This is a genomic window from Thauera sp. 28, assembly GCF_000310145.2.
Lineage (GTDB): Bacteria > Pseudomonadota > Gammaproteobacteria > Burkholderiales > Rhodocyclaceae > Thauera > Thauera mechernichensis.
Window position 1 is genome coordinate 1 of record NZ_AMXA01000029.1, and the last position, 47,370, is coordinate 47,370.

Genomic DNA, 47,370 nt, shown 5'->3' on the forward strand with positions numbered 1-47,370 from the left:
GGCTCGGCTTGGCGATCGTAGCTGCGATCGCGCGAATGCATGGCGGCGCCACCTTTGTGCGGTCAGCTGCCGGAACGACGAGCGTTGGTCTTAACATGACCGTTATGGATAGCTGTTCATAACGGCCACGACCGGCCTGTCACCGCCGCCAGCGCTTGGGCACTCGAGAGACAGTTTCAGCTACTTCGAGGTCATCGACGCCGAGCGTCAGATCTTCGGCAGCGAACTCGGCCTCAGTCAGACGACGCGTGCGAAGCATCAGGCGATAGTGAACTGTATCGCGCACTTGGGGGCGGTTGAGCGTCCTCAGCGGTGCGCAGTTCGGAGGGCGTAATTCGCGCCCTCCGAGGAATTTCCCTTCATCCGACGCTGGTAAGAATCGACTCGGGTAGGGGGCAGGATCTCGCCATTGCGCCATCTGCGCGTATGTGCGCCTGGAGGTGCTAGACAAGGCTGCAGAACGTGGCTGATAGCTCGCGATTCATCTCGTCGGCCCGAACGACCACTCCCGCCAAGGCGCTATCGTTGGGTGCTTAGGGGACGGCTGCTCAGTCCCGTTACCCGCCGACCGAAACCCGGAGAAGTCAACGGCAGGTGTGGGTCGAAACGACTCACCAGCCAGTGGCAGCTTTCGGGAAGCGAACCTTCAACGTCGGCTTTCCGGCGGTGAGTTCGAAGAGTTGTCGGTCGCCACCCGACCCACACCAGCCGTTGGGCGCTTCGTGGTTCGAATGGCAAGTAACCGAGTGAAGCCGCCGCCTCGCATGAGGTATTCGGGAGGCGAAGTTGGTGCTTCGTTCAATCAATGTAAATGCCGGTGGTGGATGTCCGGAAAGTGCGGGTGCCTGTAGGCCAGTGCCTCGTGGCGGTGCCGATGTTCATGTGGCTCTTTACTGTTCCAGGCGAAGTCGAGTTCGTGCTGGTGGTGTTCGTCATGGGTAGGCATTGACGTTCAACCCGGCGCAGACGCTATAAACCATGGTGACCGAGTGCCCGACCGCGAACAGGCTGACGTAGAGCGCGATGCCCTTGAGCTGGTAGAGAATGAAGATCACACCTGCCAGGAACAGCAGATGGTCGTAGCCGGTGACCATGTGCTTGGCGCCAAGGTCGGTGAAGGGCTGCAGGTGAGTGCACGAGATCTCCTGGATGTAGTCCTTGTCGCCCTCGGCCACGCCATGGGCGTGCGCGCGCGGTAGGGAACATGTAGAGCAGCGCGCCAGTGAAAGCGTGCAGCAGCGGGTGAGCGCAACCCCGTTCGGACGCCGGGGATGGATCGCACACAGCGCTTTGTAGTAGTTCAAACGTCAGGTTACAGTTCAGACGCTACGGCATCCCCGCTCAGCCCAGGAAGTCTGCCTTTGAGCTATCTCGCCCTTTTCGTCAGCCTGCCCACCAAGGCCGCGACCGACCGTATGCGGGTCTGGCGTTCGGTCAAGGCCTTGGGCTGCGCGACGCTGCGCGACGGGGTGTATCTGCTACCGGACTCGGCCGACAGCGCTGCGGTGCTGGACGAGGTGGCCGGGCAAGCGGTGGCGGCCGGGGGGAGCGGCGAGATTTACCGTCTGTCGGGGTGCGACGAGGCACGAGAAGACGCGCTGCGCGCCCTCTTCGACCGGGGCGAGGAGTACGCCAACATCGCCGGGGATATCAAGGACCTCGGGCGGATCCAGGCATCGCTCGACGGCGCCGTCGCCGCGCGCAAGCTCCAAGCGCTCGTGCGCCGCTTCGAGCAGGTGATACGCATCGACTTCTTCCCCGGTGAGGCGCAGCGACAGACCCTGAGCCTGCTCGACGATCTGCGCGATGCGCTCATCCGCCGCATGGCTCCCGACGAACCGACTGCCCGCCAGGCCGACATTCCAAGACGCGCACGCGCCGACTATCAGGGCCGCATCTGGGCCACGCGCGCACGTCCGTGGGTGGACCGGCTGGCCACGGCCTGGCTCATCCGCCGCTTCATCGACCCGAAGGCCCGCATCGTCTGGCTGGCGAGTCCCCGCGACTGCCAGGCCGACTGGCTCGGCTTCGATTTCGACGGCGCGACGTTCAGCCACGTGGGCGCCCGGGTCACATTCGAGACCTTGCTGGCCAGCTTCGGGCTGGAGGCGGAGCCCGCGCTGCTGCGGCTGGGCGAGCTGGTGCATTGCCTGGACGCCGGTGGGCTGCCGGTGCCGGAGGCGCCAGGCATCGAAGCGCTGCTCGCCGGCTTGCGGGCATCCGAGCCCGACGACGACGTGCTGCTCGGCCGTGCGTGCGAGATCTTCGACTGGCTGCTGCAGAACTACAAGGACAAGACCACGTGAACACCTCGCCCCCAACCCAGGCGCGACCTGCCCACCCCTCTTTCCGCGAGGCCTTCCTCTACTGGCTCACGCTCGGCTTCATCAGCTTCGGCGGCCCCGCCGGGCAGATCGCGATCATGCACCAGGAGCTGGTGGAAAAACGGCGCTGGATTTCCGAGCACCGTTTCCTGCATGCGCTCAATTACTGCATGCTGCTGCCCGGTCCCGAGGCGCAGCAGCTCGCCATCTACATCGGCTGGCTGCTGCATCGCACCTGGGGCGGCATCGTCGCCGGCGTCCTGTTCGTGCTGCCCTCGCTCTTCATCCTCGCGGCGCTCACCTACGTCTATCTGGCCTTCGGCAACCTGACCTTCGTGCAGGGGGTGTTCAACGGCATCAAGCCGGCGGTGGTGGCCATCGTCGTCTTCGCCGCCTGGCGCATCGGCTCGCGGGCATTGAAGAACAATGTGCTTTGGGCGCTGGCGGCAGCGTCCTTCGTCGCCATCTTTGTCTTCGGCGTCCCCTTCCCCTACATCGTGCTCGTGGCCGGCATCCTGGGCTACATCGGCGGCCGGGTGATGCCGGACAAGTTCCGGGTGGGCGGCGGGCACGGGGCCAGCGACAAGGACTACGGCCCGGCGCTCATCGACGACGACACCCCGCCGATGGCCCACACCCGGTTCCGCTGGTCCTACCTCGTCACGCTGCTGATCGCGGCCCTGGCACTCTGGGTCGGGGCCATGGCGATGCTGGAGGATCCCGTACTGCGCGACATGGGCGAGTTCTTCACCAAGGCGGCGCTGCTGACCTTCGGCGGCGCCTATGCCGTGCTGCCCTACGTCTATCAGGGCGGCGTGGAGACCTACGGCTGGCTGACCGGCACGCAGATGATCGACGGCCTGGCGCTCGGCGAGACCACGCCGGGACCGCTGATCATGGTGGTGTCCTTCGTCGGCTTCGTCGGCGCCTGGACCAAGGAAATCTTCGGGCCGGATGCGCTGGCGCTCGCCGGCATGGCGGGCGCCACGGTCGCCACCTTCTTCACCTTCCTGCCCAGTTTCGTGTTCATCCTGGCCGGGGCGCCGCTGGTGGAATCCACCCACGGCGACCTGAAGTTCACTGCGCCGCTCACCGGCATCACCGCCGCCGTGGTGGGCGTGGTGCTCAACCTGGCCCTGTTCTTCGGCTGGCACGTCATCTTGCCGAGGGCGACCGAAGCCGCGCCGTTCGCCGGTGGCTTCGAGTGGTTCTACGCGCTGATCTCCTTGGCGGCCTTCATCGCGCTGTGGAAGTACAAGCAGGACATCATGAAGGTGATTGCCGTCTGCGCCGCCATCGGCCTTGTCTTCACCTATCTGCGCTGACGGCTTCAGCGACTTCCCAAGGCTGGAGGACGGACAGTGATGCTGCTCCCCGCCAGCGCCGCGCCCGAGGCGCGCCTGTTACTGCTGGGGCGGGGGCTGCGGGCGTTCACCGACGGCTTCGTCGCCATCCTGCTGCCGGTCTATCTGCTCGCGCTCGGGCTCGGCAAGTGGGAAGTCGGGCTGATCAGTTCGGCCACCTTGCTCGGATCCGCGCTCGCGACCCTGGCGGTCGGGCACTGGGGCCATCGCTTCACCCAGCGCCGCTTGTTGCTGGCTGCTGCCGGACTGATGACGGCGACCGGTCTCCTTCTGGCCGGCCTCGGTGGCATGGATGGCATTGGTGCATTCTGGCCGCTGCTGATCGTTGCCTTCGTCGGCACGATGAACCCCAGCTCCGGCGACGTCAGCGTGTTCCTGCCGCTGGAGCACGCCCGGCTGGCGGCGTCGGCGCAGGGCGAGGCGCGCACCTTCCTCTTCGCACGCTACACCTTCGTTGGCGCATGCTGTGCGGCGCTGGGGTCGCTGGCGACGGCTTTCCCCGAGGTCCTGACGACGGCCGGCGTATCCCAGCTCGACGCGCTGCGCCTCATGTTCGTCGCCTACGGGCTCGCCGGCGTGGCGATCTTCTTCCTGTATCGCGCATTGCCGGATTCATCCGGACAAGACCAGGCTGGACCGCCCGCAGCCCTGGGGCCGTCGCGCGGCGTCGTGATTAAGCTGGCGGCACTGTTCTCGGTTGACGCCTTCGCCGGCGGCTTGATCGTCAATACCTTGCTCGCGCTCTGGCTGTTCGAGCGCTTCGAGCTTTCGCTCGCCGCCGCTGGCCAGTTCTTCTTCTGGGCGGGGCTGCTTTCGGCGGCCTCGCAACTGGCCGCGCCCTGGGTGGCACGCCACATCGGCCTGATCAACACGATGGTCTTCACCCACATCCCGTCGAGCGTCTGCCTGATTCTGGCGGCCTTCGCCGAGAGCCTGCCGACGGCGCTCGCGCTGCTGTTCGTGCGCAGCGCCCTGTCGCAGATGGACGTGCCGACGCGCTCGGCCTTCGTCATGGCTGTCGTCACACCGCAGGAGCGCGCTGCGGCCGCAAGCTTCACTGCCGTGCCCAGGAGTCTCGCGGCTGCGGCGAGCCCGGCGATCGGTGGCGCGCTTTTCGACGCCGGATGGCTTGCGACACCGCTGGTGGCCTGCGGGCTGCTCAAGATCGCCTATGACCTGATGCTGTGGCGTACGTTTCGGCGATCCGAGGCAGCGTCCCGCGAGGGCAAACACGACCAAGGAGCTCTCTAGCCTGTCGCAGCACGGACCGAACGACGGGCGTCGAGCTCAGTCATGCCCCAGACGGGTTGCGTCTCTTTCATCTGCGATATTCCCTACCCCCCTATTGTATTTAGCGAAAAGCCATGAGCCATACCGTTCGTGACAAATCGAAGCTGCTCGCGCGGGTCCGCCGCATGAGCGGGCAGATGGAGGCGCTCGAGCGCGCGCTCCAGGCCGAGAAGGGGTGCGCCGAGATCCTGCACCAGATTGCTGCGGTACGCGGCGCCATCAACGGACTGATGGCGGAAGTCCTCGAGGAGCACGTCCGCACTCACGTCGCCGACCCCGCGATCACCAGCGACGCAGCGCGGATGCTGGGGGCCGAGGAACTGATCGCCGTGCTGCGCACCTACATCAAATGAGAACCGCCATGCATCTGGAGAACCTGTCCAACTGGACTCATGAGTACGTCTTCGATAACGGCAACGCTGCTGCCGAACGCAGTACGTGGCTCGTGATGTGGATCACTGCGGTGACGATGGTGATCGAGATCGGTGCGGGCTGGTGGTTCAACTCCATGGCCTTGCTGGCCGATGGTTGGCACATGAGTTCGCACGCCTTCGCGATCGGCGCCTCCGCGCTGGCCTACGCTGCCGCCCGGCGTTACGCGACCGATCCACGCTTCGCGTTCGGCACCTGGAAGATCGAGATCCTGGGCGGCTTCGCAAGCGCCATCTTCCTGCTCGGCGTCGCGGTGATGATGGTGGTCGGGTCGGTAGAGCGCATCTTCTCGCCGCAACCCATCCAGTACCGCGAGGCGATCCTGGTCGCCATCCTCGGGCTGGCGGTGAATGTGGTGTGCGCACTGATTCTCGGCAAGGCGCACCATCACGATCACGGTCATTCGCACGACCAGGGTCAGGACCACGCACATGATCACGACGATCATCACGATCTCAACCTGAAATCCGCCTATCTTCATGTCATCGCCGATGCGGCGACTTCGATACTGGCCATCGTCGCCCTGCTCGGCGGCTGGATGTACGGCTGGGGATGGCTGGATCCGGCCATGGGGATCGTCGGTGCGGTGCTGGTCGCCATCTGGGCCAAAGGCCTGATCATCGCCACCAGCAAGGTGCTGCTCGACCGCGAGATGGATCACCCGGTGGTCGACGAGATCCGTGACGTCGTCGAGGGCGCGAGCGCTTCAGGCGATACCCGGCTCGTCGACCTGCACGTCTGGCGGGTCGGCAAGCAGTCGTATTCGTGTGCGCTGTCGGTGGTGACTCGCGACCCGACGCTCACGCCAGAGCGCGTGCGGCGCCGTTTGTCGGTGCACGAGGAAATCGCCCATTCGACGATCGAGATCCATCTCTATCCCGACGAACCCGTTCCCTCGCGAGCGGACCCGCTATCTGGCTGACCCCGCGCTGTTGCCCGTTGGCTGCCGCAGGAGAATTTTCGCGACGGTAAGCGCGATAACCCGCAGATGGTCATTGGCCTATCGTGTGCGAGTGACGGGGCCCGATCGCAGTCGAGGTCCTTCCGAGCCACACGGCCGATCCAGCAGCGCCGTCGTCATCCTGGCGTCGCCCAATGCACTGCACCATTCCGAGCTTCGGGCTGCGCGAAAAATGCCTTCACGAATCCGAGCGGCTTGGGGACGAAGGCACGACCCCTGGCCAAAGTGGATCATCGGGCGGCCGGGGGGAACACCGAGCGCGCGTATTCGCTTACCGCCCGCGCCGCGGGATGCGACAGGCGCCGTTCGGCGGAGATCAGAAAGAAGCGCTCGCGAATCTCGGCCGTCTCGCCGACGTAATCAAGGCCATAGTGCTCAATCACATCGGCGACGCCGGAAGCAGGCACAGGGAAAACCCCTGCACCAGCCTCTCCAAAGGCCTTCATCAAGGCGCTGTCAGCGAACTCGCCGACGACATGAACGCGAAGCCCTTGCCGCTCGAGCCAGCGTGGCAAGGCCACGTGAAGCGCGCTGTCCCGCCCCGGAAGCAACAGAGGCGCGCCATCGAGGCTTTTCGGAAAGCCTGGGGCAAGTTCCGCCGCAAGGGCGGGTGCGGCGAGGAAGGCGACCCCCGACTCACCGAGCGGGTGACTGAAGCCCCGAATCTCCGTTCCCGGAGGCATCGGACGGTCGGCCAGCACGATATCGAGACGATGAATCGCCAACTCGGCCAGCAAGCGATCGAGCCGATCCTCCTCGCACACGAGTCGGACTGGCTCCGGCAGCGACAACACCGGAGACAGGAAGCGGTAAGCCGCGAACTTCGGCACCACATCAGAAATACCCACCCGAAAGGTGATGAAACGCTCCTCCGCACCACCCTTGAGCAAATCTTCGAGTTCACTGCCAGCCTGAAAAATCTCCTCCGCATAAGACAGGGCGAGACGCCCCGTCTTCGTCAGTTCTAAGCGGCGCCCAACCCGATTAAACAGGGTAATCCCGAGACGCGCCTCGAACTGCGAAAGCTGCCCGGAAAGTGTCTGCGGAGTCAAATGTAAGCGCTCGGCGGCACGAACGACACTTCCAGCGCGCGCAACGCACTGAAAATAATGAAGATGTTTGTAGTTAAGCACTCTTATGCCATATTCTAGATCGTAGATTTTTTCGATGATAAGCCAGATCTTTATCTGCTTGTCGCGATTATTTGCAGGCCTCACACTTGCTCTGACAATTTACCTGACGGAGGCTTCATGAACATTCAGATCCATGCCAAAGACTTCTCCCTGACCGAAGCGCTGCGCGCGCATGTGACTCGGCGTCTGGCGTACGCGTTGAATCACGGCCAAGATGTTGTATCGCGCACATCGGTACGCCTCACAGATGTGAATGGTTTGCGTGGAGGCGTAGACAAGAGTTGCGCGATTGAAGTACGAATGAAAGGTGCAGCAGACCTGATCGTCGAGGACGTGCAGGATGACATCTACGTCGCCATTGACCGCGCATCAGAGCGCATTGGCCGACTGTTGGACCGCAGGCTCGCCCAGCTACGTGAGCACGCGGGCGTGGCACGCCGCGACCGCGAGTCGCTCGTGGTTGGGGATTCTGACTGACGATTGGGGATCGATAATGCAAAAGATGCTCTGGCTTGAACTGCTTCAAAGCGGTGCATCCGGCTTGCTCCGAAGGCGACGCGGGTTGTTCATGGGCTTCGCCGGCGGGGGATTGATCGTCTTCGCCATCCTGATCTGGGCGGGAATCGCGCTCTTGGGCTGGATGTGGGGAACGGTACAGCCACTGATAGGGTCCGCCCCGGAGCTTGCGCGGTCGGTCACGGCTCAGGTCGAGCAGGTGTCACCGCGGATCGGCGAGACCCTGCGTGAGGTGATCCCCGGCGCCACCGTTACACCAGCGCTTGACGTGTCGGGGAGCGATATCGGCCCGGTGATCCGCTTTCCCGGTCTCGTCCGCACAGAGTGGCAACGCGAAGGTGCGCGCATTACAGTGCGCTACGAAGGCCGTGCAGTCCATGCGTCCGTACTTGATCATTACCGCACCGGCTTTGTCGGGCAAGGTTTCACTCAAGAGGTGCTCTCGGCGTCAATGGAAGCGGAAAGGCATGTATTCACGAAGGATGACGAGAAAATTGAGTTCGCGATAGAGCGCCTCGAAGACGGAAGGATTGGAGTAACACTGACCACCGCAGACCTCTCACGTCCTGGTGCGCAGCGAAACACCCGGATGAGTTGAAGCTTGTGCCACCACATATTGCGACCGGCCGCTCCCCCTGTGATCGGCAGGCCGCGCAACCAGATGGAGCTAACCTGTGATTCTGGCAACCGAAAAACGCGTTCTGTTTACCGTGATCACCGAAGCGACGCTTGAACAGCCCTTGCTGCGCGAGCTAGATCGCTTGGGCGTTCGTGGCTACACCATTTCTGACGCCCGCGGCAAAGGCAACCGCGGCGTGCGTGATGCTGCTTGGGGGGAGACCGCGAACATCCGAATCGAAGTCATTTGCACTCGCGAACTTGCCGAACGCGTGCTCGAGTTCCTGCACAAACACTATTATGCCAACTACGCGATGGTCGCATTCGTGCAGGACGTAGAGGTCATTCGCCTCGACAAGTTCTGACCATGCCCCATCGGCACCGAATGTTCGGAGACGGGGTTGTCCAGACAACAGCATTCATGGGGGGGGGATCATGATGAGTGCGATAAAACGGATCCACGCAGCAACCGATTTTTCTGAGCTGGGTAACGAAGCAGTGCGTCGAGCAGCGATCATCGCAGCACGCGAGGATGCGGAATTGCTGGTGACCCACGCGTTCCCCCGGCAGAGTGCGTTTGACGCCGTCTTTGCCGGCGAACACGACCTTCAGGATCGGATGCGTGCCCTAGCCGAGGAAAATCTCGCTGCGCAGATCAAAGCGGCGCAAAGTTGCGGTGCGACTCGTGCTCGCGGTGAGATCTTGACCGGCTCCGCGCGTCGTGTGCTGGCGGAGACTTCTGACATCTTTCGCCCAGACCTTTGGGTGATCGGAGCGCACGGCAGCGGTCTGTTACAACAGTTCCTGCTCGGCGGTACAGCAGCGCACATTCTGAACAAGGCCTCGTGTCCGGTACTGGTCACGCGCAGGGCGGTCGAAGGAGACTATCGTCGTGCATTGGCTGCGGTGGACCTGGGCCCACGCTCAGAGGCGGTGTTGCGCGCGGCCTTGATCGTGGCGAAGCACGCCGGGGTCAAGTTGCTTCATGCCTACGCTGCGCCATTCGAGGCCAAGTTGCGGAACAAGCGCTTCCCAGAAACCGAAATCAAGCGTCTGGCGGAAAGGGAGTTCCTTGTTGCCCAGCGCAACCTCGATGCCCTCCTTGCTGACCCGGAGCTGGTCGGGATCGACATTGAGAGCGAACTCTCACACGGAAAACCCAATACGGTCGTGCCAGATGCGGCTCGCGCACTCGGCGCGGACGTGATCGTTGTTGGCAGACACGGGGGAGGCCGTATTCGCGAGTCCTTGATCGGGAGCGTTCCGCGCTTTCTTGCCTATTACGCCCCCTGCGACGTGCTGGTGGTCTAGTTATCAGTCATCAAGCTCGGCGCAGCCCATCCAGTTGCCCCTAAATCAGAACGTTGCCGACTGACTTCGAGCCAGATCGCTCTGAACACCGACTGTTCGACCTTCAGTCGCATTGCGACCGGGCAGGTTATACGGATGATGAGCATGAGATGCTCAGGATCAACAAAATCCCAGAGCACCTTGATCCGGCCTGACGAGTAGGAGATGAAGTCCTCGTTCGCGAGTTTACGGAAGTGCGCTTCAGCCTGCTCCTGCCATTCACGGGTCGCAAGTTCTGCAGCCGTTCTAGCGGTGTCTTCGATGCTGACAAGGTCGCACACCATCGCAGCCGGAACGGGAACCCTCATCAGGTGCAGCACGTATTCGCCGGTGGGCGATACATTCTTGACCGGTGTGGTCAGCAGCAGGCCGTTGGGAAACTCGACAACCTTCCCCGTGACTTGCCCTGCATGGCCATACTCGGCCAAGGTGGTCGCGAACATGTCGATATCGACGACTCGGCCGCTGAACAGGCTGGATTCAATAAGGTCTCCTACCTTGAAAGGCCGGACCAGTGTCAGATAGAGGTAGCCGAGCACACACATCAGCAGTTCCTTGCTGACGATCAGCATAGCACCCGCGACCGCAGCGAGTGACAAGGCAAAGCCCGCGATCGTTGACGCCCAGACCGAAATGATCACGAACAATACGACAAACCAGATGGTGTTGCGGACCCACACCAGGTGAACCCGACGCTTCTCGTTGGAGATGACCTCTCCGCGCGCCAGGTAGCGAGCCCAAAGATGTGTCAGCGTGGCGCCCACCAAAACCATAAGGACGGTTGCGATCACCCTCTCCCATTGACCAGGAATGGCAATGAAGAGGCGCTCGAGGCTATCGATTGGCATGCGTCACCCTTCTCCGCAGACTACTTTGTGCTTTCTCGGTCTGATCACGATCAGGTAGTAGCCAACTGCGAGGGCGAATGTGATCGCCGCGGTACCGTAGAGATAGCTGGGTTCGACGTCGTTGAAGTCGAGAATGATCACCTTGCGTGAGATCGCCATCAGCGCAGTTCCAAGCACGATCTCCACCGCAAGGTGGTGGCTTTTGTCACTCTCGGCGTAAAGGATGATGTTGTGATAGATCTCTATCGCTATCAGAACCGCCATGAAGGCCCCGAAGGTCGCCAGTATGTCCTTGATCTCGAGCAGCATGAATGGCGGCGACATCAACCTCTGATACAAGACATAAAGAACGTCGGCGACTCCCCAGATGATCACCAGAACCATGATTACCGCCAGCACGCGGGCAACCCGCCCGATGATCCAGTTCAGTAAAGGGATCGTGCCCCCCATGGTCTCTTGCTTAACGCCCTTCTCGTTGCTTGTATTCATCTACGCCTGCGTGAAATAACTTGATTCCAAGGGGGTGCGCACCGTTACTCGGCCGGCCCGCGCGAGCCGCCGGTTTCAGTGCGTTACCGTGCTGCTTGCGCCACGTCTTCTCCAAGCCTTCTCGCCTTCGATCACCAGATAAATGGCGAGGCCGACGGCAACGATCAGCCCCCAGTCGATCCAGCCGATCGGCGCCGTGTGGAAAAGCTTGTTCATCAGCGGAGTATAGGTGAACAGCAACTGCACAGCCATCATCGCCCCGATGCCTGCCCAGATCCAAGGATTACTGAACAGCCCGAGACGGAACATGGAGTACCGCAGCGAACGGCAGTTGAGCAGATAGAATGATTGCCCGACCGCGAAGACGTTCACTGCGATCGTCCTCGCCTCCTGCTCGCTGCGCCCGCTATACAACGCCCATTCGAACAGGCCGAAGCTACCCACGAGAAGCAGCAGGCCGACCAGCAGGATGCGTTTGATCAATTCGCCGTTGAGGATCGGTGCCGCGGACAACCTTGGCGGGCGACTCATTATGTCCCGCTCCCGTGGCTCGAAAGCCAGGGTGAGGCCAAGTAGCACGGCCGTGGTCATGTTGATCCACAGCGCCTGAACCGGCAGCACCGGCAGCGGCTGCGCCGCCATCACCGCAGCGATGATCACCAGTCCCTGACCGGCGTTGGTCGGCAAGATCCAGGTGATGAACTTGATCAGGTTGTCGAATACGCCGCGGCCCTCTTCTACAGCAGCTTCGATGGTGGCGAAATTGTCATCGGTGAGCACCATGGGGTCGTCTCAGAAAACGGAAAATAAAGCACGTTAAGCTGGTTGCAGCGGCCGTAGCGGCCTGAACTTGCCCGCGCCGATCTTGGCGTTGCTGCGCCAGAGGTAATCGCCAGTCAGGTTGATGTGCTCCCAACCCAGCGGCGACAGATACTGCAATAGAGAGTCATCAACGGACTTGCCGTGGCCACGCAGGGCATTCGCGGCCCGTTCCAGATAAACCGTGTTCCACAGCACGATGGCTGCCGTCACCAGGTTGAGGCCGCTGGCCCGGTAGCGCTGCTGCTCGAAGCTGCGGTCACGGATTTCGCCCAGGCGGTTGAAGAACACGGCGCGAGCCAGCGCGTTGCGCGCCTCGCCTTTGTTCAGCCCGGCATGCACGCGGCGACGCAGCTCGACGCTTTGCAGCCAGTCCAGGATGAACAGCGTGCGCTCGATGCGGCCCAGCTCACGCAGAGCCACGGCCAGGCCGTTCTGGCGCGGGTAGCTGCCGAGTTTCCGCAGCATCAATGAGGCGGTCACCGTGCCCTGCTTGATCGAGGTGGCCAGCCGCAAAATTTCGTCCCAATGGGCGCGGACGTGCTTGATGTTGAGCGGGCCGCCGATCATGGGCTTCAGCGCGTCATAGGCGGCATCGCCCTTCGGGATGTAGAGCTTGGTGTCGCCCAGGTCGCGGATGCGCGGGGCGAAGCGGAAGCCCAAAAGGTGCATCAGGGCGAAGACGTGATCGGTGAAGCCCGCTGTGTCGGTGTAGTGCTCCTCGATGCGCAGGTCGGATTCGTGGTACAGCAGCCCGTCGAGCACGTAGGTTGAATCGCGCACGCCGACGTTCACGACCTTGGTGTGGAATGGCGCGTACTGGTCAGAAATGTGGGTGTAGAACGTCCGCCCTGGGCTGCTGCCGTATTTCGGGTTGATGTGGCCGGTGCTTTCGGCCTTGCTGCCGGTGCGGAAGTTCTGGCCGTCCGAGGATGATGTGGTGCCGTCGCCCCAGTGCTCGGCGAAGGGATGCCGGAACTGCGCGTTGACCAGCTCGGCCAGCGCCGCCCCGTAGGTTTGGTCGCGGATGTGCCAGGCTTGCAGCCAGGCCAGCTTGGCGTAGGTTGTGCCGGGGCAGGACTCTGCCATCTTGGTCAGGCCCAGGTTGATCGCGTCGGCGAGGATCGTGGTCAGCAGCAGGTTCTTGTCCTTGGCCAGGTCGCCCGATTTCAGGTGCGCGAAGTGCCGGGTGAAGCCCGTCCATTCGTCCACCTCCAGCAGCAATTCGGTGATCTTGACGTGCGGCAGGACCATTGCGGTCTGGTCGATCAGGGCCTGCGCGGTATCGGGCACTGCCGCGTCGAGCGGCGTGATCTTCAGGCCCGACTCCGTGATGATGGCGTCCGGCAGCTCGTTGGCCAGCGCCATGCGGTTGACGGTGGCAAGCTGTGTTTCCAGCAGCGTCAGCCGGTCGTTCAGGTACTGGTCGCAGTCGGTGGTCACGGCCAGCGGCAATTCGCTGGCCTGCTTGAGGCTGGCGAATTTCGCGGGCGGCACCAGGTAGTCCTCGAAGTCCTTGAACTGGCGGGAGCCTTGCACCCAGATGTCGCCTGAGCGCAGCGCGTTCTTCATCTCCGACAACGCGCACAACTCGTAGTAACGCCGGTCGATGCCGGCGTCGGTCATCACCAGCTTCTGCCAGCGCGGCTTGATGAAGTCGGTCGGCGCGTCGGCAGGCACCTTGCGGGCGTTGTCGCTGTTCATGCCGCGCAGCACCTCGATGGCGTCGAGTACGTCCTTGGCGGCAGGCGCGGCCCGCAGCTTGAGCACGCCGAGAAATTCCGGCGCGTAGCGGCGCAGCGTGGCGTAGCTCTCGCCGATGCGGTGCAAGAAATCGAAGTCCTCGGGCTGCGCGAGCTTCTGCGCTTCGGTGACGCTCTCGGCGAAGGCATCCCAGGACATGACGGCCTCGATGGCGGCGAACGGATCGCGGCCTGCTTGCTTGGCCTCGATCAGCGCCTGACCGATGCGCCCGAACAGCCGCACCTTGGCGTTGATCGCCTTGCCGGACGCCTGGAACTGCTGCTGATGCTTGTTCTTGGCGGCGTTGAACAGCTTGCCCAGGATGCGGTCATGCAGGTCGATGATTTCGTCGGTGACGGTGGCCATGCCCTCGATGGCGAGCGCCACCAGGGTCGCGTAGCGGCGCTGCGCCTCGAACTTGGCCAGGTCCGCGGGCGTCATCTGACCGCCCTCGCGGGCGATCTTGAGCAGGCGGTTCTGGTGTACCGACCGCTCGATGCCGGAAGGCAGGTCGAGCGCCTGCCATGCCTTGAGGCGTTCGATGTGTTCCAGCATGTGCCGCGAGTTCGGCTTGACGGGCGACTGACGCAGCCAGGCCAGCCAGGTCGTTTTGCCGTTGTCGCGACGCTTGAGCAAATCGTCGAGGCGGCGGCGATGCGCGTCCGACAGTGGTTCGGCCAAGGCCTCGTAGATGCGCCGGTTGGCGCGGGTGATCGCTTCGGCGCTCGCCCGCTCAACGGCGTTGAGGGAGGGCAGAATGACCGACTGCCGCCGCAGGTGCTCGATCAAGGCGCTGGCCAGCACGACGCCCTTGTCGGTCTGCATGGCCAGCTCGGTCAGCAACTGAACGGCCTGCCGATAGTGGCTCATGGTGAAGGGCTGGAAGCCGAACACTGTTTGAAGCTCCACCAGGTGCTCGCGCCGTGTCTGTTCCCGCTGGCCGTACTCGTCCCAGCTTTCGATGCTGACCTTGAGCTGGTCGGCGACCAGCTTCAACAAGGGCGAAAACGGTGGCTCATCGACGCCAAGGATGACACCAGGAAAGCGCAGGTAGCAGAGCTGCACGGCGAAGCCCAGCCGGTTGGCCGGACCGCGCCTCTGCCGGATGATGGACAGGTCGGTGTCGCTGAACGTGTAGTGACGGATCAGTTCTTCCTTGGCGTCCGGCAATGCCAGCAGGTTGTCACGCTCGGCGGCGGACAGGATCGAACGGCGTGGCATGGATGCTCTTTTTCTTTCTATGGCCGAGTAAATCCAGTTCCGCTAAAAAAGGCGATATAGAGCGGTATCCCGATGACCGCACTCAAGAGAATAGCCATACGCCAAGCCGCTCACCCTTCTTCACTCCAATACTGTATGTCTGCAAACAGCGCTCCGCGCGCATCAAGTGAGACTCAGGCGCAGTGCCAGCGCTGCCAGGGTCGCCGCGAGTACGGGGACGGTTAGCACAATGCCCACCTTGAAGTAATACCCCCATGTGATTGTCATTCCCTTGCGCGCCAGCACATGCAGCCAAAGCAACGTCGCCAGCGAGCCGATCGGGGTGACCTTTGGCCCCAGTGTTGACGCGCACTGAAAACTACCCAGATTTCGCGGGGTCTGCGCGCTGAAAAGTACCCAGGTGATTAACCTCCGCCGCTTCCGTCGAGGAGCGGGGAACAGAGGAGATGATCACCATGAATCTGCTGGGGAAAGTCAGACGGTTGTACTACCGTGAAGGGCTCGCGCTTTCGGAGATCGAGCGTCGCACGGGGCTGACGCGCAAGACGATCCGCAAGTGGTTGAAGGCGCCCGAGGGTGTTGAGCCGAAGTACCGACGCAAGGTCGGCGACACCAAGATCGCGCCGTACGCGGGGCAGCTGGTCAAGATGTTGGAGACCGATGCGCGGCGACCGCAACGGGACCGGCGCACGGCGCTGAAGCTGTTTGCGCAGTTGCAGACGCAGGGGTTCGACGGCGATTACAGCCGCGTCACCGAGTTCATTCGGCGCTGGAAGGCCGAAGGCGGTGCATCGGTCGCGAAGGCCTTTGTTCCGCTGCAGTTCGAGCCGGGAGAGGCGCACCAGTTCGACTGGAGCGAGGAGCATCTGGTCATCGGTGGGGTGTGGCGCAAGGTGCTCGTGGCGCACCTGAAGCTGTGCTATAGCCGTGCCTTTGTCGTGCAGGCGTATCCGACGCAGAGCCACGAGATGCTGTTCGATGCGCACGCGCGGGCGTTTGCCGCGCTCGGTGGCGTGGCCCGGCGCGGGATCTACGACAACATGAAGACCGCCGTCGACCGGGTGAAGAAAGGCAAGGCGCGGGTGGTCAATACACGCTTTGCGGCGATGGCCTCGCACTACCTGTTCGAACCGGACTTCTGCAATGTCGCCAGCGGTTGGGAGAAAGGCGTCGTCGAGAAGAACGTGCAGGATAGCCGGCGGCGGATCTGGCAGGAGGCGGCCGAGACGCGCTTTGGTTCCTTCACCGAGCTGAAACTGTGGTTGCTGGCGAAGTGTCGCAGCCTGTGGCAGCAGCTCAAGCATCCGGAGTACGACCTCAGCCTGGCGGAGATGCTCGAGCAGGAGCAGCCAAGTCTCATGCCGATGATCACGCCCTTCGACGGCTACGTGGAGACCCTCGGCAAGGTGTCGAGCACCTGCCTGGTCACGTTCGAGCGCTGCCGCTATTCAGCGCCGTGCGAGTTGGTGGGGCAGATGGTCGGCATCCGGGTGTATCCCGAGCAGATCGAGCTCGTCGCGCACGACACCGTCGTGGCCCGTCACGTGCGCAGCTTCACGCGCAACGAAGCGCGCTACGACTGGCAGCACTATCTGCCGCTGATCGAGCGCAAACCCGGTGCGCTCAGGAACGGCGCACCCTTCGCCGACATGCCCGCGCCACTGCAGACGCTGCGCGCACTGCTGCTCAAGCGCGAAGGCGGAGATCGGGTCATGGCGAAAGTGCTCGCCGCCGTGCCTCAGCATGGCCTGGGGGCGGTGATCGTGGCGGTGGAGTTGGCGCTCGAAGCGGGCCGCCCCAGCCCTGAGCACATCGAGAATGTGCTCAACCGCCTGAAGTCAGCTCCTGCCACGCCGACCGTCGACACGGTACTGACCCTGAGCGAAACACCGGTGGCAGACCCGCAGCGTTACGACCGGCTGCGTGCGGAGGTGAGCCATGCGTGATGTGCTTGCCGAACTGAAAGCCCTGCGCCTGTACGGGATGGCCGACGCCTGGGCGGAACTGGTGTCCACGAGTGAGCTCGGGTGTCAGAGTTCGGGTTGGCTACTCGAGCACTTGCTCGAGGCCGAGCATACCGACCGTCACCTGCGCTCGATCCGCTATCAACTGCAGGCGGCCCGGTTCCCGGTGCATCGGGACTTGGCCGGGTTTGACTTCGAGCAGTCGAAGGTGGAGCGGGCGCTGATTCAGGAACTCGCCACGCTCGACTTCACTGCGCCGGCCCACAACGTCGTGTTCATCGGCGGCACCGGCACTGGCAAATCGCACCTGGCCACGGCGCTGGGCGTCTCCGGGATCACCCGGCACAGCAAGCGGGTGCGATTTTACTCGACCGTTGATCTGGTCAATCTGCTCGAGCAGGAGAAGGCGGCCGGCAAAGCCGGCAAGCTCGCCTTCTCGCTGCTGCGCATGGACCTGGTGATTCTCGATGAGCTGGGCTACCTGCCGTTCAGCCAGAGCGGCGGAGCGCTGCTGTTTCACCTGCTCTCGAAGCTGTACGAGCACACCAGCGTGATGATCACGACCAACCTGAGCTTCGGCGAATGGGCGAGCGTGTTCGGCGACGCGAAGATGACGACGGCACTGCTCGACCGGCTGACCCATCACTGCCACATCGTCGAGACGGGCAACGAGTCCTATCGCTTCCGTCAGAGCTCGGCCAGCGCGCGGTCGCGGATCAAGGACCGTGAGCAATCCAAGCGCGGCACCCTTACCGAGGACGAACCGTTCTGATGCGGCGCCCGCGCAGAGAAGCCCGCTTCGGGCTACGCCCTTCGCGGGCTTCTCTGCACACACTCGCGGTCAGCAACTCGACTACACTGAACATCGGCTGCTCCATGACGAGCAGCTAAAGTGCCTGGGTAAAATTCAACGCGCACCGCTGGGTAGTTTTAGACGCGCGCCGACACGCTGACAGTGCTGTTTGCAGCACGAGAGGCGCGCGACGTAGCTCAGTCATTGCTTGAGCAAACGATTGGTTCGCGTGCGGTCATAGTCGCACCGAAAGAGTTGGCAACGGACGACTGGGTCAGGCGGGCGACCCGAAACTGCTGCGACTGGACGGTGCGCTACCTTTACGAGCACACACTCGAGAAACCCATCGAGATCCTTGCGCTGGCGGACGAGCTTTACGTGATTGCCAACGAGCAGACGCTTGGTCATAGCTTTGACCAGCAGTTTTCGGAGGGGACTGAGGACTTGCTCTGGCTGGCGCTCGAACTTGGCGTCGGCACCAAGTATCTCCATGTCGATCGAGGGCAACTGGGGAATCTTGATGTGTCCTTGAAGGCAAGGGGCGTACCCGCACGGGTGGCTGCAAGGCGCTCGAAAAGGCTTGCCTTCACACAGCAGTTGAGGGAGATCCGTCTGAGTAACGATTACGGCAGCAGCGGACTCTGGAATGAAGAAGGCAAGATGATCGGTTACGACTTATTGGATTTGCCCTTCCCGCTCGTGCGTCGGATTGCTGCCTGGCAACGGGACTTCGACGACACCGTGACGCCGCCCGACAAAGGCTGCGATCAATGGTGGGAGCGCCACGAAGAGGAAGCAGTCGAGATCGCACAGGCGCTTCAAGTGGCCGTGGGTTCACAAGTCGCCGTCAAGCTCTATTACCTGGACGCCTGGGTGACCGTTGGTCAGATCGTCCATACGAAGGGAGATCAATCATGAAATTGGCCTGGAGCAAAAGCGACGCACCGGGGGCCTCGCGTTCTCGTGAGATTCAGCGCAACTGCGGTCAACTGCTCGGACGCCTTGATGGGCTGTTGCCTTGCCTCTACATCTCGCAGTGCGGTGCGTCGTCAAGGGATCTGCGCGCACGATTCACGGAAGAAACACCCGGCCTCTTCACCGTAGGCGCGCGGACGGGGGGTGACCGTCCGGGAGTCGTGCCTCATGTTGGCCTGCTCCTGCCATTGAGCTTGTGCCGCGATGCAAGGGCGCGTGCAGCGCTCGGCGACATCCCTGCGCTGATTGACAACCCTCAGTCCGCGATGTCGGAAAGGCGGCGCGCGGTCCAATCCAAGCTCGATGAGGCATTCGGTGGCGATCTGCTCATTGCCGACAAGGAGAGCTTGGATGGGTACTTCGCCCTACGACCCGGCCCGGGTCAGTTCCATCGGCTGTCCGAGGCGTTCGACTATGTCACAGATGTCGTCGACAACCCTGCAGACACGGTTCGTATTACCGGCACGGCCCGTTTCAACTGGCGAAGCTATGGCGAACTGATGGAGTGGTATCACGGTCTGCGCGGCTCGGATCGTTTCGGCGATTGGTCAGCGTTGACGCCTGCTTCCATTTCCATCGACTGCCGGGTCGGGGCCAGGTGCCGTCGCGTCCGCAGCGTCAAAGCTGACATGACGAATACATGGCAGGGGTCGATGCGCGCCGTCCGATCCGGGTGTTGAGTCGCCCCTGCAAAAGTCACAGCACTCGTATGTCACGTGCCATCCAAAACGTCAGTCGGCCTCATCCAGACCGGAAAAACTTGGATGTGAACGCCCGACGCGTGATCGAAATGGCGGCTGGTGACACGGCTGCTTGATCTACCCCTACGAAGCGTCTCCTGCTCCGTGCAAGATCTGACAGTTCACGGTCAATGAAGTTGACCGAGCCTACATGTCTTGCAATCGGGTGAAACTTTCGAAAAAACGCCGACCGCTGCAAGGCGGTCGGCAAAAATCCTAATCAAATGGCCTGAAGCTCACTTCTAATCGGACGCTCCTGCACCACCGGGAACCCTGACATACCGATTACAGGGCAATCGCACCTTCATGTCATAACCCCAAGCAACTCGGCACGAAATTCGTCGATAGTCGCCGCCAGCATGCGCTTGGACTTGATGCTCGCCTTGCGCGTCGTGTTGAGCCGCAGCAGGTTCATCACAATGTGGCGAACGATGGCCAGGTTGTTGGCGGCATAGCCGCTGCGCACCCGTGACTGATCCTCGTTGAACTGCACGTCCAGACACCAGTGAAGCCGATTCTCCACCTCCCAGTGACTGCGTACGGCCCGAGCGATGCGCTCGGCGTCGGCGGGCAGGCTGCTGATGTAGAAGACGCGCTCGGTGCTGGTGTGATCGCCCACGGTGCGAATGCGCTCGACCACCGCGAAGCTTGCCAGATCCTGCCAGTCCTCGGACTTGTAGAGGCGATCGATCGCGGCGTAGGCGCGGCATCGGCGGATCTCGATGCGACCGTGGTCCTTGATCGTGGTCTCATGGGTCGAGCTCGGCGTCAGCGGCCCTCGCGGATCGATGTCGGCAAACAGGATCGAATCGTGCAGGTTCGGATGGTTCTCCTTCACACACAGCACGTAATGCGCGCCGCGCTCGCGGATCGTGCGGGCGATCTTTGTCTGGGTGCCCATCGCGTCGATCGTCACCACGCAGCCCTCGATCGCCAACTTGGCAAGCAGTTCGGGAATCGCGGTGATCTCGTTCGACTTCTCGGCGGTCGCCGTCTGGCCCAGCACGACGCCCATGCCGGCCGCAAACGCGCTCACCAGGTGCAACGGACTGGCGTCAGTCTTGCTCTTGCCGCCCGAGCGCCGGCTCGTCTTGCCGTCGATCGCCACGACCGTATCCCCGGCCAGCGCCGGCACCACCATGCCCACCCAGCGCCGGAACGCGGACTCGAACTCGTCGGGCGCGATCAGGCCGAACACGCGTCCGATCGTGTCGTGAGACGGGATGCCATGCTCAAGCTTCATGAAGCCTCGCAACCAGTCGATCTTGGCCTCGGCCCACAACTCGATGTCGACGAAGTCGTCGACACCCGAGAGCACCGCGCACACCGCCACCGTCAGCAACTCGGCCAGGACGTGGCGCGCATGCCGCGCGCTGCGCGGGTCGGAAATCGAGACGAACACCTGCGTCAGCGGCATGACGTTTCCTGCCTTCATGGGATACCCAAAAAGGTAGGAAACTACACAACTTATGACAATGTGAACAGGAGTCTCGCAAGGTCATGAAAGTAAAAGCGTTATTGCATTTGCTTATGCGAAGTCGGTGCGATTGCCCTGATACCGATTAACGGGTCTATGCCGGCGACAAGACGCAAACGCCCTCTTCGTAATGATTGCCTCTCCGATCGAGTCAGGACGGGTAATTCACGGCCGCCGTCAAAAAACTCCGTCCAGGCCTTCTTTACAGCCGCGATTTCATCGATGAGCCAGGGCGCGAGGTCACAGAGCACTCCGCTTACGTCACACATCGCCGGCCAATCATCCTGCAGGGCATCATCAGCAATGGATGCACACACGAAAACGAAGCTGCGCGTCGGCTCATCAAATCGAAAGACGTCACGCCCAGCAGAATGCTCAACGACGACGCAAGCAAAAGTCGCATCAACGCTTACACGTAACGAGTCGCACTGGAAAACATCGCTCGCAACAGTCGGAAAAGTGAGAGTGTCGTACATATATTTGTCCTATTCGAAATACCCCAATCGGGTACATCTCGTATAGCAACCACCTCACGTTTACTGCGTTCCATTACCCACATTTTTGCTGGAAGCGCATGCCCTGCACGCAGGCCGCCACGCGCTGAAGCCTTATCCACAGTGACTTCACCTCAGGTTCGCCATCGCCCTTTCGCCCTATGAAGCCGCCAAGCCTGGCAATCAAGTGCAGCGCCTGGCGCAGCGGCGGCGTCTTGTCCGGCATCTTCTGGCGCGCCACATCCACGCTGCCTGCCATTCCTCGCGCATGAGCAAGCTCTCGGCACAATCTGCCAACCTCTTTGCTCTCCTTCCGGACATCCTCCCCTGCTCTCTCCAAGCGAAATTTCAAGGCTCCCCGCCCTGAAAAGGGGTTTCGCGGTTTCGCGGTTTCGTGCGCACGCAAGGCCTCAGGTTCGAAAATATTTTTTGTTAGTGCTCAAACGGTGCCTATACAGAGCCTCATCACCTATGGAGCACTACCATGCAACACCCTCTTGTTGAAGCCTCAACCGATCAACCTATCCACTTGGCCAGGGCATCCCAGACGCTGGACCCGGACGACACCAACGTGCTGGACATTCTCCATGACCATTTGAAGGGATACTGTGCCGACGTCTCGGAGCGCTTGTCCGCACCGCCTGAATTTCTCATCGCTAGCACCCTCTGCGTAGTCGGCGCTGCGATCTGCAGCCGATGTGGCATTCGTCCGAAACTATTCGACTCGTGGCTAGTGACGCCGAACCTCTGGGCGCTGCTCGTCGGCGAGCCGAGCAGCATGAAATCGCCGGCGATGTCGCAGCCACTGAATTTGTTGCGACGAGTCGAGGCCCGAATTCAGAAAGCCTCGTCGGTCACGCCTCCTCCTCGTCTGATAGCTAATGACGCGACCGCCGAGAAACTGGGCGAGATCTTGCGTGACAATCCGGGCGGTCTTCTCTATGTGAGAGACGAGCTCGCTGCAGTTTTTGAGACCTGGCAGAACCCCAGCCGCAGGTCGGAACGTCAATTTTTCCTGGAAGCGTGGAACGGGACTTCGCCTTATACGTCCGACCGTATCATGCGAGGTACTACCGCGATCCAAAACCTTAGCCTCGCTGTGATGGGCACCATTCAGCCCGCCCAACTCGCCAGACAGCTGGGCATAACGGCTCTTGAGGACGGACTGGCACAGCGTTTCCAGCTGCTCGTTTTTCCCTTGCCAAGAAAGCGCGAGTTTTCCGACCAGCGGGAGGACGAGGAGGCAAAGACATTCGTCGAAGAGCTGCTTTACCGGCTCGCAACAGCTGACTACCGCCAGTTATGCAAAAGTGATGGCACCGCTATCCCGTCAATTACGTTCGCAGACGATGCATACCAGCTCTACAAAACATGGTGGATCGAAAACGCCGAATCAGCGGCTACTGATCAGGTGCTGGCGTCTTTCCTAACCAAATACGAGCGCCTAGTCCCAGCGCTTGCTCTGGTTGACCACCTCATCTCGGTGTTCTCCCCAGGAGTCCCGACCGTACTCTCCCCCGTAAGCCACCAATCATTAGCTCGCGCCATCCGACAGGCTGCGTTCTTCAAGCGACAGGTGACACGGTCAATGACTTATCTTAGCGACTCCCGCATCGAAGAAGCGGGATTAGCACTCATCCAGCGACTCTCATCAGGGCAGTTGCAAGGCACGTTCAGCGTACGTGACATCCTGCGCGCCAGCTGGTCTCGACTGACTGATCGGCAAACGGTCGAGCACGTCCTCGATCGGTTTGTTCAAAACGGAACACTTAAACGGGAGAACTCACATTCAGGCCCTGCAGGTGGTCGCCCGACGATTTACTACAGCCTTGCACACTGAACCGCGAAACCGCGAAACCGCACCCTGGCCAGGATTCGTCTTGGCTGCCGCGCCAGGGTCACCTCCACGCGCGCCATCGCCGCCAGGGTGCGAGACCACGCCTCGATGAACACCTCACACTGGCCGGGCTCAGCGGCCTGTCCGGCACAGCGCAGAGAAACCTTCGATCGACCTCTAGAACGCAGGCTCCTCAGCGGCCGCACAGGCGACTCCATGTCGCCTACACCGCCTGTCAATTAAGCGCGCTCAGGCTCGACCGACGTAACCACCGTGCGGACGAAAGTATCTTCACTGCGCGCATAGTCCCACTGCTCGATAAGGCAGTCCTTACCCTGATCGAAGCTGCGCATTGCCCGCTCACCACGCGTACAGGACGACTCTCCCCAGCGCAAGATGTTGACCGAATTGGGCACGTTGAGGCGTAGACGTGATGAGACCGCGGTTCCCGCCTGCACCACCCAGAGTCGCCGTGCCAAACCGTGCTGTGCCAACGTGTAGGGCAGATGAATGTGCCCACCGAGTACCAGATCTGCCCCGGCAGCCGACCACGTCTGCAAGGCCGCATGGTGGCCACGTAACAGGTCGGCGCGGTCCTCGGCCTTGATGACGGCCGCAGGCTGGTGGACCACCACCACGCGCAACTGCTGCGCGCGGGCGCCTGCCAGCCAGGTTGCCACACGATCGATCTGCTCCGCGGACACTTCGCCGTTCTTGAACCTCAATGCACGCGTCGTGTTGACACCAATGACGAGGAAATCATGCGAAGCGTACACGGGCTCGAGGTCAGATCCGAGCACCTTGACGTAGCGTGCGTAGGGGCGAGTGAAGCGAGCCCATAGGTCGAACAATGCAATATCGTGGTTGCCCGGTACGGCCAGAACCACGCCCCCCAGCCGATCGACGAAGGCCTTCGCCGCGCGAAACTGGACGGGCCGCGCACGCTGCGTGATGTCACCCGACAGCACAACCACATCCGGTCGCTGCTGGGCGGCCAATGCGACCAAGGCCTCGACCACCCGCGGCTCCTCGGTACCGAAATGGGTGTCGGAAATGTGTAGCAGGACACTCATTCCGCGGCCTCGGGCAGACTTGTTTTGCCCTCTGTACCAAGCGCCTGGAGCAGGTACAACGGTTTGTCCAGCACACGAATATCGATCGGCGCCCGCATGCGTGTCACTTCACCGTCAAACGCGACGACGAACTTCTTGCGCCTTGGCGCCAACCTGGGCTTCACGACCATATGCCTGAACTCGAAAGTTTCCACGCCAGCGGCCTCACCCAGCCTGCCCATTGCGCCGTGCAACATCAGTCCAAGCATCGACATCGTGCCGATGGGCCGCAGCATCAACGCGGCCATACTGCCGTCGCCGGGCGTGCCGTCCAGGGTGTCTTCGGGATCCACTCCGACCTGCTGCAACTGCAGCCGGTTGTTGCCGACGAAGAGCGTCAGAGTCTGAACATCACGAACCGAGGTCGCCGTTTCGATGTGCAGTCGCAATCGGCGTTGCGCACGCAGCAAGGTCGCACAAGCCGCCACGAACGCCACCCAGCGGCTGCGGCCAAACCGCGCTTTCCAGGCCTCGCGGTCCTGCAACAGTTCGGGGTAAACGCCCAGGCTGGCGTTGACCAGGAACACCCGGCCGTTGATAGCCCCCACCTGAACCGGCATCGGGCTCGCAGCCATCAACTGGCGTGCCGCAGTGTCGGGCTCGGTGGCGATCCCATGCGTCCTGGCAAAGTAGTTGAAGGTGCCGTAGGGGATGACGCCCATTGGGCAACCGGCTGCGTGCGCAGCCTGCGCCACCGTGCTGAGGCTTCCATCGCCACCGACGGCCACTACAGCCGTACCGCACGCCGCCGCCTCGGCGGTGGCCTCGGTGGCTACCCGTGCCAGATCAGCAGGGGCGCACGTCAGCAATTCACCCTTTCGCCCATGCTCGGCGAGCGTCCTCCGGATCACGGCACGCTTGGCCTCAAGGTCGAGCGCGCCCGCTCCGGCATTGATCACGAACAACAGGGGCGCCGCAGGGTCGAGCCGCGGAGCCGACATCTCAGCGCGGTGCGCACTGTCGGCCCCGATCGACTGGGGCTGGACATTCTCATCCATGTCAAAGCCGAACGGCGGTGATATTTCGGGTCTCGGGCATGGAACATGTTCTCCGGAAGATACTGCGGTGGGAATGCGGAGCGCCGCGGTGCGCAGCGAGTCCGAAACCTCGGGGGAACCGTCGAAGCCGATCAACAGTCTGAATGAACAACTCATTCAAGCAGGGTCTATCGGTCATGAAGGACAAGCGACGGGCCACCGTGGAACGGATTGCCGAGGCGCGACTGGCCTCGATGAACGGTACGATGGCTGACGCCGTGGGTCAAAGCAACCGGCAACGCATGGTCTGGTTGAGTCTGCTGGCCATGCCCCTTCTCATTCCGGTCGCGCTACCGGGGATGGCTTCGGTAGTGGGGGCTTTCTGCATTCTGATCGCATTCGGACTGTTTAGCGGTCGGCCGGTGCCCTTACCCGACTGGCTTGCCCGACGAGAGATGAACGATCGTGCCAGGATGCTGCTTGAGCGCGTGATCAGCAGAGTCATCCACGTCATCGCACGGTGGGGACGACCGCGTATGCTGCTCCTGACCGACAAGCCGGCGCGCATTGTGAATGGCTTGATGCTCTGTGCCGCGGGGTTGTCGATGATGGTTCCCGTCCCCATCATCAGCTTTGACAACGTGCTGCCTGCACTCGCCATCATCCTGATGTCCTGGGGGCTACGTCTGCGTGACGGCCTGATGCTGCTGGGCGGTTACCTTATGACACTGGCCGCGGTCGCATCGGTCGTGCTGCTGTGGTGGGGAGGCACCGTCGCCGCCACCGAATTGCTGTCGCTGATGGGCCTGAGTTTTGGTCAGTAAGCTCCATTGGGTCAGCTACGGTTGAACAACGCGCTTCGAATACTCACCGACCTACGTCAATTGGATGAATTGAGCCAACATGAGAACGATCGTCTGGGGCCTATTTTTCTTAACCCTTGCCGCGTGGACGGGGATCACGGCACTCTCTGTCCATATCGTCGACTGGGTTGTGCAAAACGCGGGCAACGCGTTTCAGAATGATCCCGTGGCAGCTCTCAATGCAACAGCGTTACCGTCCTGGTTAGCGTTGTGGGTTGACCCAGCCTGGCTCGAATCGATCCAAGGTGGCCTTGTCGCTACCATCGAAGGGGCCCATCAGATCATGCCTTGGGTTGCTTCAGCCATGGACTGGCTCAGCCCTCTACTCTGGACTCTCTGGGCTTTAGGCGCGCTGATCTTGCTGATTATTACGGTTGTCGGACACCGGCTACTTGGTTCGTTTGCCACGGCAAATCGCACTTAGCAGATATCACTTCGCGCAGCGCGTCTCGCCGGATGAGCCGACCTATGCGAGCCTTCACCACAGTTCTCGATGAAGTGGTTGCCGCCCCCGAGCGTGCCCATCTGGTTCGCCCATTTTGAGAACTTGCCGAAGGCCTTGAGCAGTTGCGGGTGGCGCTCGGTCAGGGCCTTGAGGCCGGACTCGAACGGACGTACCGCTGCAGCCAAGACGCGATCGTCCGCATGCTGGTCGCGGCCGACCGGCACGTCGCGGCTGATCTGATCGAAGACCTTCTTCAGCCGCTTCTCGTCGATGTCGTTCGCGGTGAGCGACAGCCGCGCGGCGACCATGCCGCAGCCGATGTCGACACCCAACGCCGCCGGCTTGTCGGCTGCGGCCCGCGCCTCGACGAGCAGGAAATGCGTCAGCGGACTGATCAGCTGATAGGCAACCGCTAGTTCGAGCGCCTGAGGCGAGTACGGCCCCTACCGCTTGAGGAGGTCTTCGATCTGCGCCGCCACCGCCATCCGGGGGAGCGTGGCGTCATGCCGGGTCAGCTTCAGATCGGCTTTGCCGAGAAGCTCGAGCGTCCGGGCCTGCGCCGTGCTACCGAACAGACCGACCACACCGTCTCGCATCTGCGCGAAGCGCGCCCACACCGTCACTGCATCCCCGTCGAACACCGAACCTGGGAGCGCGCTCATCCACAAAAGCGTTGCGCCTACTGGCCACGCCAGCGCCAGGGACGCCATGCGCTGCGAGCGCAGGCGTGCAAACATGCGCAGGACGGCCGGTTCCACGGCCTCCCCGGTGCGGCGAAATCACACGCACCGCACGTTTCGTCGGCCAAGTGTTTCGTCGGCCAAGCGGCGCAGCACGCTAGTAAGGGATATCATCGTCGAACATAACTGTCGGCACCACAACCCCACGCGGATGCCACTCACCCTCCGACAGGTTGAAGACAAGATCGTGCTTTGTAGCCAGCAGCCAGATGATGAGCTGAGGTGACAGCCTGTCATGATTCCGGAGTGCCTCGTCCAGCCAGGGCACGCGCTGACCCTCACCAGACATCGCCTCAAACTTTTCAATCAGCACGCGGTTAAATGCCTGGCGCAGCTTAAGCGCGATCGACGCTTGCGCGTACCCGCGCATCAAATTGCAGAATGCCAAAGCGCGCACCTTCTCGTCGTCCCCTTGCCGCACCGACTCCCCAAGCGCCGCGTACGCCTTCTGCGCCCTGCTCAAAGCTATCTGTTCTTGCTCGTATTCTTGATCGAGCGACTCTGCCCTGCTGCGCATCTCGCGGGTAATCCAAGGCATCGGTTTCACATCTTGCATGTCTTGCTCTCCGTAGTGTAGTGAAATAGAGCCCCTCGAGCCGCGCTCCTTGGCGCTTCCAAGCGTGCGTTCGAGGTCACTCATACACTCGTATAGCCACCGCCTCGCGATTTCCTGCCGACCGTAGAAAAAAATCCTGACACCGAGACGTCGGGCTCACCACAGGCCGAGACGTAAGCACCCGGCGAACCCACCTTCCCCCAACCGCTTAGCCCATCGAAGATCGTGTCCATCAAGTTCGATGGTAGACACCATGGATGTCGTTATCCCGCGCCGGACTCGGGGCACGCACAGCGAAGCTTTCAAGCAGTCGGTAATTTCGGCGTGTTGTCAGCCCGCCGTGTCAGTGGCCCTATCTGTGGATCGACGCCACTTACCTGAAGGTCCGCGAGGCCGAACCGTTCTGGACGGAGTTCCTGGGCAGCCTCACGCGGCGCGGGTTGCGCAGCCTCAAGCTGGTGATCTCCGATGCCCACGAGGGGCTCAAGGCCGCCGTGCGCAAGGTGATCTCGGCCAGTTGGCAGCGTTGCCGGGTGCATTTCATGCGCAACGCGCTCGTGCACGCGCCGGCCGGGCAACGCCGTATCGTCTCCGTCCTGATCGCGACGATCTTTGCCCAGACCACCGAGCGCGCAGCGCGCGACCAATGGCGTACGGTCGCCGACCAGCTGCGTTAGCGCTTCCCGAAGGTCGCAAAGTTGATGGACGAGGCCGAGGACGACGGTAAGCGTCCGCCCACCGCAGTCTTCCCTTCAGCGTAGCGGTCGCTGACGATTGCCCCTCGGGAGGGGGCACCCAAATTTGTGCCCACGATTGCATTCATGGACACAAATTTGGATCACCGCCGCCATCGCGGCCCGCGCGGGCCGTACCGCCGCCACTCGATCGAGTTCAAGCGCACCGTCGTCGAACAGTCGCTGCAACCGGGCGCCTCCGTGTCGCGTCTCGCGCGACAGCACGACGTCAACGCCAACCAGATCTTCGCGTGGCGCAAGGCCTATCAGCAAGGTCGCCTGGGGGGAGCTGCGTTCGTGCCGATCATCCTCGCCGACACCGACGATGAGGACGGGCCCGAGATGCTCGATACCCCAGCGGCCGCGTTCGGTCGGCTGACGATCGAGCGCAAGGGCGCACGGCTGACTGTCGAAGGGCGTCCCGACGCCCAGGTGCTCGCGCAGGTTCTTGCGGTGCTGTTGCGATGATCGTCCCGCCTGCGGGCACGCGGATCTGGATCGCAGCCGGGATCACCGACATGCGGCGCGGCTTCGACGGCCTGGCCGCGCTCGTTCAGACCCAACTCCAAGCCGATCCCTTCAGCGGACAGCTCTTCGTGTTCCGGGGCCGGCGTGGAGACCGGATCAAGGTTCTGTGGTGGGACGGCGACGGGCTGTGCCTGTTCGCCAAGCGGCTCGAGCACGGTAAATTCGTCTGGCCGCAGGTGACTCATGGGACCGTGGCGCTGACGCCGGCCCAGCTGTCGATGCTGCTCGAGGGCATCGACTGGCAGCGTCCGGTCAGAACGGCGCCGAATCGCGCTGCATAGCGGCTTATAGGACCTTTTTAGCGTCATTTGGCGGCGTTTGGCGGCATGCTCCGGTATCATGTCGCCATGTCGAACACCCCTGTTTCCTCTCCTGACGAAGACATCGCCCTGCGGGCGAAGGTGAGCGAACAGGCCGCCGAGATCGAGCACCTGAAGCTGGTGATCGCCAAGCTGCGCCGCATGCAGTTCGGCCGCAGCTCGGAGCAGATGAACGAGATGCTCGGCCAGTTGGAGCTCTCGCTCGAGGAGCTCGAGACCCTGCGTGCCGAGACCCCGGCCGATCCGACGACGCCAGCCGATACGCGCGAGGCGCCCCCGCCCCGCAAACCGCTTCCTGAACATCTACCGCGCGACATCGAGGAGCACTTGCCCTCGGCGTGCGACTGCCCCACCTGCGGTGGCACGCTCAAGAAGCTGGGCGAGACCGTCAGCGAGATGCTCGAGTACGTGCCGGCGAGCTTCCGCGTGATCCGTCATGTGCGCCCGAAGTTCGCCTGCAGCCGCTGCGACACGATCGTGCAGGCGAACGCCCCCGCGCGACCGATCGCCCGGGGGCTGGCCGGCGCCGGGCTGCTGGCCCATGTGCTAGTCGCCAAGTATTGCGATCACCTGCCGCTGTACCGCCAGAGCACCATCTACGCTCGGGAGGGTGTCGAACTCGAGCGCTCCACGCTGGCCGACTGGGTGGGGCAATGCAATGCGCTGCTGCGTCCGCTGGTCGAGGCGCTGCGCAAGCATGTGCTCTCGGCCACCAAGCTGCACGCCGACGACACACCGGTGCCGGTACTCTCGCCGGGCGAAGGCCAGACCCGGACCGGTCGGCTGTGGACCTACGTGCGTGACGACGGCCCTGCAGGCGACGAGACGCCCCCGGCCGTGTGGTTCGCCTACTCGCCCAATCGCCGGGGCGAGCACCCGCAACGCCACCTCGCGCACTTCAAGGGCGTGCTGCAGGCCGACGCCTTTGCCGGATTCGCACCGCTCTATCTGGGCGGCACCATCCAGGAAGCTGCCTGCTGGGCGCATGTGCGGCGCAAGTTCTACGACCTGCACAAGGCGCAGGCCTCGCCCCTGGCGGCCGAGGCGCTCAAGCAGATCGGCATGCTGTACGCGGTGGAAGAGTCTGTTCGCGGCAAACCGCCCGAGCTGCGCCGGGCCGAGCGGCAAGCGCGCGCCGGCCCCGTCTTGGTTGCGTTGCGCGCCTGGCTCGACGTCACCCTCAAGCAACTCTCGCAGAAATCGGCCCTGGCCGAGGCGATCCGCTATGCGCTCGCCCGCTGGGACGCGCTCGTGCGCTACAGCACCAACGGGCGCATCGAGATCGACAACAACGCCGCCGAACGGGCGCTGCGTACGGTCGCCCTGGGGAGGAATTATGCGCGGCCCTCGATTATGCAAGGTTCGGTTGTAGATCCCGTCTGCGCCTGACATAGGCAGGGCTTGTAGCGCTGTCTGGCGCATTTCGACTTGCCATAAAAGATCGTGTTCTCTGTGGTTCCCTCACACCACAGGAGCACATCATGCCCACGGATCCGTGCCTGGCGACCCTAGTTCGCCGCGACTGGCTGGACGCCGGTCCGCTCGGTCACCTCATTGACCCGTACATCGGAGCGCTGCGCGGCCAGCGCTACGGCGAGCGCACCATTCGCGGCTACGTCGGCTGCCTCGCCCATTTTTGTCATTGGATGGCGTGCGACGCGATCGCATGGTCGGCACCGGAGGCTGTGTCGCTCGTCGAGCGCTTCTTGCGCGATCACCTGCCGACCTGTGTCTGTCCAGTCCCCTGCTATGGCTCGGTCGCGAGTTCGGGGGCAGCGCTGCGCCACCTCCTGAAGCTGTTGCCGGCCAGTCAGCCCACTGTGCTCACAGATCCAGTGAGGGTTGAACTGGAGCGCTTTGGTCAGTATCTCTCGAGCACCTGCGGCCTCGCGCCCGTCACCTGCGACCGACGCCTACACATCGTCGGTTGCTTTCTCGTTCGGGCGTTCGGAAGCCGGGCAGCGACGGTGTCGCAGATTGCCAGCGTGCAGTTGGATGAGTTCTTCGCGGAACTCAGCACGCACTTGCAGCCGGCATCGCTGCGGACGGCATGCAACAGCCTTCGCAGCTACTTTCGTTATCGGGCTCTGCTTGGTGACTCGACCGCCGGGCTGGCTGCAGCCTTGCCAAGAGTCGCGGATTGGCAACGCACCACCTTGCCCAAAGTCCTGTCGGACGCCGAACTTGAAGCCTTCCTGGCCACGTTCGATCTCACTGATCCAGTCGGATTGCGCGACTACGCAATTGCGCGCTGCCTGCTTGATCTGGGGCTACGGGGCCAGGAGGTGACCTACCTCACTCTGGAGTCCTTGGACTGGCGCCAGGCAACGCTGACGATCAGCGGCACCAAGAGCAAACGCGTGCAGCAGTTGCCGCTACCCGCAGTCACTGGTGAAGCGATTGCGCGCTACCTGCGCGAGGGGCGGCCGACGCAGAGTCAGAATCGCGCGCTATTCGTACGGCATCGTGCACCGTTCGATAGACCTTTGGGTGTGCCGGCGATCCGCAATGCGATGAACCGCGCCTTCGTTCGCTGCGGTTTGCGCGATCGGTTCTGCAATACCCATGTTCTTCGGCGCACGGCCGCGACCCGTTTGCATCGCGCGGGAGCCTCCATCAAGGAGATTGCCGATCTGCTGCGCCACCAAAGTCTCGATACGGCACGAGTCTACGCCCGCGTCGATCTGGTTGGCCTACGTGCCGTGGCGATGCCGTGGCCGGGGGGCACATCATGAGTGCCGCCGTGTCCTGGATCTCGCGAGTCGAGGCATACCTGGCCTATCGGCGCCGTCATGGGTTCGCACTCAGTATCGATGAAACCCAGCTCATCTCGTTTGCCCGCTTTGCCGACGGGCTCGGAACGGCAGAGTACCTGAGCGTGGCCCTTGCGATCGAATGGGCCCAGCGTTCTCGTCGCCCCAGTCCACTCAGCTGGGGGCGTCGAATCGAGGTGCTGCGAGGTTTTGCGCGCTATTGCCTGCAACTCGATTCGCGTACCGAGGTTCCGCCGCAATCGCTCTTCGGTCCGGCTCATCGGCGCTTGGTCCCTCACATCTATACCGAGGCAGAGCTGATTGCACTGCTCGAGGCGGCCAAAGGCCTGGCGCCATCGGGTGGCATGCGGCCAGCCACCTGCCGCTGTGTCTTTGGGTTGCTTGCAAGTTGCGGTCTGCGTATCTCCGAGGCGTTGGCGCTGAGCCGCAGTGACATCGACCTCGACACGGGCGTTCTTCACGTCCGGGAAGCGAAGTTCCATCAGCAGCGTCTGGTACCGCTCCACCCCAGTGTCTGCGAGGCCCTGCGGGCGTACGACGACTTGCGTGAGGCGCGCTTCCCCAGGCCGCTGTGCGACCGGTTCTTTGTGCGCGAGGACGGCCACGCGGTCAATCAGGCAGCCATCCGCTATGCACTGCAGACGCTGTGTCGGCAACTGGGTTGGCGGCCTCGTGGCGACTATCCCCATCATCGACTGCACGACTTGCGGCACACCTTCGTCGTGCGTGCCACGCTGCGCTTCTACCAGCAAGGCATCGATGTCGATCGAGCGGTCCTGGCTCTCTCTACCTACATCGGTCATGCGAAGGTCAGCGATACCTACTGGTACTTCACTGGCATTCCCGAACTGATGGCCATCGCCGCTGAACGTTTCGAGCGTTACGCAGAGGGAGCACCGCAATGAACGCCTTGCTCACCGATCCCACCGAATTCGCCTCCTTGCTCCAGCGGTTCTTTGCCGAACGGTTGCTACAGCAGAAGAATGCCAGCCCGCGAACGATTGCCGCCTACCGCGACACCTTCCGGTTGCTGTTCGGCTATGCCGAAAGAGAAAGGGGAACGCCGCCGGCCAAACTGGCGTTGAACGACTTCGATTCGACGCTGGCCCTCGACTTCCTGACCTACCTGGAAACGGAGCGTCACAACACGGTGCGCAGCCGCAACGCACGATTGGCCGCCGTTCGCGCCTTTGCCCATTACGTCGCGCTGCAATGCCCACCAGCCTTGCAGCTCATGCAGCAGATCCTGGCGATCCCAATGAAGCGTTTCGAGAAACCCCTCCTCGGGTTTCTCTCCCGCGACGAGGTTCAAGCGCTCCTCGCTGCCCCAGACACCACGACCTGGTGCGGTCTGCGCGATCGGATGATGCTCACGCTGCTCTACAACAGCGGCGCCCGCGTCTCCGAAATGATCGGCATCCGGGTCGCCGACGTCACCCTCGCAACCACGTCATCGGTGCGCCTGCATGGCAAAGGCCGCAAGCAACGAACCGTCCCCCTCTGGAAAGAGACTGCTGCCGAAATCCGGCGTTGGTTGGCGTATGCGGATCTGAGGGCTGAGCACCCACTCGTACCGACCCGCAAGGGCCTGCCGATGACACGCACGAATGTGGCTGAACGGCTTGCCCTCGCGGTCAGTGAAGCGACAGAACGATGTCCTCAACTACAAGGTCGCCGCATCTCGCCACACACATTGCGCCATACGACCGCAATGCACTTGCTACAGGCTGGCGTCGATCTCACTGTCATCGCCCTGTGGCTGGGGCACGAAAGCCCAGTCACCACCCACGGATACGTCGAGGCCGATCTCGCCATGAAGGAGCGTGCGCTGGCCACCATCGCACCGCCCGGGGCGAAACGCCAACGCTATCGCCCAACTGACGCCGTCCTCAAGTTCCTCGAAAGCCTCTGAAATTATGCAAAGCCAAACACGTGATCTTCCGCAGAGAACAGCACTCGAGGCCGAAGGGCTTGCATAATCGAGGGCCGCGCATAATTCCTCTTATGCCAACCTTTGCATAAGAGGAAGAATTACCTCTTCGCGGGCTCCGACGCCGGGGGCGAGCGCGCAGCGGCAATCTACAGTCTGATCGGCACGGCTAAGCTCAACGGCCTCGACCCCGAGGCTTACCTGCGACATGTGATCGGCCGCATCGCCGAGCATCCGGTCAATCGTGTCGATGAGCTGTTGCCGTGGAAGGTCGAACTGAAAGTGCTGGCTCCAGAGCAGAAGGCCGCTTGATGAAACATCCCAACACCGACCCGCTAGCAGCGCTCAAGAACGTGGATTGGCTGATCTCGAATGGTGGCGAGATCTCGCTCGGCGCCGTCGGGCCGGTGGAGTCTGCCGCCGTCGCGAGTGACGAGAGTGACTGCCTGGCGATGCTACAGCGCCGCGATGGCGAGTCCCTCTACCAGCTGCTGACTCGCCTCGATGCCGCCATCGCCCGTGCATGGGATGAGGGCGAGTTCACCGATGAGATCAACCCAAACCGCTGAATCACTTGCAAGACGTCGATCGTCGGACGCTTACGGACGACGTGCTCGCGCACATGAGCTTCCCGAAGGAACACAGCACCAAGATCCACAGCACCAACCCGCTCGAGCGACCCAACGGGGAGATCAAGCGCCGCACCGACGTCGTAGGAATCTTTCCGAACGAGTCCTCGATCTACCGTCTAGTAGGGGCCTTGCTGCTCCAGCAGAACGACGAATGGACACTTCAGCGCCGTTACATGACGCTGGAAACGCTCGCCGAAGTTGGTGACAACTCCAGCTTCAGCCTGCCTGCGGTCGAAGCCTGACACGTGCTCCTGCCCAACCGGAGACGATGACCCGCCGACCGCTTCTGCTGACGCTTCTTACACCCCCCGGGACTCGATCCTTGGCGGGAGTGCAGTCGTTACCGAAATTTTGTCGCAATCGACAATTTGGCCATAGCTCAGTCGCTATACGTAATGCAATGAGCACGCGGCGTAACGACAACCAAGTCCTCACTCTTTCACCGTGAGGATTTGAAAATGCAAGGACAATCACTATATATCAATGAGTTACAAAACCCTCGTTATTCGATAACGACCTTGTGTAACGACGTCATTTTTCAGGTCACCACTTCTTACGTAGTCGCGGGCTCCAACCTGGAGACCACTGAAGTGAACTTGACTTATGACGATTTGAATCAACTTCTACAAACCCATCTCGGACTTGCGGGAGACAATGCAGAGCCCGCTCCGAGCGCAACTCAACAGTTGCGTAATCACAAGTCGGCGCTCACCGGCTTCCTGGCTTCCGTGGGCAAAACGACTGACGCCCGCGTCGGCATCGAGATGACGACGCGCTTCGACGAGTCGCTACAAACCTATCTTGACTTGCTCGACGTCGCTGATTGTACGAAACGGGACCGGCGATCGTACCTACATCGGTACCGTGACCTCTTCGCCGCGCATCGCAACGAGGCGCTGAAGCCCCGGCGAAAAACCACGACCTTGAGCGAAGCGCTCAGAGAAGCGATTGCCAAAAAGGGCGTGGCACCCAAAACCCTCGCCAAGGCCGTCGGTGTAAGCACCTCGGCAATACAGCGCTATCTGGCCGGCGCAGTGCCCAACCGACGCGGCATCCCTGGCCTGCATCGCCTTGAAAACGCCCTGGGACTCGACCGCGATAGCCTCACTTCGCTCGTGAAAGACTCGGATGAGCCTGCGATTGCAGACGCGCCTGAGAACCAGGCGTTTCGGTCTCAGCAAGCGCTCCGGAGCGCAGATCCGTACTTTCTGCCAGTAGCTGCGATAAGCGAGATTTTCGAGCGCGAGTGGCGCCAGTTTCTGACGTACAAGACCACAGTCACTCCCGGCTTGGAGCGCACCGCGAAGGGCGTGTGGCGGTGCATCCCCGCGAATACGACGCCGATCGACTCTCCACTCGCGAAGGTCGGAAACACCGTCTGCCCTTCCGCAGCACTCGCACTCGAGCGGATTCGAGGATTGCTCGGCTACCTGGCACGGCCGCTCGAAATGGGTGGGCAGGGCATTCCCCTTGAGTCCGCTCAGACGCTCGCATGGCTCGCGGTGCCCTGGGCGACAAACGGGTACATGGATTTTTTGACGCAGCGCTCAGATGGACTGGTTCACGGCGGGCAGCAGTATTTTGCGGGCTTTGTCTCGTCTCTTGTGCGCCCGAAAACGGGCTACTTGAGGCAGCGGCCAGAGATGCGATACCGCCTTCCGGAAAATGTCCGACCAGAGACTCCGGAGGGCTGGGAGCGCTTGTGCGATGATGCCTATAAAGCGGCGCGGCTATGGATCCAGCATGCGAAGGACCTGAGTCGCCGTCCGGACGCGCCCATCGCATCACTGCTCGCACAAGAAAGCCCATTGCAGCCGGTCATGGCTGCCGTCGGGAGCATCGAGCAACTCGCCGCACATGCCCGCCCCGGCAGCCTTTCTCAGGCGAGGCACAAGCGCGATGCGCTGCTGCTTGCTTTTGTCATCTCCAATCCCTTGCGCCTGCGGACACTTCAGTCTCTGACATGGTCAGCGGACAACAGCGGCTCGGTCTATCGCACGCCCGGGGGCTGGAGAGTACGGCTGAGCAGATCGATGCTGAAAAATGGCGCGAGCAAGGCAGGCACACGATACGACGTCGCGATCGCGGCATGGGTCGGCGACATGATCGACGAATACGTAGAAGAGCATCGGGGCACCCTGCTTGGTGACTCCGAGAGCACGTATTTCTTCGTGAACAACCGGGAAGGAAAACCCTGGGCGCAAATGAGCGTTCATGCTCACGGCCTGACCCGACGCCACGTGCGCGGGACGCATGGTTTCAGCTTGCATGCATTCCGGCACCTCGTCGCGACCGATCTTCTCAAGCGCAATCCGAACGCAGTCATCACGGCGGCGACGCTGCTCAACGACAGCCTCGAAACAGTGATGCGTAGCTATGCACATTTGCAACGCGACGATTCATTTGTCGCGCATCACCAGCATCTCGAGACACTGCGGAACAAGGGTACGGCGAAGTAAAGGTCGCAACGTGCCACGGAAAGTGGTGCGTGGCGACCCAACAACGGGACACACGACAGGGAGGCGACTATGGGTAAGAGACTACAGATGAGCGACTATCAGCGAATTGCCGAAGAGCGGCATGGTCAGTGCATCCACCCCGCATTGCCAAAACGCCAGGAAAAAGTGTGCTGGCGATGCGCCAGGGGACACGATTTTTCGATGCGCGTCGATAACGTACAAGCCGGCGGATGGTGCCCTGTATGCTCACGCCGCCGGCCATGGACCATCGAGCTCCTGCGCGACGCATTGGTCGGTACGGGGATTCGGTGCCTGTCGCAGGAGACCGAGCTGCGAAATAATAAAGTGCCACTGCTGTGGCAGTGCGATTACGGCCACACCTGGACGACCGCGCTTGTCAATGTCATCTACCGTGAAAGCGGCTGCCCATACTGCTTGAACAAAGCCGAAGCGTGGACCCGCGAAGTTTTCGAGGACTTTTTCGACGCGCCATTTCCCAAATGCCGCCCCAAATGGCTCCATGGGCTCGAGCTATTAACCCGGCAATCAAATAGCTAAATTACTGAGCGTAGCGAACGTACTCATGGCTGAAATACGACCGCACACGATCCGGCATCGCAGCGATGCGTTCCATGCACGTACGCGCCTTCTCGAGAAGTGCGGCGGCGGTCCTGGCAATCGGCCCGGAGCGTATCGACGTTTTCAGATCCCGGTTCAGATACTCGTCGGGGTTGAGTTCCGGCGCATACGGCGGCAGGTAAAACAGCTCGATCTTCTCGGTGTTTTCGGCAGCCCACTCGCGGACACGGTTGGCGCGGTGCACGCGCAAATTGTCGACGATCAGGAACACCTTACGCTGCGCATCCTGAATCAGGTCCTTCAAGAACACGATGAAGCGCTCGGCATCGATGGCGCCCTCGAAGAACGAGAAGCGCACCAAGCCCTGGTTGGTGATCGCCGAGATCATCGATGTCGATCCGTGGCGACCGGCCGGCAGTCGAAGCTCAGGCGTCAGCCCCGCCATCGAGTAGCCGCGCACCCAGTGCGAGTCCTGGCGAATGGCGGTCTCGTCACCCCAGTAGATCTCGGCATCCTCAGTCTTGGCGCGCGCAACGATCTTCGGATACTCGTCCTCAAGCCACGCCTTGAGCCGGGCCGGATCCTGCTCAAGCGCACGCTTGACCGGCCGCTGCGGCGTGAAACCCCACCGCCGAAGGTACTCACCGACGGTGCGAATGGGCATGTCGATGCCAAAGAGCTGCTTGATGGCGAGCATCACTGCGCGACGATTCCACAGCGCAAACTCAAGCTGAAGCTGGGCGGGATTCGAGCCGATGATCTTCAAGCGCAGCTGCTCCTCTTGAACCAGCGTCAGAGTTCGTCCCGAGCCATGGCGCCGACCACGTTGCCCGCCCTTGATGACGGCGTCGAGGTCGTCAGCCTGGGCGCGCCGCGCCCATTTCAAAACGGTACCGACATGAACCCCACACACTTCAGCGATGTGCGTCCATGTATAGCCTTGCTTGCGCAGTACAAATGCTTGGCGACGAATGTGTTCCAGGGCTTCGGGCGGAAGCTTGCGGGCATCGATCTTTTCCATGCCCGAATTATATCAAAACCTATTTGATTGCCGGGTTAATAGATGGCTACTCTGCAGCGTGTGGCCGCGCTTTTGAGTATCAAGGGCGACAGCACTACCAACCGATGCCGCACATGCGCGTCGATGAGCAGCGGCTGGCGGAAATGCAGGCGCGTGATGCGCGAAAAGCGACCCTGTGCCAGGAGAACTTTGTTTTCCTCCACCCCATTCGCTTTCACCCCAGCGATTGTTATCGCAAAGACACGCTGCAAGGTTATGTCGAAAGTGAGCTTGTCGCGCAGCTGCTGATTGAGCAGAAGCAACTCGCTGACGAAAGTCACTGGCTACATGATTACTGGGCGGCGCTCGTGACCCGACCCAAAGACCACACTTTGAAGTCGGCGACAGGCCACAACTTCTTATAGCCTCGCTCCGAGGTTTCGTTACAGCCCTGGGTGGTTGTCGCGAACAGAGCGTTGCCTCCTCGGTCCGACCTTGCCGCTCGAAGCCGATGAATCGATGACGCATGAGCGCCAGAGCGCCTTGGCGCGTCAATTTTTCGAGAATCTGCTGGTGGATCCGCATAGCTCCGCTCCACCATTTTCTAGGCCGCAGCCCGTCTGGCCTTGACGAGTTCCTCATCAGTCGGGTTGTAGTAGCGCATGGCCATCTGAACGGTTTTCCAGCCCATGATCTTCGCCAGAGTCACCATGGGCATATGGGGGGCAAGTCGGCTCGCCGCTTCATGTCTCAAATCGTGAAATCGCAGATCTTCGATCTTGGCTCGCTTGCAGGCACGCTCAAAGGCCTTGCCAAGAACGTTGCCGGTCGGGAAGGCGCAGCCGAACACTTTGCCCGAAATATCCCTCGGCAACGACTCCAGAATCTGCAGCGCGCGCATCGAGAGCGGAACAGAGACCAACTCCTGCTCATGCAGTTCTTCTTTCGTCATGACCTTGACGACGCCTTTTTGCAAGTTGACCTGATTCCACCGCATGGTTGCCAGGCGGTCTTCGCGAATACCGGTCTCAACGGCCAACTCGATGGCGGCGACCAGCATGTGCGGATAGGCGCGCGCTTCCCCGGCTGCAGCCAGGAGACGATCTTCCTCGTCACCCATCAAGCGGCGGTCACGACCGGAAGGCGTTTTGGGAGGGCGAATACCCTTGATCAGGTTGGGCAGCGGCATCGACCAGTCTTTGGAGGCGTGATTGAAGACTGCACTGATCAAGGCGAGTTCGAGCCGAACTGTGTGCGCACTGACCACTTTCAGACGCGCGTTGCGGTAGTCGGCAAAATCCTTCGACCGCAGACTGGCCAGGCTCCTCTTGGCCAGCGGGTGGGACATCCAGTGACGAATACGCCCCTTCTCTTGTCTTGCCCCGAGCTTTTCTACGGTAACTTCCTCTCCGTAGCGCTCGAGCAACTCGGCGAGCGTCGTTCGCTCAAGCTCGCTTCGATCGGTGAACACGCCGCGAATCATCTCGGATTCAACGACCTTCGCCCAGTCTTTCGCTTCGCGCTCGGACTCGAAGGTTTTGCACTGTTTTGGGAAACCTTTGCGGCGGATAGTGACCTGGTACTGATAGTCACCGCGCTTCACGATACTGGCCATAAACCTTGCTCCATCAGAATGAATGAGGCGAGGTATAGGCATCACATCGGCAATTACTGCGCGAGTGCTGCAAAAGTGCTGCAAAAACCCTAGAATGCGCGCTCCCAGCAAGGGGGGCAACTTTCTAAGCTTTTGATTTTATTGATGGTGCCGGGAGGGGGACTCGAACCCCCACACCTTGCGGCGGCGGATTTTGAATCCGCTGCGTCTACCGATTCCGCCATCCCGGCCAGGGACGCGCATTATGTCCGAACAATCCTCACCCCGGCAAGCACGCTGCTGACCGGTGCATCACGCGACGACGGCAACACGGCAAGTGAAAGCCGCCGACGTGGCACCAACCGCAACAGATCCTGGCTTCAAGAATCCATCATGCCCCTGACTCTCAGCGATTTCGATTACATCCTTCCCGCGGAACTGATCGCGCAAGCCCCCCTTGCAGAGCGCAGCGCCAGCCGCCTGCTTGTGCTCACCCCCGAGGCCGGCTCGGCACCGGTGCTCGCCGACGCCTGCTTCACCGACCTGCCGGACCTCGTTCGCCCTGGCGACCTGCTCGTCTTCAACGACACCCGCGTCATCCACGCTCGCCTGCACGGGGTCAAGGACAGCGGCGGGCAGGTCGAGGTCCTGATCGAACGCGCGGTCGGCCCGCACGAAGCACTCGCGCAGGTGCGTGCAAGCAAGTCGCCCAAGACAGGCGCCCGGCTGCATCTCGCCGACGCCTTCGATGTCGAGGTACTCGGTCGTGTCGGCGAATTCTTCCACCTGCGCTTTCCCGCCGGCGAAGACCTCTTCGAATTACTCGAGCGCCATGGCAAGCTCCCCTTGCCGCCCTACATCCAGCGCGCCGCCGGCGACGCCGATGAAAGCCGCTACCAGACGGTCTATGCGCGCGACCCGGGGTCAGTCGCCGCCCCCACGGCCGGACTCCATTTCGATCAGGCCTTGCTCGACCGCCTTGTCGAGCGCGGCGTGCGCTGCGCCTGGCTGACCCTGCACGTGGGCGCCGGCACCTTCCAGCCAGTTCGTGTCGACGACCTCGGCGAGCACCGCATGCACCGCGAGCGCTACGTGATCCCTCAGGAAACCGTGGACGCCATCGCCGCAACCCGCGCCGCCGGCGGACGCGTCATCGCGGTCGGCACCACCAGCATGCGCGCACTCGAGGCCGCTGCACAGGAAGGCGCCCTCGAGGCCGGCAGCGGCGAGACCGAAATCTTCATCCTGCCCGGCTTTCGCTTCCAGGTGATCGATGCGCTCATCACCAACTTCCATCTGCCCAAGTCCACCCTGATGATGCTGGTGTCGGCCTTCGCCGGCATGGACAGCATCCGCCGCGCCTACGCCCACGCCGTCGCCCAGCGCTACCGCTTCTTCAGCTACGGCGACGCGATGTTCATCACCCGCCGCAACGAAGCCGAGAACGACAAGCTCAACAATGCAATTTGAACTCCTCACCACCGACGGCGGCGCCCGCCGCGGCCGCCTTACCCTTGCCCACGGCACGGTCGAGACACCGGTCTTCATGCCCGTCGGCACTTACGGCACGGTCAAAGCGATGACGCCGGCCATGCTCGCTGACATCGGCGCGCAGATCTGCCTGGGCAACACCTTCCACCTCTGGCTGCGCCCGGGCCTGGACATCGTCGCCGCACACCAAGGCCTGCACCGCTTCATGGCCTGGGACAAGCCCATCCTCACCGACTCGGGCGGCTTCCAGGTGTTCAGCCTGGGCGCGCTGCGCAAGATCACCGAGGAAGGGGTCAAGTTCGCCAGCCCGATCGACGGCGCAAAGCTGTTCCTGACACCCGAGATCTCGATGCAGATCCAGACCGTGCTCAACTCGGACATCGTGATGATCTTCGACGAATGCACGCCCTACCCCGCCACTCGCGACGAGGCGGCGAAGTCGATGCGCCTGTCGCAGCGCTGGGCGAAGCGCTCGCGCGACGAGTTCGACCGCCTGGGCAACACCAACGCGTTGTTCGGCATCGTCCAGGGCGGCATGTACGAAGACCTCCGCGACGAGTCGCAGGGCGCACTCGAAGACATCGGCTTTCACGGCTTCGCCATCGGTGGCCTGTCGGTGGGCGAACCCAAGGACGACATGGCGCGCATCCTCGCCCACACCGCACCACGCCTGCCGCAGGGCAAGCCGCGCTACCTCATGGGCGTGGGCACACCCGAGGACATCGTCGACGGCGTGATCGCCGGCATCGACATGTTCGACTGCGTGATGCCCACCCGCAACGCCCGCAACGGCTGGCTGTTCACCCGCTACGGCGACATCAAGATCAAGAACGCCGTTCACAAGGCCGACACCCGGCCGCTCGACCCCTCGTGCGATTGCTACACCTGCCGCAACTTCAGCCGCGCCTACCTGCACCATCTGCACCGCACCAGCGAGATCCTCGGCAGCATGCTCAACACGGTGCACAACCTGCGCTACTACCAGACCCTGACCGCCGAGTTGCGCGATTCGATCGCTGCGGGCGAGCTGGACGCCTACGTGCGGCGCTTCCGCGCCGAACGCGCCACCGGTACGCAGTGAAGGAACCACTCGCCCTGCGGAGGCATCTGATCCACCCGGGCGCTCGCCCCGCTGCTGTTATAATCGAGCGCTTTTTTGCCAATCTGGAGTTATCAACGTGCTGATTTCCAATGCCTATGCCCAAGCTGCGGGCGGCGACCCCAGCGGCGGCCTGATGGGCCTGCTGCCCCTGATCCTGATGTTCGTGGTGCTGTGGTTCCTGATGATCCGCCCGCAGATGAAGCGCGCGAAGGAGCACAAGGCCATGGTCGAAGCCCTCGCCAAGGGCGACGAGGTGGTGACCGGCGGCGGCATCGCCGGCCGCGTGACCGAAGTCGGCGACAGCTTCGTGCAGCTCGAGATCGCCAACAACACCGTGGTCGCCGTGCAGAAGCAGGCCGTCGCCACCGTGCTGCCCAAGGGCACGCTGAAGTCGCTGTAAGCCTTGCACGCGCCGGCCGGCACCCAGCCCGCCGGCGCGTTTCGCATCACCCCACCCGCTGCACGATGTGCAGCCCGCTTCGCGGCCCCGCCGGTGCCCCGCACCGCGAACAACCGCAACGCCCCCCACACCTCTCCCGACGACGATGAACCGCTACCCCCTCTGGAAGAACGCCCTGATCGTCCTCGTGCTGCTCTGGGGCCTGCTCTACACCCTGCCCAACTTCTATGGTGAAGTCCCGGCGGTGCAGGTCTCGAGCGCCAAGGCCACGCTCAAGCTCGACCCGGCAAGCACCACCGACCGCCTCAACAGCGCCCTGCGCGAGGCCGGTCTGGCCCACACCGGGATCTTCTCGGACGCCACCAGCGTGCGCGCCCGCTTTGCCGACACCGAGCAGCAGCTGCGCGCCAAGGACGTGATCGAGCAGGTCTTCAACCCCGACCCGGCCGACCCCTCCTATGTCGTCGCGCTCAACCTGCTGTCGGCCTCGCCCAACTGGCTGACCTCGATCAAGGCCCTGCCGATGTACCTCGGCCTCGACCTGCGCGGCGGGGTGCACTTCCTGCTCGAGGTGGACATGCCGGGTGCGCTCGTCAAGCGCCTGGACTCGACCACGGGCGACCTGCGCACCCTGATGCGCGACAAGAGCGTGCGCCACGCCGGCATCACCCGCGAGGGCAACACCGTCGTCATCCGCTTCCGTGACGCCGAACAGCGCGAGGCGGGCCGCCGCGCCATCCAGGACGCCACCAACGACCTGCAGCTCGCCGACCGCGACGACGCCGCCGACGACCTCAAGCTCGTCGCCACGCTGACCGCGCAGGCGCAGCAGACGATGCGCGACTTCGCCATCAAGCAGAACATCACCACCCTGCACAACCGCATCAACGAGCTCGGCGTCGCCGAGCCAGTGATCCAGCAACAGGGCGCCGAGCGCATCGTGGTACAGCTGCCCGGCGTGCAGGACGTGGCCAAGGCCAAGGACATCCTCGGCCGCACCGCCACGCTCGAGGTGCGCATGGTCGATGACACCCCGGGCGCCGTCGAGCAGGCCCTGGCGGGCAACGTGCCGTTCGGCACCGAACTCTACACCGAGCGCGGCGGCGCCCCGCTGCTGGTCAGCCGCCAGGTGGTGCTGACCGGCGACCGCCTCACCGACGCCCAGCCCGGCTTCGACGGCCAGACCAACGAGCCTGCGGTGCACCTGACGCTGGACGCCGCTGGCGCCCGCATCTTCCGCGACGTCACGCGCGAGAGCGTCGGCAAGCGCATGGCCATCCTGCTGTTCGAGAAGGGCAAGGGCGAGGTCGTCACTGCGCCGGTGATCCGCAGCGAGATCGGCGGCGGGCGTGTACAGATCTCGGGCCGCATGACCACGGCCGAAGCCAACGACGTCGCCCTGCTGCTGCGCGCCGGCAGTCTGGCAGCGCCGATGGAGATCATCGAGGAGCGCACCGTCGGCCCCAGCCTGGGCGCCGAGAACATCACCAAGGGCTCGAACTCGGTGATCTGGGGCTTCCTCGCCATCGCCGTATTCATGATCGCGTACTACACCCTGTTCGGCCTGGTGTCGGTGATCGCGCTCACTTTCAACCTCGTGCTGCTGATCGCGCTGCTGTCGCTGCTGCAGGCTACCCTGACCCTGCCCGGCATCGCCGCCATGGCGCTGACCCTGGGCATGGCGATCGACGCCAACGTGCTGATCAACGAGCGCATCCGCGAGGAACTGCGCAACGGCGCCAGCCCGCAGGCGGCGATCTCGGCCGGCTACGACCGCTCCTTCGACACCATCCTGGACGCCAACATCACCACCCTGATCGCAGGTATCGCACTGCTGGTGTTCGGCTCCGGCCCGGTGCGCGGCTTCGCCGTGGTGCACTGCCTGGGCATCCTGACCTCGATGTTCAGCGCCATTCTGGTGTCGCGCATGATCATCAACTTCATCTACGGCCGCCAGCGCAAGATCACCAAGCTGCATCTGGGCCAGTCGGCGAACTAAGGGACAAGGGCAGACAAGACCATGGAATTCTTCCGTCAGCGAACCGACATCCCCTTCATGCGCCATGCGCTGAAGTTCAACCTTTTCTCCAGCCTCGCCTTCGTGCTCGCGGTGTTCTTCATCGTGCTGCGCGGGCTCAACCTGTCGGTGGAATTTACCGGCGGCACGCTGATCGAGGTCGGCTACGCCGAGCCGCCGCGCATCGAGGACATCCGCCAGGCGCTCGCGCGCGACGGCTACCCCGATGCGCAGGTGCAGAACTTCGGCAGTGCGCGCGAGATCCTGATCCGCATGCCCAACCGCGAGGACCTCGACACCAGCCGCATCTCCGAGCGGGTCATGGCCACGCTGCAAGCCACCGAAGGCCCCCAGCCCGAACTGCGCCGGGTGGAATTCGTCGGCCCGCAGGTCGGCAAGGAACTGGCCACCGATGGCGCAATGGCGCTGCTGCTGGTGATCATCGGCATCGTGATCTACCTGGCAATGCGCTTCGAGTGGCGCTTCGCGGTGTCCGCGATCATTGCCAACCTTCACGACGTGATCATCATCGTCGGCTTCTTCGCCTTCTTCCAGTGGGAGTTCTCGCTGCCGGTGCTGGCGGCGGTGCTGGCGGTGCTGGGCTATTCGGTAAACGAATCGGTGGTGGTGTTCGACCGCGTGCGCGAGACCTTCAAGAAGAAGCGTGCCATGGACACGCCGGCAGTGCTGGACCATGCGATCACGGCGATGATCTCGCGTACCGTGATCACCCACGGCAGTACCTTGATGATGGTGGTGTCCATGCTGATCTTCGGCGGCGAGACGCTGTATTACTTCGCACTCGCCCTGACCATCGGGATCTGCTTCGGCATCTACTCGTCGATCTTCGTCGCCAGCCCGCTGGTGATGTGGCTGGGCGTGTCGCGCGAGCAGTTCATCAAGCCGAAGAAGGAAAAGGAAGAGGCGGTGGTCTGAGCCCACGCGGGCTTCCTGAAAAAAGAAAGGCGCCTACGGGCGCCTTTCTCTTTCTAGTGGCCTCGGCCTTCGCGGCCACGCACCCCGCGTAGGAGCGGCGCCAGCCGCGAGGGGTTGAAGGCGAAATGCGTTGGGCGGGTGCGATGAAAGACTCGCGGCGGGCGCCGCTCCTACAGCAAGGGCTACCGCGGCGCCCCCGCGGCCGCGAGCTTGAACAAGATCGGCCGCCTGGATCGCCACAAGCAGAGCGCTTCGCGTGCCGACTTGTAACCCCAGCCCTCAAACTGCAAAAACCTGCTTGACCGTGAGCGTCTCGCCGCGCTCGATGAGACCGATCAGACGGTCGATGTTGGGGTGCTTGCCTGGGTTGCTGCGGGCGTCCTCGGTGTGCTCGGCGTAGAGCTCCAGCCCTTTCCTGGCCGCTTCCGGGCTGATCGCGCCGTAGAGCTGGGCGAGGTGGTTGTACACCACCAGCGAGCCGGCCTGACCGGGCTTGTTCTCGATGGTGGCGACGACCGCAGCCGCGGTATCGATGAGGTTGAGTGCGGCGAGATGAGAAACGCCGGGCAGTGTCTTAAGGTTGTCGGCGAAAGCCATTCGGTGTTCCATTCTTTGTGAGCGTGCTCAATGCCGGGACCGGCAGCAGGCACGGGGAGTAAGTTGCGTTGGGCGCGGCGTGAGCCGCGACCTTCCTGGGCGTGGCCCCGACCATGTCGCCTGCACCCCCTCGCGGCTGGCGCCGCTCCTACGGGGCGATCGACCGCGGCGGGGTGCCGTAGGAGCGGCGCCAGCC

48 protein-coding genes, 1 tRNA gene and 4 pseudogenes are annotated in these 47,370 nt (G+C 62.5%); 34 read left to right on the forward strand and 19 right to left on the reverse strand.

Annotation, left to right across the window (positions count from 1 at the left end; translation table 11 throughout):
• Window positions 1-932 precede the first annotated feature (932 nt).
• Window positions 933-1,304, reverse strand: coding sequence for a HupE/UreJ family protein (locus tag C662_RS20670; RefSeq protein ID WP_269745236.1), 372 nt, complete (start codon window positions 1,302-1,304; stop codon window positions 933-935).
• A gap of 57 nt (window positions 1,305-1,361) precedes the next feature.
• On the opposite strand from C662_RS20670, the gene C662_RS15915 reads away from it, so the two are divergent.
• From C662_RS15915 to dmeF, 5 genes are all read left to right on the forward strand, one after another.
• On the forward strand, window positions 1,362-2,306 hold the full coding sequence (locus C662_RS15915; RefSeq protein ID WP_002931369.1) for a chromate resistance protein ChrB domain-containing protein: 945 nt from the start codon (window positions 1,362-1,364) through the stop codon (window positions 2,304-2,306).
• On the forward strand, window positions 2,303-3,649 hold the full coding sequence (chrA, locus tag C662_RS15920) for a chromate efflux transporter (protein WP_002931370.1): 1,347 nt from the start codon (window positions 2,303-2,305) through the stop codon (window positions 3,647-3,649). Before C662_RS15915 ends, chrA begins: the two co-directional genes overlap by 4 nt.
• A 39-nt stretch (window positions 3,650-3,688) precedes the next feature.
• The gene (locus tag C662_RS15925; protein WP_002931371.1) at window positions 3,689-4,939 is read left to right on the forward strand and encodes an MFS transporter; all 1,251 of its coding nucleotides are present in this window, start codon (window positions 3,689-3,691) and stop codon (window positions 4,937-4,939) included.
• A 113-nt stretch (window positions 4,940-5,052) separates the two neighbouring features.
• Window positions 5,053-5,331 carry a metal/formaldehyde-sensitive transcriptional repressor gene (locus C662_RS15930; protein WP_002931374.1) on the forward strand — a complete coding sequence of 93 codons (279 nt, stop codon included), beginning with the start codon at window positions 5,053-5,055 and terminating at the stop codon, window positions 5,329-5,331.
• 8 nt (window positions 5,332-5,339) lie between these two features.
• Window positions 5,340-6,332 (forward strand): CDF family Co(II)/Ni(II) efflux transporter DmeF, encoded by a 993-nt coding sequence (gene dmeF / locus C662_RS15935; RefSeq protein ID WP_002931376.1) that lies wholly within the window; start codon window positions 5,340-5,342, stop codon window positions 6,330-6,332.
• 269 nt (window positions 6,333-6,601) lie between these two features.
• Here the strand turns inward: dmeF and nhaR are convergent, their stop codons facing one another.
• Window positions 6,602-7,588, reverse strand: a complete 987-nt coding sequence (nhaR, locus tag C662_RS15940; RefSeq protein ID WP_232433295.1) for a transcriptional activator NhaR — start codon at window positions 7,586-7,588, stop codon at window positions 6,602-6,604.
• 33 nt (window positions 7,589-7,621) lie between these two features.
• On the opposite strand from nhaR, the gene hpf reads away from it, so the two are divergent.
• The 4 genes from hpf to C662_RS15960 all read left to right on the forward strand — a co-directional run bounded on the left by hpf (window position 7,622) and on the right by C662_RS15960 (window position 9,949).
• The gene (gene hpf / locus C662_RS20080) at window positions 7,622-7,981 is read left to right on the forward strand and encodes a ribosome hibernation-promoting factor, HPF/YfiA family (protein WP_075146744.1); all 360 of its coding nucleotides are present in this window, start codon (window positions 7,622-7,624) and stop codon (window positions 7,979-7,981) included.
• Between the two features lie 16 nt (window positions 7,982-7,997).
• A complete protein-coding gene (locus C662_RS15950) occupies window positions 7,998-8,618 on the forward strand; it encodes a hypothetical protein (RefSeq protein WP_002931380.1) in 621 nt (206 codons plus the stop codon).
• Window positions 8,619-8,694: 76 nt separating this feature from the next.
• Window positions 8,695-9,003, forward strand: coding sequence for a P-II family nitrogen regulator (locus tag C662_RS15955; protein ID WP_002931382.1), 309 nt, complete (start codon window positions 8,695-8,697; stop codon window positions 9,001-9,003).
• A 70-nt stretch (window positions 9,004-9,073) separates the two neighbouring features.
• Window positions 9,074-9,949, forward strand: coding sequence for a universal stress protein (locus C662_RS15960; protein WP_031347445.1), 876 nt, complete (start codon window positions 9,074-9,076; stop codon window positions 9,947-9,949).
• On the opposite strand, the gene C662_RS15965 is transcribed toward C662_RS15960, so the two are convergent.
• From C662_RS15965 to C662_RS20755, 5 genes are all read right to left on the reverse strand, one after another.
• Window positions 9,946-10,836 (reverse strand): mechanosensitive ion channel family protein, encoded by an 891-nt coding sequence (locus tag C662_RS15965; protein ID WP_002931388.1) that lies wholly within the window; start codon window positions 10,834-10,836, stop codon window positions 9,946-9,948. The genes C662_RS15960 and C662_RS15965 overlap by 4 nt on opposite strands.
• A gap of 3 nt (window positions 10,837-10,839) precedes the next feature.
• Window positions 10,840-11,325: a phosphate-starvation-inducible PsiE family protein gene (locus C662_RS15970; RefSeq protein WP_002931390.1), complete on the reverse strand. Its 486-nt coding sequence runs from the start codon at window positions 11,323-11,325 to the stop codon at window positions 10,840-10,842.
• Between the two features lie 75 nt (window positions 11,326-11,400).
• Complete coding sequence (locus tag C662_RS15975) at window positions 11,401-12,108, reverse strand: cation transporting ATPase C-terminal domain-containing protein (protein ID WP_002931391.1); 708 nt, start codon at window positions 12,106-12,108, stop codon at window positions 11,401-11,403.
• 33 nt (window positions 12,109-12,141) lie between these two features.
• Window positions 12,142-15,108, reverse strand: a complete 2,967-nt coding sequence (locus tag C662_RS15980) for a Tn3 family transposase (RefSeq protein WP_002931392.1) — start codon at window positions 15,106-15,108, stop codon at window positions 12,142-12,144.
• Between the two features lie 162 nt (window positions 15,109-15,270).
• On the reverse strand, window positions 15,271-15,549 hold the full coding sequence (locus tag C662_RS20755; protein ID WP_443080876.1) for an ArsB/NhaD family transporter: 279 nt from the start codon (window positions 15,547-15,549) through the stop codon (window positions 15,271-15,273).
• Between the two features lie 14 nt (window positions 15,550-15,563).
• Here C662_RS20755 and istA point away from each other — a divergent pair, with 14 nt between their 5' ends.
• From istA to C662_RS20355, 4 genes are all read left to right on the forward strand, one after another.
• Window positions 15,564-17,054: an IS21 family transposase gene (istA, locus tag C662_RS15985; RefSeq protein ID WP_157354577.1), complete on the forward strand. Its 1,491-nt coding sequence runs from the start codon at window positions 15,564-15,566 to the stop codon at window positions 17,052-17,054.
• Window positions 17,047-17,844, forward strand: coding sequence for an IS21-like element helper ATPase IstB (istB, locus tag C662_RS15990; protein WP_002931395.1), 798 nt, complete (start codon window positions 17,047-17,049; stop codon window positions 17,842-17,844). The genes istA and istB overlap by 8 nt, the downstream gene beginning before the upstream one ends.
• Window positions 17,845-18,027: 183 nt before the next feature.
• Window positions 18,028-18,783: a hypothetical protein gene (locus C662_RS15995; protein WP_157354579.1), complete on the forward strand. Its 756-nt coding sequence runs from the start codon at window positions 18,028-18,030 to the stop codon at window positions 18,781-18,783.
• A complete protein-coding gene (locus C662_RS20355) occupies window positions 18,780-19,520 on the forward strand; it encodes a hypothetical protein (RefSeq protein ID WP_002931406.1) in 741 nt (246 codons plus the stop codon). Before C662_RS15995 ends, C662_RS20355 begins: the two co-directional genes overlap by 4 nt.
• Before the next feature lie 364 nt (window positions 19,521-19,884).
• Here the strand turns inward: C662_RS20355 and C662_RS16005 are convergent, their stop codons facing one another.
• From C662_RS16005 to C662_RS20675, 3 genes are all read right to left on the reverse strand, one after another.
• Complete coding sequence (locus C662_RS16005; RefSeq protein ID WP_083485707.1) at window positions 19,885-21,015, reverse strand: ISAs1-like element ISTha2 family transposase; 1,131 nt, start codon at window positions 21,013-21,015, stop codon at window positions 19,885-19,887.
• 80 nt (window positions 21,016-21,095) lie between these two features.
• Window positions 21,096-21,533 (reverse strand): hypothetical protein, encoded by a 438-nt coding sequence (locus tag C662_RS20360; RefSeq protein ID WP_002931408.1) that lies wholly within the window; start codon window positions 21,531-21,533, stop codon window positions 21,096-21,098.
• Between the two features lie 73 nt (window positions 21,534-21,606).
• Window positions 21,607-21,810 (reverse strand): IS4 family transposase, encoded by a 204-nt coding sequence (locus C662_RS20675; RefSeq protein ID WP_002931410.1) that lies wholly within the window; start codon window positions 21,808-21,810, stop codon window positions 21,607-21,609.
• Window positions 21,811-22,035: 225 nt separating this feature from the next.
• Between C662_RS20675 and C662_RS16015 the strand changes: the two genes are divergently transcribed.
• Window positions 22,036-23,391, forward strand: a complete 1,356-nt coding sequence (locus C662_RS16015; RefSeq protein WP_002931412.1) for a DUF3987 domain-containing protein — start codon at window positions 22,036-22,038, stop codon at window positions 23,389-23,391.
• 236 nt (window positions 23,392-23,627) lie between these two features.
• Here C662_RS16015 and C662_RS16020 read toward each other — a convergent pair whose 3' ends face one another.
• The gene (locus tag C662_RS16020) at window positions 23,628-24,461 is read right to left on the reverse strand and encodes a metallophosphoesterase family protein (RefSeq protein ID WP_002931414.1); all 834 of its coding nucleotides are present in this window, start codon (window positions 24,459-24,461) and stop codon (window positions 23,628-23,630) included.
• A complete protein-coding gene (locus tag C662_RS16025; RefSeq protein ID WP_232433296.1) occupies window positions 24,458-25,654 on the reverse strand; it encodes a diacylglycerol/lipid kinase family protein in 1,197 nt (398 codons plus the stop codon). The genes C662_RS16020 and C662_RS16025 overlap by 4 nt, the downstream gene beginning before the upstream one ends.
• On the opposite strand from C662_RS16025, the gene C662_RS16030 reads away from it, so the two are divergent.
• Together C662_RS16030 and C662_RS16035 are read left to right on the forward strand one after the other, a co-directional pair.
• Entirely contained in the window at window positions 25,642-26,301 is a 660-nt protein-coding gene (locus tag C662_RS16030; RefSeq protein WP_232433297.1) for an exopolysaccharide biosynthesis protein, read from the forward strand. The two genes, C662_RS16025 and C662_RS16030, sit on opposite strands and share 13 nt — an antisense overlap.
• A gap of 79 nt (window positions 26,302-26,380) precedes the next feature.
• Entirely contained in the window at window positions 26,381-26,764 is a 384-nt protein-coding gene (locus C662_RS16035; RefSeq protein WP_002931420.1) for a hypothetical protein, read from the forward strand.
• Here the strand turns inward: C662_RS16035 and C662_RS20455 are convergent.
• From C662_RS20455 to C662_RS16050, 3 genes are all read right to left on the reverse strand, one after another.
• Window positions 26,761-27,117 carry an RtcB family protein gene (locus tag C662_RS20455; protein ID WP_002931421.1) on the reverse strand — a complete coding sequence of 119 codons (357 nt, stop codon included), beginning with the start codon at window positions 27,115-27,117 and terminating at the stop codon, window positions 26,761-26,763. The genes C662_RS16035 and C662_RS20455 overlap by 4 nt on opposite strands.
• Window positions 27,118-27,228: 111 nt before the next feature.
• Complete coding sequence (locus tag C662_RS20580; RefSeq protein ID WP_002931425.1) at window positions 27,229-27,543, reverse strand: hypothetical protein; 315 nt, start codon at window positions 27,541-27,543, stop codon at window positions 27,229-27,231.
• Between the two features lie 79 nt (window positions 27,544-27,622).
• A complete protein-coding gene (locus tag C662_RS16050; protein ID WP_002931427.1) occupies window positions 27,623-28,081 on the reverse strand; it encodes a hypothetical protein in 459 nt (152 codons plus the stop codon).
• 344 nt (window positions 28,082-28,425) lie between these two features.
• On the opposite strand from C662_RS16050, the pseudogene C662_RS16055 reads away from it, so the two are divergent.
• From C662_RS16055 to C662_RS20365, 12 genes and pseudogenes are all read left to right on the forward strand, one after another.
• A pseudogene (locus C662_RS16055) lies at window positions 28,426-28,755 on the forward strand (transposase); the annotation flags it as partial.
• Window positions 28,756-28,902: 147 nt separating this feature from the next.
• On the forward strand, window positions 28,903-29,283 hold the full coding sequence (gene tnpA / locus C662_RS16060; protein ID WP_002931430.1) for an IS66-like element accessory protein TnpA: 381 nt from the start codon (window positions 28,903-28,905) through the stop codon (window positions 29,281-29,283).
• Window positions 29,280-29,624 (forward strand): IS66 family insertion sequence element accessory protein TnpB, encoded by a 345-nt coding sequence (tnpB, locus tag C662_RS16065; RefSeq protein WP_002931440.1) that lies wholly within the window; start codon window positions 29,280-29,282, stop codon window positions 29,622-29,624. The genes tnpA and tnpB overlap by 4 nt, the downstream gene beginning before the upstream one ends.
• Window positions 29,625-29,690: 66 nt before the next feature.
• A pseudogene (gene tnpC / locus C662_RS16070) lies at window positions 29,691-31,001 on the forward strand (IS66 family transposase); the annotation flags it as partial.
• A gap of 143 nt (window positions 31,002-31,144) precedes the next feature.
• A complete protein-coding gene (locus C662_RS16075; RefSeq protein WP_002931442.1) occupies window positions 31,145-32,398 on the forward strand; it encodes a tyrosine-type recombinase/integrase in 1,254 nt (417 codons plus the stop codon).
• On the forward strand, window positions 32,395-33,342 hold the full coding sequence (locus tag C662_RS16080) for a tyrosine-type recombinase/integrase (protein WP_002931443.1): 948 nt from the start codon (window positions 32,395-32,397) through the stop codon (window positions 33,340-33,342). Before C662_RS16075 ends, C662_RS16080 begins: the two co-directional genes overlap by 4 nt.
• Entirely contained in the window at window positions 33,339-34,349 is a 1,011-nt protein-coding gene (locus tag C662_RS16085; protein ID WP_002931445.1) for a tyrosine-type recombinase/integrase, read from the forward strand. The genes C662_RS16080 and C662_RS16085 overlap by 4 nt, the downstream gene beginning before the upstream one ends.
• A 111-nt stretch (window positions 34,350-34,460) precedes the next feature.
• A pseudogene (locus C662_RS16090) lies at window positions 34,461-34,679 on the forward strand (transposase domain-containing protein); the annotation flags it as partial.
• The gene (locus tag C662_RS16095) at window positions 34,679-34,936 is read left to right on the forward strand and encodes a hypothetical protein (RefSeq protein ID WP_002931451.1); all 258 of its coding nucleotides are present in this window, start codon (window positions 34,679-34,681) and stop codon (window positions 34,934-34,936) included. The pseudogene C662_RS16090 and the gene C662_RS16095, both read left to right, overlap by 1 nt.
• A gap of 38 nt (window positions 34,937-34,974) precedes the next feature.
• A pseudogene (locus tag C662_RS16100) lies at window positions 34,975-35,241 on the forward strand (transposase); the annotation flags it as partial.
• A gap of 216 nt (window positions 35,242-35,457) precedes the next feature.
• On the forward strand, window positions 35,458-37,458 hold the full coding sequence (locus C662_RS19810) for a hypothetical protein (protein WP_002931454.1): 2,001 nt from the start codon (window positions 35,458-35,460) through the stop codon (window positions 37,456-37,458).
• Between the two features lie 87 nt (window positions 37,459-37,545).
• Entirely contained in the window at window positions 37,546-38,016 is a 471-nt protein-coding gene (locus tag C662_RS20365) for a zinc-ribbon domain-containing protein (RefSeq protein WP_157354581.1), read from the forward strand.
• A gap of 1 nt (window position 38,017) precedes the next feature.
• Here C662_RS20365 and C662_RS16110 read toward each other — a convergent pair whose 3' ends face one another.
• On the reverse strand, window positions 38,018-39,058 hold the full coding sequence (locus C662_RS16110) for an IS630 family transposase (protein ID WP_002924806.1): 1,041 nt from the start codon (window positions 39,056-39,058) through the stop codon (window positions 38,018-38,020).
• Window positions 39,059-39,171: 113 nt separating this feature from the next.
• Here C662_RS16110 and C662_RS20370 point away from each other — a divergent pair, with 113 nt between their 5' ends.
• The gene (locus tag C662_RS20370; RefSeq protein WP_157354582.1) at window positions 39,172-39,462 is read left to right on the forward strand and encodes a hypothetical protein; all 291 of its coding nucleotides are present in this window, start codon (window positions 39,172-39,174) and stop codon (window positions 39,460-39,462) included.
• A gap of 179 nt (window positions 39,463-39,641) precedes the next feature.
• Here the strand turns inward: C662_RS20370 and C662_RS16120 are convergent, their stop codons facing one another.
• Together C662_RS16120 and C662_RS16125 are read right to left on the reverse strand one after the other, a co-directional pair.
• Complete coding sequence (locus tag C662_RS16120; protein ID WP_002931456.1) at window positions 39,642-40,652, reverse strand: tyrosine-type recombinase/integrase; 1,011 nt, start codon at window positions 40,650-40,652, stop codon at window positions 39,642-39,644.
• Window positions 40,653-40,797: 145 nt separating this feature from the next.
• Window positions 40,798-40,882 (reverse strand) — tRNA-Leu (locus C662_RS16125).
• A 142-nt stretch (window positions 40,883-41,024) separates the two neighbouring features.
• On the opposite strand from C662_RS16125, the gene queA reads away from it, so the two are divergent.
• From queA to secF, 5 genes are all read left to right on the forward strand, one after another.
• Window positions 41,025-42,101, forward strand: a complete 1,077-nt coding sequence (gene queA, locus C662_RS16130; RefSeq protein WP_002931457.1) for a tRNA preQ1(34) S-adenosylmethionine ribosyltransferase-isomerase QueA — start codon at window positions 41,025-41,027, stop codon at window positions 42,099-42,101.
• Window positions 42,091-43,203, forward strand: a complete 1,113-nt coding sequence (tgt, locus tag C662_RS16135) for a tRNA guanosine(34) transglycosylase Tgt (RefSeq protein WP_002931458.1) — start codon at window positions 42,091-42,093, stop codon at window positions 43,201-43,203. Before queA ends, tgt begins: the two co-directional genes overlap by 11 nt.
• Window positions 43,204-43,300: 97 nt before the next feature.
• Window positions 43,301-43,624, forward strand: a complete 324-nt coding sequence (gene yajC, locus C662_RS16140) for a preprotein translocase subunit YajC (RefSeq protein WP_002931459.1) — start codon at window positions 43,301-43,303, stop codon at window positions 43,622-43,624.
• A 145-nt stretch (window positions 43,625-43,769) separates the two neighbouring features.
• On the forward strand, window positions 43,770-45,623 hold the full coding sequence (gene secD / locus C662_RS16145; RefSeq protein ID WP_002931463.1) for a protein translocase subunit SecD: 1,854 nt from the start codon (window positions 43,770-43,772) through the stop codon (window positions 45,621-45,623).
• Window positions 45,624-45,644: 21 nt separating this feature from the next.
• Window positions 45,645-46,577: a protein translocase subunit SecF gene (secF, locus tag C662_RS16150; protein WP_002931469.1), complete on the forward strand. Its 933-nt coding sequence runs from the start codon at window positions 45,645-45,647 to the stop codon at window positions 46,575-46,577.
• 279 nt (window positions 46,578-46,856) lie between these two features.
• On the opposite strand, the gene C662_RS16155 is transcribed toward secF, so the two are convergent.
• Complete coding sequence (locus C662_RS16155; RefSeq protein ID WP_002931470.1) at window positions 46,857-47,174, reverse strand: DUF2322 family protein; 318 nt, start codon at window positions 47,172-47,174, stop codon at window positions 46,857-46,859.
• Between the last annotated feature and the right edge of the window lie 196 nt (window positions 47,175-47,370).

Bases quoted from the DNA above. Each gene is read 5' to 3' on its own strand.
- C662_RS15925 (WP_002931371.1), top strand. From the start codon at position 3,689: ATGCTGCTCCCCGCCAGCGCCGCGCCCGAGGCGCGCCTGTTACTGCTG.
- C662_RS15930 (WP_002931374.1), top strand. From the start codon at position 5,053: ATGAGCCATACCGTTCGTGACAAATCGAAGCTGCTCGCGCGGGTCCGC.
- dmeF (WP_002931376.1), top strand. From the start codon at position 5,340: ATGCATCTGGAGAACCTGTCCAACTGGACTCATGAGTACGTCTTCGAT.
- hpf (WP_075146744.1), top strand. From the start codon at position 7,622: ATGAACATTCAGATCCATGCCAAAGACTTCTCCCTGACCGAAGCGCTG.
- C662_RS15950 (WP_002931380.1), top strand. From the start codon at position 7,998: ATGCAAAAGATGCTCTGGCTTGAACTGCTTCAAAGCGGTGCATCCGGC.
- C662_RS15960 (WP_031347445.1), top strand. From the start codon at position 9,074: ATGATGAGTGCGATAAAACGGATCCACGCAGCAACCGATTTTTCTGAG.
- C662_RS15965 (WP_002931388.1), bottom strand. From the start codon at position 10,836: ATGCCAATCGATAGCCTCGAGCGCCTCTTCATTGCCATTCCTGGTCAA.
- C662_RS15970 (WP_002931390.1), bottom strand. From the start codon at position 11,325: ATGAATACAAGCAACGAGAAGGGCGTTAAGCAAGAGACCATGGGGGGC.
- C662_RS15975 (WP_002931391.1), bottom strand. From the start codon at position 12,108: ATGGTGCTCACCGATGACAATTTCGCCACCATCGAAGCTGCTGTAGAA.
- C662_RS15980 (WP_002931392.1), bottom strand. From the start codon at position 15,108: ATGCCACGCCGTTCGATCCTGTCCGCCGCCGAGCGTGACAACCTGCTG.
- istA (WP_157354577.1), top strand. From the start codon at position 15,564: ATGAATCTGCTGGGGAAAGTCAGACGGTTGTACTACCGTGAAGGGCTC.
- istB (WP_002931395.1), top strand. From the start codon at position 17,047: ATGCGTGATGTGCTTGCCGAACTGAAAGCCCTGCGCCTGTACGGGATG.
- C662_RS20355 (WP_002931406.1), top strand. From the start codon at position 18,780: ATGAAATTGGCCTGGAGCAAAAGCGACGCACCGGGGGCCTCGCGTTCT.
- C662_RS16005 (WP_083485707.1), bottom strand. From the start codon at position 21,015: ATGAAGGCAGGAAACGTCATGCCGCTGACGCAGGTGTTCGTCTCGATT.
- C662_RS20360 (WP_002931408.1), bottom strand. From the start codon at position 21,533: ATGTACGACACTCTCACTTTTCCGACTGTTGCGAGCGATGTTTTCCAG.
- C662_RS20675 (WP_002931410.1), bottom strand. From the start codon at position 21,810: ATGGCAGGCAGCGTGGATGTGGCGCGCCAGAAGATGCCGGACAAGACG.
- C662_RS16015 (WP_002931412.1), top strand. From the start codon at position 22,036: ATGCAACACCCTCTTGTTGAAGCCTCAACCGATCAACCTATCCACTTG.
- C662_RS16020 (WP_002931414.1), bottom strand. From the start codon at position 24,461: ATGAGTGTCCTGCTACACATTTCCGACACCCATTTCGGTACCGAGGAG.
- C662_RS16030 (WP_232433297.1), top strand. From the start codon at position 25,642: ATGAACAACTCATTCAAGCAGGGTCTATCGGTCATGAAGGACAAGCGA.
- C662_RS16025 (WP_232433296.1), bottom strand. From the start codon at position 25,654: ATGAGTTGTTCATTCAGACTGTTGATCGGCTTCGACGGTTCCCCCGAG.
- C662_RS16035 (WP_002931420.1), top strand. From the start codon at position 26,381: ATGAGAACGATCGTCTGGGGCCTATTTTTCTTAACCCTTGCCGCGTGG.
- C662_RS16050 (WP_002931427.1), bottom strand. From the start codon at position 28,081: ATGCAAGATGTGAAACCGATGCCTTGGATTACCCGCGAGATGCGCAGC.
- tnpA (WP_002931430.1), top strand. From the start codon at position 28,903: ATGGACACAAATTTGGATCACCGCCGCCATCGCGGCCCGCGCGGGCCG.
- tnpB (WP_002931440.1), top strand. From the start codon at position 29,280: ATGATCGTCCCGCCTGCGGGCACGCGGATCTGGATCGCAGCCGGGATC.
- C662_RS16075 (WP_002931442.1), top strand. From the start codon at position 31,145: ATGCCCACGGATCCGTGCCTGGCGACCCTAGTTCGCCGCGACTGGCTG.
- C662_RS16080 (WP_002931443.1), top strand. From the start codon at position 32,395: ATGAGTGCCGCCGTGTCCTGGATCTCGCGAGTCGAGGCATACCTGGCC.
- C662_RS16085 (WP_002931445.1), top strand. From the start codon at position 33,339: ATGAACGCCTTGCTCACCGATCCCACCGAATTCGCCTCCTTGCTCCAG.
- C662_RS16095 (WP_002931451.1), top strand. From the start codon at position 34,679: ATGAAACATCCCAACACCGACCCGCTAGCAGCGCTCAAGAACGTGGAT.
- C662_RS19810 (WP_002931454.1), top strand. From the start codon at position 35,458: ATGCAAGGACAATCACTATATATCAATGAGTTACAAAACCCTCGTTAT.
- C662_RS20365 (WP_157354581.1), top strand. From the start codon at position 37,546: ATGAGCGACTATCAGCGAATTGCCGAAGAGCGGCATGGTCAGTGCATC.
- C662_RS16110 (WP_002924806.1), bottom strand. From the start codon at position 39,058: ATGGAAAAGATCGATGCCCGCAAGCTTCCGCCCGAAGCCCTGGAACAC.
- C662_RS20370 (WP_157354582.1), top strand. From the start codon at position 39,172: ATGCGCGTCGATGAGCAGCGGCTGGCGGAAATGCAGGCGCGTGATGCG.
- C662_RS16120 (WP_002931456.1), bottom strand. From the start codon at position 40,652: ATGGCCAGTATCGTGAAGCGCGGTGACTATCAGTACCAGGTCACTATC.
- queA (WP_002931457.1), top strand. From the start codon at position 41,025: ATGCCCCTGACTCTCAGCGATTTCGATTACATCCTTCCCGCGGAACTG.
- tgt (WP_002931458.1), top strand. From the start codon at position 42,091: ATGCAATTTGAACTCCTCACCACCGACGGCGGCGCCCGCCGCGGCCGC.
- secD (WP_002931463.1), top strand. From the start codon at position 43,770: ATGAACCGCTACCCCCTCTGGAAGAACGCCCTGATCGTCCTCGTGCTG.
- secF (WP_002931469.1), top strand. From the start codon at position 45,645: ATGGAATTCTTCCGTCAGCGAACCGACATCCCCTTCATGCGCCATGCG.
- C662_RS16155 (WP_002931470.1), bottom strand. From the start codon at position 47,174: ATGGCTTTCGCCGACAACCTTAAGACACTGCCCGGCGTTTCTCATCTC.